50 protein-coding genes and 2 pseudogenes (2 of these 52 running past the window's edge) are annotated in these 56,895 nt (G+C 70.7%); 32 read left to right on the top strand and 20 right to left on the bottom strand.

Annotated elements, in window-relative coordinates; translation table 11 throughout:
- Both O3438_RS08165 and O3438_RS08160 read left to right on the top strand, forming a co-directional pair.
- Positions 1-981, top strand: the 3' portion of a protein-coding gene (locus tag O3438_RS08165; RefSeq protein ID WP_269679366.1) for an ABC transporter ATP-binding protein. It extends 21 nt beyond the left edge of the window; the window shows 981 of its 1,002 coding nt (coding positions 22-1,002); the start codon falls outside the window, past its left edge; it ends in the stop codon at positions 979-981.
- The gene (locus O3438_RS08160; protein ID WP_269679365.1) at positions 978-2,768 is read left to right on the top strand and encodes a gamma-glutamyltransferase family protein; all 1,791 of its coding nucleotides are present in this window, start codon (positions 978-980) and stop codon (positions 2,766-2,768) included. The genes O3438_RS08165 and O3438_RS08160 overlap by 4 nt, the downstream gene beginning before the upstream one ends.
- On the opposite strand, the gene O3438_RS08155 is transcribed toward O3438_RS08160, so the two are convergent.
- The gene (locus O3438_RS08155; protein ID WP_269679364.1) at positions 2,765-3,448 is read right to left on the bottom strand and encodes a GntR family transcriptional regulator; all 684 of its coding nucleotides are present in this window, start codon (positions 3,446-3,448) and stop codon (positions 2,765-2,767) included. The two genes, O3438_RS08160 and O3438_RS08155, sit on opposite strands and share 4 nt — an antisense overlap.
- A 91-nt stretch (positions 3,449-3,539) precedes the next feature.
- Here O3438_RS08155 and O3438_RS08150 point away from each other — a divergent pair, with 91 nt between their 5' ends.
- Positions 3,540-4,235 carry a YoaK family protein gene (locus tag O3438_RS08150; protein ID WP_269679363.1) on the top strand — a complete coding sequence of 232 codons (696 nt, stop codon included), beginning with the start codon at positions 3,540-3,542 and terminating at the stop codon, positions 4,233-4,235.
- Between the two features lie 3 nt (positions 4,236-4,238).
- On the opposite strand, the gene O3438_RS08145 is transcribed toward O3438_RS08150, so the two are convergent.
- From O3438_RS08145 to O3438_RS08130, 4 genes are read right to left on the bottom strand one after another with little or no spacing between them, the layout of a single operon-like run.
- Positions 4,239-4,865, bottom strand: coding sequence for a response regulator transcription factor (locus O3438_RS08145; RefSeq protein WP_088989133.1), 627 nt, complete (start codon positions 4,863-4,865; stop codon positions 4,239-4,241).
- On the bottom strand, positions 4,862-6,145 hold the full coding sequence (locus O3438_RS08140) for a sensor histidine kinase (protein ID WP_269679362.1): 1,284 nt from the start codon (positions 6,143-6,145) through the stop codon (positions 4,862-4,864). The genes O3438_RS08145 and O3438_RS08140 overlap by 4 nt, the downstream gene beginning before the upstream one ends.
- Before the next feature lie 5 nt (positions 6,146-6,150).
- Entirely contained in the window at positions 6,151-6,603 is a 453-nt protein-coding gene (locus O3438_RS08135) for an ABA4-like family protein (RefSeq protein WP_269679361.1), read from the bottom strand.
- Positions 6,600-7,526 (bottom strand): hypothetical protein, encoded by a 927-nt coding sequence (locus O3438_RS08130; protein WP_269679360.1) that lies wholly within the window; start codon positions 7,524-7,526, stop codon positions 6,600-6,602. The genes O3438_RS08135 and O3438_RS08130 overlap by 4 nt, the downstream gene beginning before the upstream one ends.
- A 167-nt stretch (positions 7,527-7,693) precedes the next feature.
- On the opposite strand from O3438_RS08130, the gene O3438_RS08125 reads away from it, so the two are divergent.
- Both O3438_RS08125 and O3438_RS08120 read left to right on the top strand, forming a co-directional pair.
- Positions 7,694-8,449, top strand: coding sequence for a glyoxalase (locus tag O3438_RS08125; protein WP_269679359.1), 756 nt, complete (start codon positions 7,694-7,696; stop codon positions 8,447-8,449).
- Between the two features lie 166 nt (positions 8,450-8,615).
- Positions 8,616-9,788, top strand: coding sequence for a lactonase family protein (locus O3438_RS08120; protein WP_269679358.1), 1,173 nt, complete (start codon positions 8,616-8,618; stop codon positions 9,786-9,788).
- Between the two features lie 108 nt (positions 9,789-9,896).
- Here O3438_RS08120 and O3438_RS08115 read toward each other — a convergent pair whose 3' ends face one another.
- The gene (locus tag O3438_RS08115; RefSeq protein WP_269679357.1) at positions 9,897-10,196 is read right to left on the bottom strand and encodes a helix-turn-helix domain-containing protein; all 300 of its coding nucleotides are present in this window, start codon (positions 10,194-10,196) and stop codon (positions 9,897-9,899) included.
- Between the two features lie 62 nt (positions 10,197-10,258).
- Between O3438_RS08115 and map the strand changes: the two genes are divergently transcribed.
- Positions 10,259-11,026 carry a type I methionyl aminopeptidase gene (gene map / locus O3438_RS08110; RefSeq protein WP_269679356.1) on the top strand — a complete coding sequence of 256 codons (768 nt, stop codon included), beginning with the start codon at positions 10,259-10,261 and terminating at the stop codon, positions 11,024-11,026.
- Between the two features lie 8 nt (positions 11,027-11,034).
- On the opposite strand, the gene O3438_RS08105 is transcribed toward map, so the two are convergent.
- Positions 11,035-11,379 (bottom strand): DUF1330 domain-containing protein, encoded by a 345-nt coding sequence (locus O3438_RS08105; RefSeq protein ID WP_269679355.1) that lies wholly within the window; start codon positions 11,377-11,379, stop codon positions 11,035-11,037.
- Between the two features lie 386 nt (positions 11,380-11,765).
- Here O3438_RS08105 and O3438_RS08100 point away from each other — a divergent pair.
- The 5 genes and pseudogenes from O3438_RS08100 to O3438_RS08080 form a co-directional block, all read left to right on the top strand.
- Positions 11,766-12,458 (top strand): annotated as a pseudogene (locus O3438_RS08100) (CDP-alcohol phosphatidyltransferase family protein); the annotation flags it as partial.
- Positions 12,459-12,682: 224 nt separating this feature from the next.
- On the top strand, positions 12,683-14,341 hold the full coding sequence (locus O3438_RS08095) for a sulfatase-like hydrolase/transferase (RefSeq protein WP_269679354.1): 1,659 nt from the start codon (positions 12,683-12,685) through the stop codon (positions 14,339-14,341).
- A gap of 31 nt (positions 14,342-14,372) precedes the next feature.
- Complete coding sequence (locus O3438_RS08090) at positions 14,373-15,179, top strand: FkbM family methyltransferase (protein WP_269679353.1); 807 nt, start codon at positions 14,373-14,375, stop codon at positions 15,177-15,179.
- Positions 15,169-15,417, top strand: a pseudogene (locus O3438_RS08085) (XdhC family protein); the annotation flags it as partial. The gene O3438_RS08090 and the pseudogene O3438_RS08085, both read left to right, overlap by 11 nt.
- Positions 15,404-15,823 carry an ASCH domain-containing protein gene (locus O3438_RS08080; protein WP_269679352.1) on the top strand — a complete coding sequence of 140 codons (420 nt, stop codon included), beginning with the start codon at positions 15,404-15,406 and terminating at the stop codon, positions 15,821-15,823. The pseudogene O3438_RS08085 and the gene O3438_RS08080, both read left to right, overlap by 14 nt.
- A gap of 129 nt (positions 15,824-15,952) precedes the next feature.
- On the opposite strand, the gene O3438_RS08075 is transcribed toward O3438_RS08080, so the two are convergent.
- A complete protein-coding gene (locus O3438_RS08075; RefSeq protein ID WP_269679351.1) occupies positions 15,953-16,186 on the bottom strand; it encodes a winged helix-turn-helix domain-containing protein in 234 nt (77 codons plus the stop codon).
- A 245-nt stretch (positions 16,187-16,431) separates the two neighbouring features.
- Here O3438_RS08075 and O3438_RS08070 point away from each other — a divergent pair, with 245 nt between their 5' ends.
- The 5 genes from O3438_RS08070 (at position 16,432) to nrfD (ending at position 22,936) form a co-directional block, all read left to right on the top strand.
- Positions 16,432-16,635: a hypothetical protein gene (locus O3438_RS08070; protein ID WP_269679350.1), complete on the top strand. Its 204-nt coding sequence runs from the start codon at positions 16,432-16,434 to the stop codon at positions 16,633-16,635.
- A gap of 75 nt (positions 16,636-16,710) precedes the next feature.
- Positions 16,711-17,508 (top strand): PrsW family intramembrane metalloprotease, encoded by a 798-nt coding sequence (locus O3438_RS08065; protein WP_269679349.1) that lies wholly within the window; start codon positions 16,711-16,713, stop codon positions 17,506-17,508.
- A gap of 143 nt (positions 17,509-17,651) precedes the next feature.
- Positions 17,652-20,927: a formate dehydrogenase gene (gene fdh / locus O3438_RS08060; protein ID WP_269679348.1), complete on the top strand. Its 3,276-nt coding sequence runs from the start codon at positions 17,652-17,654 to the stop codon at positions 20,925-20,927.
- A 3-nt stretch (positions 20,928-20,930) separates the two neighbouring features.
- The gene (locus O3438_RS08055) at positions 20,931-21,974 is read left to right on the top strand and encodes a 4Fe-4S dicluster domain-containing protein (RefSeq protein WP_269679347.1); all 1,044 of its coding nucleotides are present in this window, start codon (positions 20,931-20,933) and stop codon (positions 21,972-21,974) included.
- Complete coding sequence (nrfD, locus tag O3438_RS08050; RefSeq protein ID WP_269679346.1) at positions 21,971-22,936, top strand: NrfD/PsrC family molybdoenzyme membrane anchor subunit; 966 nt, start codon at positions 21,971-21,973, stop codon at positions 22,934-22,936. The genes O3438_RS08055 and nrfD overlap by 4 nt, the downstream gene beginning before the upstream one ends.
- A 59-nt stretch (positions 22,937-22,995) precedes the next feature.
- Here the strand turns inward: nrfD and O3438_RS08045 are convergent, their stop codons facing one another.
- The 6 genes from O3438_RS08045 to O3438_RS08020 form a co-directional block, all read right to left on the bottom strand.
- On the bottom strand, positions 22,996-24,555 hold the full coding sequence (locus tag O3438_RS08045) for an OFA family MFS transporter (RefSeq protein ID WP_269683599.1): 1,560 nt from the start codon (positions 24,553-24,555) through the stop codon (positions 22,996-22,998).
- 227 nt (positions 24,556-24,782) lie between these two features.
- Positions 24,783-25,610: an alpha/beta fold hydrolase gene (locus O3438_RS08040; RefSeq protein ID WP_269679345.1), complete on the bottom strand. Its 828-nt coding sequence runs from the start codon at positions 25,608-25,610 to the stop codon at positions 24,783-24,785.
- Complete coding sequence (locus O3438_RS08035; RefSeq protein WP_269679344.1) at positions 25,607-26,479, bottom strand: SDR family oxidoreductase; 873 nt, start codon at positions 26,477-26,479, stop codon at positions 25,607-25,609. Before O3438_RS08035 ends, O3438_RS08040 begins: the two co-directional genes overlap by 4 nt.
- Complete coding sequence (locus tag O3438_RS08030) at positions 26,469-27,962, bottom strand: flavin-containing monooxygenase (RefSeq protein ID WP_269679343.1); 1,494 nt, start codon at positions 27,960-27,962, stop codon at positions 26,469-26,471. The genes O3438_RS08035 and O3438_RS08030 overlap by 11 nt, the downstream gene beginning before the upstream one ends.
- Positions 27,963-28,277: a DUF4873 domain-containing protein gene (locus tag O3438_RS08025; RefSeq protein WP_269679342.1), complete on the bottom strand. Its 315-nt coding sequence runs from the start codon at positions 28,275-28,277 to the stop codon at positions 27,963-27,965.
- Positions 28,274-29,002, bottom strand: coding sequence for a TetR/AcrR family transcriptional regulator (locus tag O3438_RS08020; RefSeq protein ID WP_269679341.1), 729 nt, complete (start codon positions 29,000-29,002; stop codon positions 28,274-28,276). The genes O3438_RS08025 and O3438_RS08020 overlap by 4 nt, the downstream gene beginning before the upstream one ends.
- A 48-nt stretch (positions 29,003-29,050) precedes the next feature.
- Between O3438_RS08020 and O3438_RS08015 the strand changes: the two genes are divergently transcribed.
- Positions 29,051-29,941 (top strand): AurF N-oxygenase family protein, encoded by an 891-nt coding sequence (locus O3438_RS08015; protein ID WP_269679340.1) that lies wholly within the window; start codon positions 29,051-29,053, stop codon positions 29,939-29,941.
- Positions 29,942-29,992: 51 nt separating this feature from the next.
- Here O3438_RS08015 and O3438_RS08010 read toward each other — a convergent pair whose 3' ends face one another.
- A complete protein-coding gene (locus O3438_RS08010; RefSeq protein ID WP_269679339.1) occupies positions 29,993-30,562 on the bottom strand; it encodes a winged helix-turn-helix domain-containing protein in 570 nt (189 codons plus the stop codon).
- Between the two features lie 237 nt (positions 30,563-30,799).
- Here O3438_RS08010 and O3438_RS08005 point away from each other — a divergent pair, with 237 nt between their 5' ends.
- Positions 30,800-35,179 carry a S8 family serine peptidase gene (locus O3438_RS08005; RefSeq protein WP_269679338.1) on the top strand — a complete coding sequence of 1,460 codons (4,380 nt, stop codon included), beginning with the start codon at positions 30,800-30,802 and terminating at the stop codon, positions 35,177-35,179.
- A 69-nt stretch (positions 35,180-35,248) separates the two neighbouring features.
- On the opposite strand, the gene O3438_RS08000 is transcribed toward O3438_RS08005, so the two are convergent.
- Positions 35,249-35,839, bottom strand: a complete 591-nt coding sequence (locus tag O3438_RS08000; protein ID WP_269679337.1) for a winged helix-turn-helix domain-containing protein — start codon at positions 35,837-35,839, stop codon at positions 35,249-35,251.
- A gap of 269 nt (positions 35,840-36,108) precedes the next feature.
- Here O3438_RS08000 and O3438_RS07995 point away from each other — a divergent pair, with 269 nt between their 5' ends.
- From O3438_RS07995 to O3438_RS07980, 4 genes are read left to right on the top strand one after another with little or no spacing between them, the layout of a single operon-like run.
- Positions 36,109-37,089, top strand: coding sequence for a phosphatase PAP2 family protein (locus O3438_RS07995; RefSeq protein WP_269679336.1), 981 nt, complete (start codon positions 36,109-36,111; stop codon positions 37,087-37,089).
- A gap of 16 nt (positions 37,090-37,105) precedes the next feature.
- Positions 37,106-37,801 carry a response regulator transcription factor gene (locus O3438_RS07990; RefSeq protein ID WP_269679335.1) on the top strand — a complete coding sequence of 232 codons (696 nt, stop codon included), beginning with the start codon at positions 37,106-37,108 and terminating at the stop codon, positions 37,799-37,801.
- Complete coding sequence (locus O3438_RS07985) at positions 37,798-39,255, top strand: sensor histidine kinase (protein WP_269679334.1); 1,458 nt, start codon at positions 37,798-37,800, stop codon at positions 39,253-39,255. The genes O3438_RS07990 and O3438_RS07985 overlap by 4 nt, the downstream gene beginning before the upstream one ends.
- A complete protein-coding gene (locus O3438_RS07980) occupies positions 39,252-39,806 on the top strand; it encodes a hypothetical protein (RefSeq protein WP_269679333.1) in 555 nt (184 codons plus the stop codon). Before O3438_RS07985 ends, O3438_RS07980 begins: the two co-directional genes overlap by 4 nt.
- 18 nt (positions 39,807-39,824) lie before the next feature.
- Here the strand turns inward: O3438_RS07980 and O3438_RS07975 are convergent, their stop codons facing one another.
- From O3438_RS07975 to O3438_RS07965, 3 genes are read right to left on the bottom strand one after another with little or no spacing between them, the layout of a single operon-like run.
- On the bottom strand, positions 39,825-40,847 hold the full coding sequence (locus tag O3438_RS07975; protein WP_269679332.1) for a D-alanine--D-alanine ligase family protein: 1,023 nt from the start codon (positions 40,845-40,847) through the stop codon (positions 39,825-39,827).
- Positions 40,844-41,986, bottom strand: coding sequence for an alanine racemase (gene alr, locus O3438_RS07970; RefSeq protein ID WP_269679331.1), 1,143 nt, complete (start codon positions 41,984-41,986; stop codon positions 40,844-40,846). The genes O3438_RS07975 and alr overlap by 4 nt, the downstream gene beginning before the upstream one ends.
- The gene (locus O3438_RS07965) at positions 41,983-43,125 is read right to left on the bottom strand and encodes an acyltransferase family protein (protein ID WP_269679330.1); all 1,143 of its coding nucleotides are present in this window, start codon (positions 43,123-43,125) and stop codon (positions 41,983-41,985) included. Before O3438_RS07965 ends, alr begins: the two co-directional genes overlap by 4 nt.
- A 150-nt stretch (positions 43,126-43,275) precedes the next feature.
- On the opposite strand from O3438_RS07965, the gene O3438_RS07960 reads away from it, so the two are divergent.
- From O3438_RS07960 to O3438_RS07950, 3 genes are all read left to right on the top strand, one after another.
- Entirely contained in the window at positions 43,276-44,148 is an 873-nt protein-coding gene (locus O3438_RS07960) for an LLM class F420-dependent oxidoreductase (protein ID WP_269679329.1), read from the top strand.
- A gap of 69 nt (positions 44,149-44,217) precedes the next feature.
- Entirely contained in the window at positions 44,218-45,117 is a 900-nt protein-coding gene (locus tag O3438_RS07955; protein ID WP_269679328.1) for a S41 family peptidase, read from the top strand.
- 355 nt (positions 45,118-45,472) lie between these two features.
- A complete protein-coding gene (locus O3438_RS07950) occupies positions 45,473-47,521 on the top strand; it encodes a serine/threonine protein kinase (protein ID WP_332367492.1) in 2,049 nt (682 codons plus the stop codon).
- A gap of 68 nt (positions 47,522-47,589) precedes the next feature.
- On the opposite strand, the gene O3438_RS07940 is transcribed toward O3438_RS07950, so the two are convergent.
- Entirely contained in the window at positions 47,590-49,851 is a 2,262-nt protein-coding gene (locus O3438_RS07940) for a catalase (RefSeq protein ID WP_269679327.1), read from the bottom strand.
- Between the two features lie 184 nt (positions 49,852-50,035).
- On the opposite strand from O3438_RS07940, the gene O3438_RS07935 reads away from it, so the two are divergent.
- The 7 genes from O3438_RS07935 to O3438_RS07905 form a co-directional block, all read left to right on the top strand.
- On the top strand, positions 50,036-50,935 hold the full coding sequence (locus tag O3438_RS07935) for an alpha/beta hydrolase family protein (protein ID WP_269679326.1): 900 nt from the start codon (positions 50,036-50,038) through the stop codon (positions 50,933-50,935).
- A gap of 134 nt (positions 50,936-51,069) precedes the next feature.
- Entirely contained in the window at positions 51,070-51,855 is a 786-nt protein-coding gene (locus tag O3438_RS07930; RefSeq protein ID WP_269679325.1) for an ABC transporter ATP-binding protein, read from the top strand.
- A 118-nt stretch (positions 51,856-51,973) separates the two neighbouring features.
- Complete coding sequence (locus O3438_RS07925) at positions 51,974-52,696, top strand: ABC transporter ATP-binding protein (protein WP_269679324.1); 723 nt, start codon at positions 51,974-51,976, stop codon at positions 52,694-52,696.
- 30 nt (positions 52,697-52,726) lie between these two features.
- On the top strand, positions 52,727-53,605 hold the full coding sequence (locus O3438_RS07920) for a branched-chain amino acid ABC transporter permease (protein WP_269679323.1): 879 nt from the start codon (positions 52,727-52,729) through the stop codon (positions 53,603-53,605).
- Positions 53,602-54,702: a branched-chain amino acid ABC transporter permease gene (locus O3438_RS07915; RefSeq protein ID WP_269679322.1), complete on the top strand. Its 1,101-nt coding sequence runs from the start codon at positions 53,602-53,604 to the stop codon at positions 54,700-54,702. The genes O3438_RS07920 and O3438_RS07915 overlap by 4 nt, the downstream gene beginning before the upstream one ends.
- Positions 54,703-54,787: 85 nt before the next feature.
- Positions 54,788-56,074, top strand: a complete 1,287-nt coding sequence (locus O3438_RS07910; protein WP_269679321.1) for an ABC transporter substrate-binding protein — start codon at positions 54,788-54,790, stop codon at positions 56,072-56,074.
- A 343-nt stretch (positions 56,075-56,417) separates the two neighbouring features.
- On the top strand, positions 56,418-56,895 hold the 5' portion of the coding sequence (locus O3438_RS07905) for a TetR/AcrR family transcriptional regulator (RefSeq protein ID WP_269679320.1). 134 nt of this gene lie beyond the right edge of the window; 478 of the gene's 612 nt are visible here — the first part of the coding sequence; its start codon is at positions 56,418-56,420; its stop codon lies beyond the right edge, outside the window.

Genomic DNA, 56,895 nt, shown 5'->3' with positions numbered 1-56,895 from the left:
CTGGAGATCGAGGACCTGGTGATGCACTTCGGCCCGGTCCGCGCCGTCGACGGGGTGTCCCTGAGCATCCCGAGGGGTCGGGTCACCGCTTTGGTGGGGGAGAGCGGCTCCGGCAAGTCGACGGTGGGCCGGTGCGTGGTGCGGCTGGTCGAGCCCACCGGGGGAACGGTCCGGATCGCCGGCACCGACGTCACCCACCTGTCCCGACGACGGCTGCGCCCGCACCGTGGCGCGGTGTCGATCGTCTTCCAGGACCCGGCCGCGTCACTGGACCCGCGCATGCTGGTCGGCGAGATCGTGGCCGAGCCGCTGCGGCTGGCCGGCAGGCGGCTCTCCCGACGCGAACGGGACGCCCGCGTCGCTCCGCAACTCGAACGGGTGGGCCTGCGCGCCGAGGTCGCACGTCGCTACCCCCACGAGCTGTCCGGCGGGCAACGCCAACGGGTCAGCATCGCCCGGGCGCTGATCTCCGAACCGATGCTGCTCATCGCCGACGAACCGACCAGCGCGCTCGACGTGTCGGTGCAGGCGTCGGTGCTCAACCTCCTCGCCGACCTGCAACGCGACATCGGTTTCGCCTGCCTCTTCATCACCCACGACCTGTCCGCCGTCGAGTACCTGGCCGACGAGATCGCCGTCATGTACCTGGGCCAACTCGTCGAGAAGGGCACCCGCGAGCGGATCTTCGCCCGGCCCGCCCACCCGTACACCCAGGCTCTGCTGTCCGCCGCGCCGGTGGCCGACCCGGTGCGCCAACGGCAGCGTCAGCCGGTGCTGCTCGGCGACGACCTGCCCTCCGCTCTCGATCCACCGTCCGGCTGCCGCTTCCGGACCCGGTGCCCGCTCGCCTTCGACAGGTGCGCGACGGAGGTGCCGGCGCAGACGGCCATCGGCGACGGCATGGCCGCCTGCCACCTGGTCCGGCCGGACGGCACCGGCCCCGACGTTCGCACCGCGGATACCAGTGAGGTGTTGTCATGACGTTCACCACCCGACCCACGTTGCAGGGCACCTTCGGCATGGTGTCCTCGACGCACTGGCTCGCCAGCCAGGCGGCGATGGGCATCCTCGAACGCGGCGGCAACGCCTTCGACGCGGCGGTCACCGCCGGGTTCGTCCTGCACGTGGTCGAGCCGCACCTGAACGGCCCGGGCGGCGAGGTCCCGGCCATCGTGGCCACCGCGCGGGATCCCAGGCCGAAGGTGCTGTGCGGGCAGGGGCCGGCACCGGCCGGCGCGACCATCGCGCACTTCCGTTCCCTCGGGATGGACCTCGTCCCGGGAGCCGGGCCGCTCGCGGCGGCCGTACCCGGTGCCGTGGACGCCTGGCTCCTGCTGCTGCGCGAGCACGGCACGCTCACCCTCGCCGAGGTGCTGGAGCCGGCGATCGGCTACGCCGGCGCCGGTCACCCGCTGGTGGGCCGGGTCGGTGACACGGTGACGGCCGTGCGCGCGTTGTTCGAGGAACACTGGCCGACGTCCGCCGCGCTCTGGCTGCGCGACGGCCGACCACCGCGCGCCGGGGAGATGGTCACCAACCCGGCGTACGCGGACACCCTGCGCCGACTGGTGGAGGCGGCGCAGGCGGCCGGCGCGGACCGGGAGGCGCAGATCGAGGCCGCGCGACGGGCCTGGAGTACGGGTTTCGTCGCCGAGGCGATCGACGCGTTCAGCCGGCGGCCGTTCCAGGACTCCAGCGGCCGACCGCATGCCGGTCTGGTCACCGGGGACGACCTGGCCGCGTACTCGGCGACCTGGGAGGAGCCCGCCACCCTCGACTGGCACGGCTACTCGGTGGCGAAGACCGGGTTCTGGGGTCAGGGACCGGTGCTGCTGCAGGCGCTGGCCACCCTCGACGCGCTCGACGAGCCCGCCGCGTTCGACCCGGACACCGCGACCGGTGTGCACGCCCAGGTCGAGGCGCTCAAGCTCGCCTTCGCCGACCGGGAAGCCTGGTACGGCGACGACGTGGACGTGCCCGCCAAGGCGCTGCTGTCCCGGGAGTACGCGCGGGAGCGGGCGGCACTGGTCGGTGACCGCGCGTCGGCGCAGTTGCGACCGGGGCGTCCCGACGGGGCACAACCTCGCCTGCCGGCCCACGTCCGGCCCGGTGCCGGGCGGCGGGCCGACCCGACGGACCCGACGACGGGGGAGCCGACGGTGCAGTCGGACGGGGTGACCCGTGGCGACACCTGTCACGTCGACGTGGTCGACAGGTGGGGCAACATGATCTCCGCTACCCCGAGTGGTGGCTGGTTGCAGAGTTCGCCGACGATCCCGGAACTCGGCTTCCCGTTGGGCAGCAGGTTGCAGATGTTCTGGCTGGAGGAGGGCCTCGCCTCGTCGTTGGCGCCGGGGCGGCGACCGCGTACGACGTTGAGCCCGACGATGGTGCACCGCGACGGTGAGCCGGTGCTGGCCTGCGGAACGCCCGGTGGCGATCAGCAGGACCAGTGGCAGTTGCCGTTCCTGCTCCGGCACCTCGTCGGCGGTCGGACCCTTCAGGAGGCGATCGACGCCCCGGCCTGGCACACGCTCGGCCTGCCGGGGTCGTTCTACCCACGGGATTCCGAGCCCGGTGTCCTGGTGGTGGAGGACCGCTACGACGACAGCGTGCTGGGGGCCCTGCGGGCGTACGGGCACGAGGTGCGGGTGGTCGACGGGTGGAGTCTCGGTCGGCTCTGCGCCGTGACCCGTGACCCGGCGACGGGTGTGCTCGCCGCCGGTGCGAACCCCCGGGGGATGCAGGGCTACGCGTGCGGCCGTTAGGCGGTGACTCCGTAGCCGCCCTCGGCGTTCTCGTGGGCGGCGGCGGACGCCGCGTCGAGGTGGGCGAGCGCGGCCCGCTCGGCGCGGTCGCCGTCGCCTGACTCGATGGCGTCGACGAGTTGGATGTGTTCGGCCCACGAGTGTGGTGCGCGTTCCGCCGCCCCGAGCCGGAAGACCCACTGGACATGGAGGTAGAGCGACTTGGCGATCGACGACAGCCAGGGGTTTCCGCTGATCTGGAGGATGCGCAGGTGCAGCATGCTGTTCAGTTCGGCGACCCGGGCCAGGTCCTGTCGCTGGGTCGCCTCGCGGCCCTGGTCGAGCAGGGCCCTAAGGGCGGCCACGTCGGCGGCGGTGGCCCGTTCGGCGGCCAGTCGGGCGGCCAGCGTCTCCAGGCGCTCACGGACGGCGAACATGTCGGCGATGGTCCCGCTGCTGGGTGAGGCGACGACGGCTCCCCGGCGGGGGAGGATCAGGACGAAGCCCTCGGCCTCGGCGACGCGCAGCGCCTCCCGGACCGGGTTGCGGGAGACGCCGAAGTCCTCGGCGAGCCGGTCCTCGGTGAGCCGTTCACCGGGTAGGTAGTTGCCGTCGATGATCGCGGTGCGCAGTGCGGTGAGGACCTGATCGCGTAGCGGCAGGTGTTGGGTGCCGAGCTTGTCCCGCAGATCGTCAGCCACCTGGTCGCCTCTCCGTGAACATGTCCGGACAAAGTGTATACGAAGAACAATCTCTGGAGGGTGGCCGACAGTGCCGAGCACAGTCCCCCGCGTGATCCAGCCCGACCTCGCAGCTCAGCAGGACCCGCGCCTCCTGCGCCGACGGCACGCGCTCGTCGTCGTGCTCACCTTCCTGAGCGGCAGCGCCGACGCCCTCGGGTTCCTCTCCCTCGGCGGGGCCTTCGCCAGCGTCATGACCGGCAACATGGTCCTGCTCGGACTCTCCGCGGGCCGGGGCGACGCCGAGCTGGCTCTGACGTCGGGCTGCGCCATCGTCAGCTTCATCGTCGGTGTCCTCGCGGGTGCCCGCGTCGTCGGCTCGGCGCAACCGGGCGACCCGGTCTGGCCCCGTCGGGTCACCTGGGCGCTGGTCCTGGAACTGGTGGTGTTCGTCGTGTTCCTCGTGGTCTGGGAGGTCACCCTCCACACCCCCGACGCGCGCGTCCACCTCGCGCTGCTCATGCTGTCCGCCGTCGCGCTGGGCATCCAGAGCAGTGCCATCCAACGCTTCGGCGTCCCCGGCCTGTCCTCCACGTACCTGACCGGCACGCTCACCAGCCTGATCGCCGGCGTCGCCGCGCGCAGCCCGTGGGACAACCTGCGCCCCAAGGTCCAGGTCCTGCTGGCCCTGATGGTCGGCGCTGGGGTCGGCGCGCTCGTCGCCCTGCATCTGCCGGTCGTCGCCCCGGCGTTGCTGATCGTGCCGCTGCTGCTCGTCATCACCGTGTCCGCGCGGATGAGGGCCTGAGCGTCAGACGCCGCGCGCGAACAGGGCGAGGCGTACCCGGTTCGGGCTGTCGGTCTTGGTCATCAGACTGGTGATGTGGGTCTTGACCGTGGTGACACCGATGTGGAGCCGATCGCCGATCTCGGTGTTGGACAGGCCCTCGGCGACCAGGTTGAGCACGTCCTGTTCGCGGGCGGTCAACCCCTGCACCGGTCGGGGCGTCTCCGGGCGGGCGTGCACGGCGCGTTGCACGAGGCGTCGGAGCACCTCGGCGCTGAACGGGCTGTCACCGGCCGCGGCCCGGCGGATGCCGTCGAGCAACTCGGTCGGGGGCGCGTCCTTGAGCAGGAACCCGCAGGCGCCGGCGGTCAGGGCGGGGTAGAGGTGGTCGTCGTCGCCGAACGTGGTCAACACCAGGATGCGGGTGGTGGGGCGTTCGGCGAGGATCCGGCTGGTCGCGGTGATCCCGTCGACGCCGGGCATGCGCAGGTCCATGACCACGACGTCGGGGAGCAGCCGCGCGGCGAGCGTGATCGCCTCGCGGCCGTTGTCGGCCTCCCCGACGACCTCGATGTCGGGTTGGGCGTCGCAGAGCATCCGCAGCCCGGCCCGGATGAGGTGCTGGTCGTCGACCAGCAGCACCCGGATCACGCCGGCTCCGGGGTGCGGGACCCCGCCGGAGCCACCTGGTCACCGGGCGTCGACCCGCCCGGGGCCGCCCGCTCAGCGGGCACCGACGCGGCCGCGCTACGCCCCGGCGCGGCGACCACGGCCGGGAGGACGGTGCGCACCCGCCAGCCGGTGCCGGTCGGGCCCGCCTCCAACCGGCCGCCGAGGACCTCGACGCGCTCGCGCATGCCGGTGATGCCGTGACCGCCGCCGGCCGGTAGACCCGCTGGGACCCCACCGCGACCGGTGTCGGTGACCTCCCAGTGCACCGCGTCGTCGTGGACGGCGACGACGAGCCGCGCCACCGCTGAGGTTCCGGCGTGTTTGGCCACGTTGGTCAGTGCCTCCTGGGTCAGCCGCAGCACGGCCATGCCGCGTACCGCGTCGAGTGAACCGATCGCCGGATCCAGGTCGGCCTCCACTGTGACACCGGCCTGGCGTGCCCGGTCGACAGCGGCGCCGATCGCCGCCGGCAGCGCGGAGGGCTCGATCGCGGTCAGCGCCGCGTCACCGCGTACCCCATCGGGGTCGCGCAGTACCGCGACCAGCCGGCGCAGCTCTGCCAGGGCCGCCGTGCCGGTGCCGTGCACGTCGTCGAACACCTCGCCCGCCCGGGGGTCCAGGTCGGTGAGCACGTGCCGGGCCACGCCGACGCGCAGCACCATCGACGCCACGTGGTGCGCGACGACGTCGTGCAACTCGCGGGCGATGGTGGCGCGTTCGTCGGCGCGCGCCGCGCGACTCTCCGACTCGCGCTGTCGTTGCTCGGCGGCGGCCTGCTCCACGGCCTGCCGGCCGAGTTCCCGGTTGGTGCGGATGACCAGGCCGAGCAGGACCGGCACGCCGACCTCCACGGCGAGCCCGACGATCCCGGAGGCGAACCGGCGTGGCGGGTCGCCGATCGAGTCGGTCAGGTCGACCACCACCAGCAGTGCGGTGGCCAGCCAGATGGCCCGGGAGCCGCGCGCCGCCATGGTCATCTCGAACAACGCCCAACTGGCGCCGACCTGGTTGATGGTGAAGTCGTCGATCAGGCTGATGGCGACCGCCAGCAGGGCGGCCTGCGCCACCATGTTCACCACCGGTCGGCGGTGCGCCGCCAGCGCCACCGCGAACGCCGGCACCGCGAGGACCCACTGTGTCGTCGTGGGCGTGCTGGTGGAGTGCGGGACGACGAGCAGGTAGCACAGCCCGGTCAGGTCGAGCAGCACCATCCGCACGAGGGTGTCCCGCAGGTCGAACAGTCGCCCCAGCCAGCTCACGACGGTCAGCCTAGGCGTTGCGGGCCGGTGGCGGCGGTCGCCGGCCGCCGCCACCGGGCCCGGACCGCGAGGTACGCGGCCAGGCCGAGCGGTCCGAACAGGATGGTCAGCAGCAGCACCGGAGCCATGACCAACGCCGGCACCCCCCGTTCCCTGCTGTCCAACCACGCCCACCGCCCGACGAACAGATCGAACGCGATCATGTGGGCCCAGCCCGCCGCCGCACCGGCGGAGGTGCCGAGCAGGTCGCGGACCCCGGTCAGGGTCGGCGACGCCACCGCCGGTAGCACGTCACCGAACGCCGGCAGCACCAGCAGCGCGTAGATCACCACGACCGGCAGCACGATCAGCGGGGAGCCGATGATCCGGGCCGTCCACGACCAGCGCGGCAGCAGGATCATCAGCGCCCAGAACGGCGCGGCCACCGCGAACGTCAGGGAGAACAGCGTCGTGGTCATGCCGCCAGCGCCAGGTCCGGTCGGCGACGGCGCGCCAGCACGAGCCCGGCGGCGGTCGCGGTCGTGACCACCAGGGCGGCGACGGCCGCGAGGGTGACGGCGTCCGGCCGCAGCAGCGGCTGTCCGCGCAGCGCCTGCCAGGTCAACAACACAGTGAGTACGCCGTACGCCGCGCCCGCGACGACCAGGAGCCGGACGCGGGTGCGCTCGTCGAGTCGGGTGGCGAACCGGCTCAGCAGGATCGCCAGGATGGGCAGTGCCTGGAGGGCGTGCAGCCCGACGAAGTGCCCGATCCGCAGGTCGCCCCCGGTGGTGCTCCAGCCCACCACCGGCAGTCCCGCTCCGCCGTCGATGACGCCCACGCTGTGCGCCCCGGAGATCCCGTCGATCCCCGGCTCCTGCATGGGCAGCACCATCGGTATCGCCGCGAGCATGCCCAGCAGCGACAGGCCGAGACCCCACCCGACGGCCGTCGCGGCGGCCCGGTCGGGGATCCGCCGGATCAGCAGCACGATGCCGATCAGGAGGTGCGCGAGGAACAGCACCATGATCGCCGCGCCCATCACCGAGAACAATGCGCTGTTCAGTGCGGAGGTGCCGTTGAAGTGGCTGGTCTGCCCGCGTACCACCTGAGCGACGATCACCACCATCTCGACCACCGCCATCGCGACGACGACTGTCGCTGCCCACTCGGCGGCTCGGCTGCGCCGGGGCAACAGGGTGAGCATCCAGGCGAGCGTCGCGCCGTACAGCACGAAGGACACCGCGAACTTGAACGGCTTGAGCCAGATCGGTGCCCCGGTGAGGACGCGGGAGTCGACGAGGATGCCGACCGCGCAGACGGCGGCGAGCACCGCCATCACGGACACGAAGATCATCAGTGGACGGTGCCAGCGTGCCGCCCGGCGCAGATCGATTGTCATGTCTGTAGATGGTCGCGGTCGCCGCCGCCGATCACGTCCGACCGCAAGCCCCGGTTGCGGCCACCGGTCGGAGCGCGCCTCCTCCCTGGGTAGGAGACGAAACCGGACGGGACCGTCGCCGGTGCTGGCACAATGGCCGGCCTGCCGACCGGATCGGAGGGGCACGAGTGACAACCAATGAGGACCACGTTCGGCCGAACGAAACCATGGTGCCGCTGCTGCACTGCGCGGCGCCGGAGGAGACCGTGGCGTTCTGGCGGGCGCTGGGGTTCGAGGTGGCCTACGAGCAGCTCAAGCCGTACGTGTACCTGGCCTTCACGTGGAGCGGGTTCCAATTGCACTACGGCCCCGCGCCGAAGGATCTCGACCCGGCGAAGGAGCAGTCCGGCGGCTGCCTGGTGATGGTGGACGCCGTCGCGTCGTACCACGCGGTGTTCACCGAGGCGATGCGTCGCGCCTATGGCAAGGTCCTGGTCAAGGGCCTGCCTCGCATATCCCGCTACCGCGCCGGGACGTCGCGGTTCAGCATCGTCGACCCGTCCGGCAACACCATCGTCTTCATTCAGCGGGACGAGCCGAAGGACGTGGAGTACGGCGGATCGACGGAGCTTGAGGGGCTGGCGCGCGTGCTCGACAACGCGCGGATCCTGCGCGAGTTCAAGATGGATGACCGGGCGGCCTACCGGGCGCTCGACTCGGGGATGCGCCGCCGTGCCGAGGGCGCGCCGGTGGTCGAGCAGGCGATGGCGCTGGCCGCCCTGGTCGAACTGGCGACCGCGCTGGATAAGGCCGATCAGGTGCCCGAGTGGGGCGCCCGGCTCCAGTCGCTGTCCCTGACGCTGGAGCAGCGGACGCAGGTGGAGCAGTACGTCGCCGACCCGACCGTCCTCGAACCGTGGTGGCCCGCCCCGCCGCGTCCCTGACGGGCGGACGTCATAGGCCATAGCCGCACAGACGTCATCTCATTCGCGGCAAAGGCACGGAATTACCGCTTTAGGGTAAATATGGCTAGTGCGCCTAGCTGCTCCGATAGCTTTCGAAGGAGAGGAAAACTCGTATTCCTCCCTTCGGGTGCAGAAGGAGTCAGTGATGAAGCGCAGCATCGCGCTCGCGGCAGCCCTCCTGGCGGGTCTGACCAGCGTCGGATCGATCCCCGGGACCGCCTTCGCCGATGGCGGCGGCCCTGGTTACCACGACGACCGCAAGGGAGGTGAACACCACCACGGCGGCGAGGGCGCGGTCTTCGTACAGACCAACAAGGCCGAGGGCAACACCATCAAGGTGTACGACCGCGACGAGGACGGCCGTCTCACCAAGGCCGGCGAGTACGACACCGGCGGGCTGGGCGGATTCACCATCGGCGCGCCGCTCGACGCGCTGGCCTCGCAGGGGTCCCTGATCTACCACCGCGGTCTCCTCTTCGCGGTGAACGCCGGCAGCAACACCGTGACGGTCTTCGGTGTCGAGGGCACCAAGCTGCACAAGCTTCAGGTCATCTGGTCCGGCGGTCTGCTGCCGGTCAGCATCGCGGCCCGTGGCGACCTCGTCTACGTCCTCAACGCCGGCGGCGAGGGGTCGGTGCAGGGCTTCAAGCTGAACAAGGGGCATCTGTCGCGGATCGAGGACGCCAACCGGTCTCTCGGCCTGCACAACGGCAACCCGCCCGCGTTCGGGACCGCCCCGGCCCAGGTCAAGATCGACCCGGACCGTGAGTTCGTCCTGGTGTCGACCAAGGCCGCGAACGTCATGTTCAGCTACGAGATCGGTCGCCACGGCGAGCTGGCCCGCAACCCCGTCATCAGCGACGCGGGCAACGCCCCGTTCGGCTTCACCTTCGACACCGACGACACGCTGCTGGTCACCGAGTCCGGGGCGAACGCGGTCAGCCTCTTCGAGCTGGAGGACGACGGCGCGCTCGACCAGATCGGGCCGTCGGTGCCCAACGGTCAGCAGGCGACGTGCTGGATCCAGCGCGTCGGCGACTACTTCTACGTCGCCAACGCCGGCACCTCCACCATCAGCTCCTACCGGGTCAACGACCACGGCAAACTCGAACTCGTCGACGCCGTCGCCGCGGACACCGGCGGCGGGTCGATCGACATGACCACCAGCGACGGCTTCCTGTACGTGCAGAACGCCACCGCCGGCAACGTGCAGGGCTACGAGGTGCACGAGGACGGCTCGCTGAAGTTCGTCACCACCGTCGAGGGCCTGCCGAAGTTCGAGAACGGCATCGGCATGGAGGGCATCGCCGCCTCCTGAGCGCGTCACCCGCTGGTCCCGGTCGCTTGCCGACCGGGACCAGCGTCTGCGTGTCGCCGGTCGAACGGCGTTGTCGGCGGTCAGGTGCGCGGCGGGCGTGGGACGCGGTTACGAGGCCAGGCGCTCGGCCACGGTCTGATCCGCCCGGATGAACTCGGCCTCGTCCGACTTGTTGATCTCCGACCACACCGCGTCGAGGGAGAGGCCGAGGACGTCGGCGATCGCCGCGATTGTCGGGAAGGCGGGGGTGGCGATGCGACCCGACTCGATCTTGCGGAGGGTCTCCGGTGAGACACCCGCGTCCAGCGCGGTGAGGAGCATCGAACGTTCCCCGCGGGCGCGGCGCAGGAGGGCGCCGAGGCGCTGTCCGCGTTCGACCTCTGCGGGAGTGAGCGGCAACCTGACCATGCCCCGATTCTAGTACCGGGATAATATGGCCGGGATACTTATTGGTACGAGGAAGGCGCGGCATGATCGAGATCCTGAGCCCCACCGACCTGCCACGCGCTCGGGACACCGGCGCCCTGGTCGCCGGCATCCTGCAGACGTTGAAGAGTCGCAGCGCGGTCGGCACGAACCTCCTGGACATCGACGCGTGGGCGCAAAGCATGATCATGGAGGCCGGGGCGCAGTCCTGCTACGTCGACTACGAGCCCTCCTTCGGGCGCGGCCCGTTCGGCCACTACATCTGCACGTCGATCAACGACGCGGTGTTGCACGGGCTGCCCTACGACTACCGGCTCGCCGACGGCGACCTGCTGTCGCTCGACCTCGCTGTCTCCCTGGGCGGGGTGGTCGCCGACTCCGCGATCAGCTTCGTCGTGGGCGAGACGCAGCCACCGGAGAGCATCGCGCTGATCGACGCCACCCAGCGCGCGTTGAGCGCCGGCATCGCCGCCGCCGGCCCCGGAGTCCACATCGGCGACATCTCCCACGCCATCGGCTCGGTTCTCGGCGCGGCCGGATACTCGATCAACACCGAGTTCGGCGGCCACGGCGTCGGCTCGACGATGCACCAGGACCCACACGTCTCCAACACGGGACGGCCGGGCCGCGGCTACCGGTTGCGCCCCGGGGTGCTGCTGGCACTGGAACCGTGGGTCATGGCGGACACCGCCACGCTCGTCACCGACCCCGACGGCTGGACCCTGCGCAGCGTGACCGGCTGCCGGACCGCGCACAGCGAGCACACGATCGCCATCACCGACGACGGAGTCGAGGTGCTCACCCAGCCCTGACCCCTGCGCTACGAACCGTCGGCCCGGCGGATCGCGGCCGCCATCTCCGACGAGCTGTGGTCGGCGGCTACTCCCTCGACGAGGATCACCTCGCCGTCGAGGTGCCTGGTCCGCAAGGGCTTGATCTCCTGGTAGGCGGGGGATCCGTACCAGGAGCGGGCCTTGCTCAGGTCGGGAAATTCGACGATGACCAGGTCGCCCGGCCAGTCGCCCTCCAGAACCTCGATCGGCCCCCCGTGCACGATGAACCGACCACCGAAGGGCACGAGGGTGGCCTGGACGCGCTCCAGGTATTCCAGCACCTCGGCATGGATGGGAGCTCTGCGCAGGTGAGCAAGCGCGTACGCGGTCATGATTCTCCGTTCGTTGCGGTCCGGGCTTCGCCTCCGAGGAATGATTGCGAACGCGGGCGCGCGTTGTCGATGACGTAGCAGGTAATGCGTCGTCCCCCGGGACGGTCAGTAGGTCGGTGCATGACGACCAGGCCGGGGCGACCGGTGGGTGAGCTGCTGGGCGACCAGCGCCGCACGGCTGCGGCCGATGTGGCCTGACCCGAACACCCGTCGTCGCATTCGGGGGCGTCGTCGGCTGAGAAGGGCTGCACTCACTGGCGACGAATTATCTGCATCCGCTGGGGCACGTCCCTCCGTATACATGTTGAGGCCCGTTCAGAATGAACCGATCGGTCATGTTTTCCGTGATGACGGTCAGGGTCACCCACCAGAGTCACGGAGGCACGATGTCAACGGTTCGAACCGGTCCGGTCATCGGACTGCTCGTGCAGATCGGCGTGCTGGCGGTGCTCGCGCAGACCGTCGGCCTCGGCCCGGCCGGGTGGGCGGCGGGGCTGGCGTACGGGGTGGCGCTGTGTGCCCTGCTCAGTCGGGGGATGTCCCGCTCCGGCACGGACGATCTGAGCCCGGCCGACCAGGTGACCCTGAGCCGGGCGATCCTCGTCGGCGGCGTGACGGCCCTGGCCGCGGACGCGTTCACCCGACCGGCGCCGGTCACGTTGATGGTCGTCATCACCAGTGTGGCGCTCGTGCTGGACGCCGTGGACGGTTACACGGCCCGACGCACCGGTACGTCCAGCGAACTCGGCGCACGCTTCGACATGGAGATCGACTCCTTCCTGGTCCTGGTGCTCTGCCTGCACGTCGCACCCTCGGTGGGTGGCTGGGTGCTCGCGATCGGCGCGATGCGCTACGTCTTCGTCGCCGCGAGCTGGGTGCTGGGGTGGATGCGGGGATCGTTGCCGCCGCGCTACTGGCGGAAGGTCGTCGCCGCGATCCAGGGCGTGGTGCTGACGGTGGCGATGGGCGACGCGCTGCCCGGGCCGCTGACGACAGTCGTGCTGGTGGCGTCGTTGGCGCTGCTGGTCGAGTCGTTCGGGCGGGACGTCGCGTGGCTGTGGACGACGCGTCACGTCCGCCGAGCCCTCGCCCACGACGCCGCCGAGGACCGGCGCATTCCCGTCGCTCGTGACACGGCGGATGGGCTGCCCTGGCCGGAGCATCGGACGGTGGCCGTGGCCCGACGCGGGATCGCCCGCGTCTGAGTCGCCCGGTTACCGCGCCCAACAAAGATCATGGAAGGATGCCCGGGTTGTCGCTCGTGACGCGCGTACGTCAGATGCCGAGCCAGGGACGGAAGGCGATGAGGGGCGAGCTTTCGGACGTCACCGCCACCGACGGCACCGAGGCCGAGGAGCGGCCGAAGCGCTCCGTCGTGGCCCGACTGGTCACCCTCCTGGCCGTGCTGCTCGTGGTGCTCGTGCTCACCCTGCCGTACGACTTCGGCCGTCTCAGCCCGGCGGCGTTCGTACGGATTCCCCTGGAGGCGTTGCTGATCGTCGCCCTCCTGCTCGCCCTACCCCCGCGGTGGAGCCGGTGGGTGGCGACGCTCGCCGGCGTGGCCCTCGGCCTGCTCGGCCTGTTGAAGCTGTTCGACCTGGGATTCACCGCCGCGCTCAGCCGGGCCTTCGACCCGGTGCTCGACTGGGCGTTGCTCGACGAGGGGTTCGCCTTCGTCAGCGAGTCGTACGGCCGGCCCGTCGCCATCGGCGTGGCCATCACCCTGGCGGTGGTGGCCGTCGGCCTGCCCACCCTGGTCACGCTGTCGATGCGACGACTGCGCCGGCTGGTGATCTGGCACCGCGCGGCGACCACCCGGGTCGTGGCGGCGCTGGTGGTGGTCTGGGTGGTCTGTGCCGCGTTCAACGTGCGGGTGGTCGAGGGCGTGACTGTCGCCGACACGTCCGCGACCACCCTGACCAACGGTCACGGCTTCCAGGTACGTCTGCGTCTCGACGACCGGGAGAGGTTCGCCGCGCTGCTCCAGGACGACCGGTTCGCCGAGATGCCCGGCGACCAGCTGCTCACCGCGCTACGCGGCAAGAACGTCGTCGTCTCCTTCGTGGAGAGCTACGGCCGGGATGCCGTCGAGGACCCGGAGTTCGCCCCGCAGGTCGGTGCGGTCCTCGACGGAGGGACCAGCCGGCTCACGGCGGCGGGGTTCGCCTCGCAGAGTGGATTCCTCACCTCGCCGACGTTCGGCGGCGGTAGTTGGCTCGCGCACGACACCCTGCTCTCCGGCCTCTGGGTCGACAACGACCAGCGGCACCGCACCCTGTTGGCGAGTGACCGGCTGACCCTCAACAAGGCGTTCCAACGGGCGAGCTGGCAGACCGTCGGGGTGATGCCGGCGGTGAGCAAGCCGTGGCCGGAGGGCTCCTTCTTCGGCTACGACCGGTTCTACGACGCCCGGAAGCTCGCGTACCGGGGGCCGAAGTTCAGCTTCGGCACCATGCCCGATCAGTACACCCTCGCCAGTTGGCGGCGTCTGGAGCAGGCGAACGGCGACGGTGAGCCGACGATGACGGAACTCGCGCTGGTGTCGAGCCACGCGCCGTGGACGCCCGTCCCGGCTCTGGTCGACTGGCCCGCGCTCGGCAACGGGGCGATCTTCAAGGGGACCGCCAAGGAGTCCGACGACAAGCGACGCGACACCGAGCAGATCCGCGCGGACTACCGGCACTCCATCGAGTACACGTTGAGCGCGCTCATCTCCTACGTGCAGACCTACGGCGACGACGACCTCGTGTTCATCTTCCTCGGTGACCACCAGCCCGCCGCCGTGGTCACCGGAGACAACGCCAGCCGAGACGTCCCGATCTCCATCGTCACCCGGGACCGGGCCGTCCTGGACCGGATCTCCGGGTGGGGCTGGCAGGACGGGCTCAAGCCGGGACCGCAGGCACCGGTCTGGCGGATGGACACCTTCCGGGACCGGTTCCTGACCGCCTTCGGGCCGTGACCCGGCCCCCTCTTGGACAGGACTCAGACAGATGACGGCAGGCACCAGCACCAGCACCAGCACCAGGATCGCCGCGCTCCGGACCGACCCGGCGATGTCCCTCCTGCACCGTTCGTTGGACGTGTACTACGGCGACGCCGAGCGCGACGCGCGGATGGACGCCTTCTACTCCCGCTTCGTCGCCGAGGGGGATCTCGTCTTCGACGTCGGCTCGCACGTGGGGGACCACATCGCCAGCTTCCGTCGTCTCGGGGCGAGGGTGGTGGCGGTGGAGCCGCAGCCGCTGTGCCTGCGCGCCCTGAAGGCGATCTACGCCGACGACGACCAGGTGACGCTGGTCGAGGCGGTCTGCGGAGCCGTCCCGGGGAGCACCCGCTTCCACGTCAACTCCGCCAACCCCACCGTGTCGACGGCCTCGCCCGACTTCATGCGAGCGGCGGAGGGCGCCGGCGGGTGGGAGGGCCAGGTGTGGGACGCCGACATCGAGGTGCCGGTGGTCACCGTCGACACCCTCATCACCGAGTACGGCGAGCCGACCTTCGCGAAGATCGACGTGGAGGGTTTCGAGGACGAGGTGTTGGCCGGCCTGACCCGCCCGCTGCCCGCGCTCTCGTTCGAGTTCACCACGATCGCGCGCACGGTCGCCTCACGGTGTCTCGATCGCCTGACCGTGCTCGGCTTCGACGGCTTCGACGTCGCGCTGGGCGACGACAAGTCGATGACGTTCCAGCGCTGGGTCTCCGCGACCGACATGGCGACGCACCTCGCCGCACTGCCGCACAGCGCGAACTCCGGCGACGTGTACTGCGTGCGCGGTCGGCACCAGACGGGAACCTGACCGACACGATCGGATGCGCCGACTGCGCGGGGCCGGTGTGGGGGAGGTAGCGCTGGCCCGGCTCTGCTCGCCGATCGGGTTGGACCTTGGCGCGCGGACGCCGGAGGAGACGGCCGTGGCGACCGCCGCCGAGATCACGGCCCGGGCCTGGGGCGGCACGGCCCGCCCACTCACCGGGTCGACGGCGGTTCCTCGTGACGCGCCGGGTCGCGTACCCTCCGCGCATGGACCTCGATGATCTTCCGCTGGCCGAGTTCGCGTTCCCGGGGCCGCTGCGGGACAAGCTCGTGGGTGCGATCCTCTCCGGTGCGAAGACCTCGACCACGGGCCTGCTGGTCGGGTATGAGTGCGCGAACGAGCCACTGCCCGAGGTGGGTCAACTCTCCGCCGTGGTGGACTCCGCCGGCCGGCGGGTCGCGGCCATCGAACTGACCGAGGTACGGGTGATCCGTCTCGCGGACGTCGACCTGCGACACGCGCTGGACGAGGGCGAGGGCGACGAGTCCGTGGCGCAGTGGCGGGCGGGGCACGAGACGTTCTGGCACAGCGGGGAGCTCCGCGAGGAACTGGGCGACCCAGACTTCACGGTGGACGACGACACGATGGTGGTGACCGAGCGCTTCCGGCTGGTGCACGTTGTCTGACGCCCCGCCCTTCGTTCGGCGCGGTGATCGTTGTCAGCTGAGCAGTCCGACGCTCGGCGTGTCGAACTGCTCAGCTGACAACGATCAGGCATATAGCGGTGTGGCGGCATCGAAGGTCGGCTAACCGCTCTACTTCGACGGTCCTGCCTCGGCCACATAGACGCCTTTGCCCGGGAATCCCTCGACCAGCTCCCGATCTTTGAGGATGGTCATGACCCGGTTGATGGTGGAGATGTGCACGTGGTGCTGTTCGGCCAGCTCGCGTGTGGACGGCAGCTTCTCGCCCGGGGTGAGTTCTCCGGACTTGATCTTCTCGGCGATCTCGTTGGCGATGCGCCGGTAGTCCACTCTCTCGGTCGGCATGAGTCGATCTCCGCGGGTTCCCTGGTTTCGGCACCCTGATTCGATCACGGGTAGACCTGTTCCAACAAGTTCCTAGCTGTCGCTTGACCTGCTCCTACAGGTTGGAATAGGTTGATGATTCAGTCGGGTTCCCTGGTTTCGGCAAACTCCTGGGTTACCGACGGCAACCCACCTGGGGGAGCACGACGTATGGACTCTGCCTCCCAGGTGGGGACTAATCGTGATCGCAGGGAGGGGTGCCGACTGTGCCGATCGACGAGCCGATTTCCACGGCAACCGCGTTGTTCACTGCCAAGAGGGTTCTGGACGCCCATTGGACCCGGGCGCTCGACCGGCCGTGGAGCGTAGGTGGCTGCTTGGAGTGCCGCAGTCGCACCAACTGTCCGCAGCTCGACTGGGCGATCGAGCTGATCGCCGACGTGGCAGCGACGATGTTCCAGAAACGCTGATCGGTGTGTCCGGAGTCGTAGGGATCTCAACGCCGGGGCTGGTCTTCGTAACGTGGGTCGGCCACACTGCGCGGTATGCGTGATCGTTGGCGCCGGTGGGCGTGGGTCGGGGTTTTCGTCATCGGGCTGGTCCTCTATCTGGCGGTGCTGCGCACCCTCGTCAGCACCAAGAATCCGAATTTCGTACCGGCGTTGATCCTGCTCGGGGCGACGTTGGTGCCGTTGACGTTCCTGACGTTCGCGCAGGCCCGCACCGGGCGGTGGCAGGTGCCGGCATCGGTGTTGGTGACGTCGGCGTTCTTCGGCGGTGTGATCGGCACGGTCGTCGCCGGGACCCTGGAGTACGACACCCTGCGCGGCCTCGGCACGCTGCCCATGCTGTTCGTGGCGTTGATCGAGGAGTCGGCGAAGCTGATCGTGCCGGTGGTGCTGCTGTTCACGGTGGTGGCCCAGCGTCGGCGTCGGGTGCCCTCGGACGGTCTGGTCATCGGCGTCGCCGCCGGCATGGGGTTCGCCGCGCTGGAGACGATGGGTTACGCGTTCAGCGCGTTGCTGAGTTCGCAGGGCAACATCGGGGCGGTGGAGCAGACGCTGTTCATCCGTGGTCTGACCGCGCCCGCCGGTCACACCGCCTGGACCGGGCTCACCGCCGGCGCGCTGTGGGCGTTGTTGGCTACGCCGAGCGCCCGCCGGTTGTTCGGGTTCATCGGCACGTTCGTGGGCGTCGTCGTCCTGCACACCCTCTGGGACACGTTCACCGGCTCGCTGGTCTTCGTCGTGGTGGCGCTCGTCAGCATCGGCTGGCTGTTCTGGGAGCTGCACCGCTACCGGACCTTCAACGACCACCCCGTCGGCCAGTTGTCACCGCACTGACCATCGCCGCGCTCCATGCCTCTCCCGGCCCACACCGAGGGTCGGGGGAGGCATGACTGTTCGTGATCCCGCTGCGACAGGCAGGGCACCTCGACTAATGTCAGGCTGTTCACATTTTGTGTGATTAGTCGGGAAGGTGCGCAATGGGGGTGCCTCGCTGGATTGCGGGTTGGCCGGTCTACCGGCAGCTCACCGGCACCGACCCTCTCGGCCGGGGCGCGGCCGCCAAGTCCGCCGGATCCCGCGCGCTCACCGCCCGCACCGACACCGCCGACTCGATGGCCCGGTCCGTCTGCCCGTACTGCGCCGTCGGTTGCGGCCAGCGGGTCTACGTGAAGGACGGGCAGGTCAGCCAGATCGAGGGCGACCCGGACAGCCCGATCTCGCGGGGTCGGCTCTGCCCGAAGGGTTCGGCCAGCAAGAGTCTGGTGACCAGCCCACTGCGGCAGACCAAGGTCCGCTACCGCCGGCCGTACGGCACCGAGTGGGAGGACCTCGACCTCGACACCGCGCTCGACATGATCGCCGACCGGGTGTTGGCCGCCCGCGACGAGACCTGGGAGGACGTCGACCCCGAGGGCCGACCGCTCAACCGGACACTGGGCATCTCCAGCCTGGGTGGGGCGACGCTGGACAACGAGGAGAACTACCTCATCAAGAAGTTGTTCACCGCGATGGGGGCGCTCCAGATCGAGAACCAGGCCCGTATTTGACACTCCTCGACAGTCCCCGGTCTGGGGACCAGCTTCGGTCGTGGCGGCGCCACCCAGTACCAGCAGGACCTGTCGAACTCGGACGTCATCGTCATCCAGGGTTCGAACATGGCCGAGGCGCACCCGGTGGGCTTCCAGTGGGTGATGGAGGCCAAGCGTCGCGGCGCGAAGGTGTTCCACGTCGACCCGCGCTTCACCCGCACCAGCGCGCTGGCTGACGCGTACCTGCCGATCCGGGCGGGCACCGACATCGCGCTGCTCGGTGGGGTGATCCGCTACATCCTCGAGAACGAGCTGGACTTCCGGGAGTACGTGGTCTCCTACACCAACGCCGCGACGATCGTGACCGAGGAGTTCGTCGACACCGAGGACCTGCACGGGCTCTTCTCCGGCTTCCAGGAGGAGAACGCCTCGTACGACCAGACCAGTTGGCGCTACGAGGGCCACCGGCAGAACCAGACGACCCGCGACACCGAGATCCAGCGGGAGACCGGCGCCGGGCTGGAGCACGAGTCGCACGGCGCCCCGGTCGGCGGCGAGACCGAGCGCGACGAGACGTTGCAGCACCCGCGCTGCGTCTACCAGATCCTGAAGCGGCACTACGCCCGCTACACCCCGGAGATGGTGGAACGCGTCTGCGGCATCCCGCAGGAGAAGTTCCTCGAACTGGCGCAGGCCTGGACGGAGAACTCCGGTCGGGACCGCACCGGGATGCTCGTCTACTCGGTGGGTTGGACGCAGCACAGCGTCGGTGTGCAGTACATCCGTACCGGCGCGATCATCCAACTCCTGCTCGGCAACATGGGCCGACCGGGTGGCGGGGTGATGGCCCTGCGGGGGCACGCCAGCATCCAGGGGTCGACCGACATCCCGACGTTGTTCAACCTGCTGCCCGGCTACCTGCCGATGCCGCACCACGCCAACCACCCGACGCTGGACGCGTGGGTGGACAGCATCGCGCACCCCGGGCAGAAGGGGTTCTGGGGCGACGCGCGCACCTACGGCGTCAACCTGCTCAAGGCGTACTGGGGAGAGGCCGCCACCGCCGACAACGACTTCTGCTACGGCTACATGCCTCGGATGACCGGCGACCACGGCACCTACCAGCAGGTGCTCAACATGATCGACGGGAAGGTCAAGGGGTACTTCCTGCTCGGTCAGAACCCGGCGGTCGGCTCGGCGCACGGTCGCGCCCAGCGGCTCGGCATGGCCAACCTGGACTGGCTCGTGGTCCGGGACCTGTTCGAGATCGAGAGCGCCACGTTCTGGAAGAACGCGCCGGAGATCGAGACCGGCGAGATCGTGCCGGAGGAGTGCCGCACGGAGGTGTTCTTCCTGCCCGCCGCCTCGCACGTGGAGAAGGAGGGCACGTTTACCCAGACGCAGCGGTTGTTGCAGTGGCGGGAGAAGGCCGTCGAGCCGCCAGGCGACGCCCGCTCCGAGCTGTGGTTCTTCTACCACCTCGGGCGCGTCATCCGGGAACGGCTGGCCACGTCGACGAACCCACGCGACCGGGCGCTGCTCGACCTCGCCTGGGACTACCCCACGCACGGCCCGACCGCCGAGCCGAGCGCCGAGGCGGTGCTGCGCGAGATCAACGGGTACGACGTGGCCACCGGCCGGCCACTGGCGTCGTTCACCGAGATGAAGGACGACGGCTCCACCGTCGGCGGTTGCTGGATCTACACCGGCGTGTACGCGGACGGCGTCAACCAGGCGGCCCGCCGTAAGCCCGGCGCGGAGCAGTCCCTGGTGGCGCCCGAGTGGGGTTGGGCGTGGCCGGCGAACCGGCGCATTCTCTACAACCGTGCCTCCGCCGACCCGGACGGCAACCCGTGGTCTGAGCGCAAGCGTTACGTGTGGTGGGACGCGGAGAAGGGCGAGTGGACCGGCTACGACGTGCCGGACTTCGAGAAGACCAAACCGCCGTCCTACCGACCGGCGCACGACTCCTCAGGCGTGGCGGGAATCGCCGGAGACGACCCGTTCATCCTCCAGGGCGACGGCAAGGGCTGGCTGTACGCGCCGACCGGCGTGCTCGACGGGCCGATGCCCACCCACTACGAGCCGGTCGAGTCGCCGGTGCGCAACCCGCTCTACCGACAGCAGGCCAACCCGACCCGCAAGGTCTACACCCACCCGATCAACACGCTGAACCCGAGCCCGCCCGAGCCGTACAGCCAGGTGTTCCCGTACGTGTTCACGGTCAGCCGGCTCACCGAGCACCACACGGCCGGCGGGATGAGTCGGATGGTGTCGCCGCTGGCCGAGTTGCAGCCGGAGATGTTCGTCGAGGTGTCCCCGGAGTTGGCAGTCGAACGTGGCCTCACCCATCTGGGCTGGGCGCACCTGATCACCGCGCGTGCGGCCATCGAGGCGAGGGTGCTGGTGACGGATCGGCTCACCCCGTTGCGGGTGGACGACCGGGTCATCCACCAGGTGTGGTTGCCGTACCACTTCGGTTTCGAGGGTCTGGTCACCGGTGACTCGGCCAACGACCTGTTCGGCATCAGCCTGGATCCGAACGTGCTGATCCAGGAGAGCAAGGTCGGCACCTGCGACATCCGGTCCGGGCGTCGCCCGAGAGGCGCGGAGCTGCTGGCGCTCCTCGTCGACTACCGGCGGCGCTCCGGTGACCTCAACCCGCACTATCCACCGATGGTCACGACCGACTCCGCGGACAGCGGCCCGGACCAGGAGGTCTGACCCATGCCCCACACCAATGCCCTGTACGGCCCGCTGGACCCGGCGCCGGACGCGGGTTATGAGAACCCGCCGCCGCGGATGGGGTTCTTCACCGACACGAGTGTCTGTATCGGTTGCAAGGCGTGTGAAGTGGCCTGCAAGGAGTGGAACGGTGTGCCGGAGAGCGGCCTGGACCTGCTCGGTATGTCGTACGACAACACGGGTGCGTTGACCGCGAACTCGTGGCGGCACGTGGCGTTCGTCGAGCAACCCCGCCGCGCCGGTCTGGCGACCCCGGCGTTCGCGGGGGACCCGGACGGGCCGCCGGTCAGCCCGGTCACGGCCGCAGCCGGCGCGCTGACCAGCGCCGACACCGGCACCGATCCAGGTCTGCCCACCGGCTCGCCGGAGGCGGCGGCCCGGATGTCGGCCGGCCCGGAGTTCCTGGGGATGCCGGGTGCGCAGCCGCCGGGTCGGGGCACCGGTGCCGAGGGGCGGACGGATTTCCGGTGGTTGATGATGTCGGACGTGTGCAAGCACTGCACGCACGCGGCCTGCCTGGATGTCTGCCCGACAGGGTCGTTGTTCCGGACCGAGTTCGGCACCGTCGTGGTGCAGGAGGACATCTGCAACGGGTGTGGTTACTGCATCTCGGCGTGTCCCTACGGGGTGATCGATCAGCGTAAGGGTGATGGTCGGGCGTGGAAGTGCACGCTGTGCTACGACCGGTTGGGCGTGGGGATGACCCCGGCGTGCGCGCAGGCGTGTCCGACCGAGTCGATCCAGTACGGGCCCCTGGACGAGTTGCGGGATCGGGCCGCCACGCGGGTGGCGACGTTGCGGGGGCGGGGGGTTTCCGAGGCGCGGTTGTACGGAGAGGACCCGAACGACGGCGTCGGTGGTGACGGGGCGTTCTTCCTGCTGCTCGACGAGCCGGAGGTGTACGGGCTGCCACCGGACCCGGTCGTGACCACCCGGGACCTGCCGGCCATGTGGAAACACGCCGGCCTGGCCGCCCTGGCGATGACCGCCGCCACGGTGGTCGCGTTCCTGGGCAGGCGGTCATGACCCGCGGCGGCGAGCAACTGACAGTTCCGGCGGCCGACTTCGCCTCCTACTACGGCCGCCCGATCCTCAAACCGCCGGTCTGGAAGCGCGACATCGCCGGTTACCTGTTCACCGGAGGCCTCGCCGCCGGAGGCGCGCTGATCGGCGCGGGCGCCCAGCTGACCGGACGAGCAGGGCTGTGCACCGTGGGCCGGTGGACGGCCCTCGGTGGTATCGCCGCCAGCACGTACCTGCTGGTCCACGACCTCGGCCGGCCAGCCCGGTTCCATCACATGCTCCGGGTGGCCAAGGTGACCTCGCCGATGTCGGTCGGCACCTGGATCCTCGCCGCGTTCGGGCCGCTGGCCGGCGTGGCCGCGGTCGCCGAGCTCGCGCCGCTGCTCCCGCAGCACGGTGTGCTCGGCCTCGCCCGTCGGATCGCGCCGCCGGTCGGCAACGTCGCCGGCCTGGCCGCCGCGGCCACCGCGCCGGCCCTCGCCACGTACACCGGGGTGCTGCTCGCCGACACCGCCGTACCTGCCTGGCACGAGGCGTACCCCTATCTGCCGTTCGTCTTCGGTGGCAGCGCGCTCGCCGCCGCCACCGGGGTCGGCCTCATCGCGGCACCCGCCGCCCAGACCGCTCCGCTGCGGCGACTCGCCGTCGTCGCGGCGACCGTCAAGTACCTCGGCGGTCGCCGGATGGAACGGTTGGACCTGACCGGTGAGCCCTACCGGCAGGGTCGCAGCGGTCGTCTGGTCCGCGCGGGTGACGTGCTGCTCGGCGTGGGCGCCGCCGCCGCGCTGTTCAGCCGACGCAGCCGGGTCCTGTCGGCGATCTCCGGCGCCGCCCTCGTGGCATCGTCGGTCGCCACCCGGTTCGGCGTCTTCGAGGCGGGACGGGTGTCGGCCCGCGATCCGAAGTACACGGTCGTGCCACAACGGGAGCGCCTCGACGAGAAGCGGTCGGCCACTCAGCTCTGAACGGAGAGGACGGCGCCCCCTTCATGGGGCGCCGTCCTTCCGTGCCCGCCCTCGCCGCGTCAGCCGGTGAACAGCTTCGCGGCGGTGATGACGGTCTGGACGATGCCGTATCCGAGGAGCACCGCGACCAGCAGCCAGGACAACCAGAGCCGTCCGGTCTGGTTACCGACGCGTGGCGGCGCGGGCGGCTGGCTGTCCCGCCCGAGGGCGACCGGCTCGGTGACGGTTGCCTTCGCCACGGGCGAGGTCGGCCCACGGTCCGGTTCGTGGAACCGCTCGGGCACGGGACGCACCAGCAGGTTCGCGACGAACCCGATGGCGAGGATGCCGACCATGGTGAACAGGGCGGGCCGGTACGCCGCCGCGGTGAGGGTGCCGGGCTTGCCCTGCGTGTCGAGGATCCCGTTGACGATCAGCGGCCCGGCGATACCCGCGGCCGACCACGCGGTCAGGATCCGGCCGTGGATGGCCCCGACCTGGAAGGTGCCGAACAGGTCACGCAGGTAGGCGGGCATGGTGGCGAAGCCGCCGCCGTAGAAGGAGATGATGGTGGCGGCGATCAGCACGAAGACCGCGGTCGCGGAGTGGCCGGCCACGGCGAGCAGCACGTACAGCACGATGCCGACGCCGAGGTAGACCATGTAGATGGGCTTGCGGCCGATGAGGTCGGACGTCGTCGACCAGACGAACCGTCCCGCCATGTTGAACAGCGACAGCACTCCCACGAAACCGGCCGCCGCCGTCACCGAGACCGTGGTGGCGGTCCCGTTGTCCCGGAAGAAGTCCTGGATCAGCGGGCTGGCCTGCTCCAGGATGCCGATGCCCGCGGTGACGTTGCAGAACAGCACGATCCACAGCAACCAGAACGACCGGGTACGCACGGCGTTCGACGCCGACACGCTTGCCGTCGTCACCAGAGGTTTGGCGGCGACGCTCGCGGGGTCGAACCCGGCGGGCCGCCAGTCCGGCGCCGGAACCCGGACGTTGAACGGGCCGAACATCATGATCACGAAATATCCGATGCCGAACGTGACGAAGAGCGCCACGAGAGCGTGTCCCGAGGCCACCGCCGCGGGGTTGCCGGGGTTGTAGCCGGGGTCGTAGAGGGAGAGCAGTTGGCGCGCGAGCGGGCCGGCGACCAGGGCCCCGCCGCCGAACCCCATGATGGCCAGACCGGTGGCCAGGCCGGGCCGGTCCGGGAACCATTTGATCAGTGTGGAGACGGGGGAGATGTAGCCGATGCCGAGCCCGATGCCGCCGATGACGCCGTAACCGAGGTAGAGCAGCCAGAGCTGTTGGGTCGCGATGCCGAGCGCGCCGACGAGGAACCCGGTGGCCCAGAAGCACGCCGAGACGAACATCGCCCGGCGCGGTCCGTTCCGCTCCACCCAACGGCCACCCACGGCCGCGGACGAACCCAGCATCACGATGGCGATGCTGAAGATCGCCCCGATCGCCGTCTGACTGGCGTCGAAGTGCGCGATGAGGGAGTTCTTGTAGACACTCGTCGCGTAGACCTGGCCGATGCACACGTGCACGGCCAGTGCGGCGGTCGGGATGAGCCAACGGCTGTATCCCGGGGGAGCGACAGTGTGCCGGGGATCGAAGACCGACAGCATGGGCATCGTCCACCTCCTGCGGCTGAGTAGGCCGGCGGCGGTGCAGGGCTGTCCGTCCCGGTCGTCGACCGAGCGGCACCGCCACGGTGGCGGCCCGGCGCACGCCTGCGGCAGCCGTAGTCCGGCTACATCCTCACGTTACGTGTCAGTGAGTTCACAGCCTGTCATTACCGCAAAACGCAGACACGGAGGCGTGGACCCGCCTCTAATCGTCCTGACTCGCGGCGCTAGACGGAGACCGACGGACCCGGCCGGTCGTTGCCGGGCACGGCGCCGGTGGTCTCCAGGATGAGCGCGGCGACCAGGTCCGGATCGTCGCTCATCGGCACGTGCCCGCAACGGGGGAGCGTCACCACCCTCGCCGCGGGCAGGCCCGCCCGGGCGCGTTCGGCCTGGTGGACGCCGAAGATCCGGTCGCGGTCCCCCCAGCCGATGGTCACCGGCACCGTCACGTCGGAGAGACGACGGCAGTCGAAGCGATAGTCGCGGGCGGCTCGGGCCACGGCGTTGAAGCCGAGACCTCGTCGCAGGGCGAGCGCGTCACCCAGCGCGCGCTCGACGTCCAGCAGCGTCGGGCGGGCCATCAGCGGCGCGAAGCACAACGCCCGGAGGTACGCCGAACGCAGCGCGACCCGCATGATCGGGGTGGGCAGGTACGAGTTGGCCCGCAACGTCCGGAGGATGGCCAGCGCCCGTCGGCGCTCCGCCGGGGTGAAGAAACCGGCGGGGGAGAAGGCGGTGGCCGAGGCGACAGCGCCGGCGGCGGCGAGCTCCAGGGCGATCGCCCCACCGAGGCTGTAGCCGGCGACGTGCGGACGCTCCAACCCCCACTCGGTCAGGACCGGCAGGACCCCGGCCACGGTGGCGGCCATGTCGGCGGGCATTCCGGTGCCGGGCACCGGCGAGTTCCCGAATCCGGGTAGGTCGAGCGCCGTCACCTCGTGGTGGGCGCTGAGCCGGTCGAACACCGGCTCCCACGCCTGGTGGCGGTGACCGATGCCGTGGATGAGCAGGAGCGGCTCACCGCTGCCCGCCCGGCGGAAGTGAACTGTCATGACCGCTCTCCCACCGACGTCCTGCCGAAGGAACGCCCGAGCTGCCGGACCTCGTCTTCCATCTGGCCGACCAAGGTCCGACCGCCGAACCGGGTGATCAACGCGTCCGCGAAGCCACTCGACACCACCGGCCGCAGCGCCTGCACCACGGCGAGCGACCGGGGCACGTACACCTTGCGCTTGCGGCGTTCGATGCCGCGCAGCAGGGCCTCCGCGCACTGCTCGACGGGCACGACTGTGGACAGCGGCCACGGCATCCGGCGCAGCGCGGTGCGGAACGACGGCAGGTCGGCACGGATGTCGCGGACCAGATCGGTGTCGATCCAGATCGGATGGGCGGTGCCGACGGTGACGCCGGTCGGGCGGGACTCCAGGCGCAGCACGTTGGCGAACTGCTCCACGCCCGCCTTGGACGCGCAGTAGGCGGCCATGCCCGGCATCGCCGTGAAGGCGGCGGCCGACGAGACGATCAGGACGTGGCCACGGGCCGCGGTGACGTGGGGCAGCGCCGCGCTGACCGTGCGGATCGCGCCGCAGAGATTGACCTCGACGGTACGGACCAACGCGTCGACCGGTCCGACGGCGACGGTGCCGAGGTTCGCGACGCCCGCGTTGGCCACGACCACGTCGATGCCGCCGAACCGGTCCACAGAGGATGCCACCGCGGCGTCCAGCGCCGCCTGGTCGGTGACGTCGCACTCGTACCAGTGCGCGTCGAGGTCGGCACTGAGCTGCTTGAGCAGCTCACCTTCCAGGCCCACGAGGGCGACCCGGGCCCCCCGGGTGACGGCCTCGCGGGCCAGTTGCGCCCCGATACCGCGCGCCGCGCCGGTGATGAGCACCGTCCTGCCCGCCAGGTCATACCGCATCGGCGTGCTCCCGTTCCGTCTCGTTCGGGGTGGTCCCGGCCGTGGCCACCCGGTAGTCGGCCGGGCGGAACCGGAGCAGCCTCATCCGGAAGCTGGTGGCGAAGCCCGGCCAGATGGTGGTGTTGCGGCCGGTGCTGTCGAGATACCAGCTGTCACAGCCGGTCTCCCACACGGTGCCGGCCATCTTCTGATCGACCCGTTCGGTCCAGCGTCGCTGCGCCTCCACTGTGGGTTCGATGGCCTGGACGTCGGTGGTCCGCATGTGTCGCAGGGCCGCGACCACCAGACGCAACTGCGCCTCGATCATCAGCACCACTGAGGTGTGCCCCAGCCCGGTGTTCGGGCCGAGCAGGAAGAACAGGTTGGGGAAGCCGTTGATGGTGGTGCCCCGGTACGCGTGCATGCTCGGCGTCCACGCCTCGCCCAGGGTGCGCCCGCCCTGGCCCTGGATGCGTCGCACGACAGGGGAGTCGGTGACGTGGAAACCGGTGCCGAAGATGACGGTGTCCGCCGGGTGGTGAACGCCGTTGGCGGTGACCAGACCGTCCGGCACCATCCGGTCGATGCCGGCCGTGACCACGTCGACGTTCGGCTGGGCGAGGGACGGCCAGTAGTCGTTGGAGATGAGCACCCGCTTGCAGCCCATCGCGTAGCGCGGGGTGAGCTTGTCCCGTAGGTGCGGGTCGGCGACCTGACGTCGCAGCGTCCGCAGGGACAGCCGCGAGGCGAAGCTGTTGACCGCCGGGTACAGGAAACCCAGGCCCATGCCCTCGCGGACCAGGTAGAGCCCGGCCCGGACGGCCCGCTGCGCGCCGGGCACCGCGCGGAACACGGCCTGCTCGGCCCGGCTGATCCGCCGTGACCGCCTCGGCATGATCCACGCGGGGGTGCGCTGGAAGAGCGTCAGCTTCTCGACCAGCGGCTGGATCCGCGGCACGAGTTGGACCGCCGACGCTCCGGTGCCGACCACCGCGACGCGACGGCCGGTCAGGTCGTGGTCGTGCCGCCAACGGGCGGAGTGGAAGACCGTGCCGGCGAACTCGTCGACCCCGGGCAGCTCGGGGATGGCGGGGTCGCTGAGCGGGCCGGCCGCGCAGATCAGGACGCGGGCGGTGTGGTCACCGCCGGAGGTACGCAGCAACCAGCGCTGCCGGTGGTCGTCCCAGCGCGCCTGATGCACCTCGTGACGCAGCCGCAGCTTGGGGCGTATGCCGAAGCGGTCGACGCAGCCGCGCAGGTAGTCCCAGATCTCCGGCTGGCTGGAGAAGGTGTTCGACCAGCGGGGGTTGGGCGCGAAGGAGAACGAGTACAGGTGCGACGGGACGTCGCAGGCGCAGCCGGGGTAGGTGTTGTCCCGCCAGGTGCCGCCGACCTCGTCCCCCCGGTCGAAGACGAGGAAGTCGGTGAAGCCGGTCCGCTGGAGGCGGATGGCGGCGCCCAGGCCACCGAAGCCGGCCCCGATGATGGCGATGTCTGTCTCCATTCACTCCTCCGTGAGGTCGGGCACGGCAGTCGACTCGGAGGGAGTCGACCCGGCGGCGGACGGCCACGGCGGATCGCCCACGCCGGTGACCCGTACGCCGCCCCACGGATCGATCTCGGCCAGTCGGGCGGCCCGGACGCGGTCGGCGATGCGCACCTCGACGTCGCGTCGCCCGGAGCGCAGCAGCTGGGCCACCCGGGGTTCGGGCTCGATCCGCCCGCCCCAGTGGAAGCGGCCGTCGACCGGCTCCCACCGCCCGCTGAGGTGCACCCGGACCGTGGTGCCCTCGATGCCCGCCGGGCCGTGGTACCTCACGGCACGATCCGCTCGTGGGCGCGGGTGAGCTCGTGCGGCAGGTCGGCGCTGGCGCGTACCCCCTCGATGCCGCTCCACAGCAGAGCGGTCAGGTAGTCGGTGAGGGCCGCCCGGCTGATGGGCTGGCCGTGCGTGGTCCACCAGTCGCCGACGGCCTGCACGAAGCCCACCAGGCCGTACGCCCAGGGCTCCGCGGGACCGGCGTCCAGGCCCAGCGTCCGAAGCCGGTCGCCGATCACCCGGGCGAGCCCGGCGGCCACCTGCCGGCTGGTGCCGGCGATCACCTGATGGATGCCGGGGTCGCCGGACTGGTGCATCAGGAAGCGGTAGAGCCTCGGCTCCGACTCGATCACGCCCAGGTAGGCGTCGATCGTCGCCTCGACCAGGTCACGTTCTTCGCGGACCTGCTCGACGGCGGGCGCGATTGTATCGACCATTCGGGCCGCCACGACTTCGCTGACCGCGACCCAGAGCTGCGACTTGTCGGCGAAGTAGCGGTACAGAACCGGTTTGCTGACGCCGGCGGCGGCGGCCACCTGTTCCATGTCGACCTCCGGCCCGTGCCGCAGCAGCGCCTGCACGGCAGCCCCGACCAGCTCCTGCCGTCGTTGCTCACGATGGTCTGCCCAGCGGTCTCGACGGCCGTTGCCCTTCGCCTTCGGGCCTCCTTCGGAGGGCGTGGGCGGCGGGTCGGACGCATTGACATCGGTGAACGGCGATTGCATGCTACTACTCGTAACAGTTACTGGTCGTCACGTCAATATGGAGGAGCCATGGAGGCGGCGGAAACCGGGCGTGCGGCGGTCGCCGATCGACTGCTCACGTCCTCACTGCGGACCAGCTACGACCCCACCGTCGAGATCGACTGGGACGCCCCACACACCCCCGGCGCCTACTGGCTTCCGCCGCAGCGCAGCAGCCTCTACGGCACGCCACTGTGGGGACAGCTCAGCGAGGAGCAGCGCGTCGAGCTCACCAAGCACGAGGTGGCCAGCGCGGCCAGCGCCGGGCTGTGGTTCGAGACGATCCTCATGCAGATGCTGATCCGGGAGTACTACCGCGCCGACCCCACCAGTCGGCAGGCCCAGTACGCGTTGACCGAGGTCGCCGACGAGTGCCGGCACTCCATCATGTTCGGTCGCCTCATCGAGGCGACGGGCTGTCCGGTCTACCGCGCGAGCACTGTGGACCACCAACTCGGGCGTTTTCTCAAGGCCACCGCCAGTGGGCCCCGGATGTACGCCGCGATCCTCATCGCGGAGGAGATCCTCGACGCGTTCCAGCGCGAGATCATGGCGGACGAGTCGCTCCAACCTCTCATCCGGATGGTCTCCCGCATCCACGTGGTGGAGGAGGCCCGACACGTCCGGTTCGCCCGTGAGGAGTTGACCGCCGCGGTGGCGGCCACCGGCCCGGCGGGCATGGCGTACGCCCGGCTGTTGGTCGGTCGCGCCGCCTACACGATTGCCCGCCGCCTCGTCCATCCCGACGTGTACGCGGCGGTGGGCATTCCACCGGCGGTCGGTCGTGCCGCTGCCCGCGCCAACCCACACTGGCGTGCCACCCTGCGCTGGTCGGCGGCGCGGGTGCACGCCAACCTGGCGAGTGTCGGTCTGGTGGCTGGGCCGGGGCGTCTGCTGTGGGCCCGGGCCGGGCTGATCTGACCTGTCGTCTCCCGGTGCGGCAGCATGAGGGCGACCTCGGTCGTCGGCGCGTCAGGCGCGTTCGACCCGGGCCTGCTGATGATCGGTCAGCCGCAGGCCGACACCTCGAACGACGTCGATGGTGGCCCGGGTGCCGAGGTCGTGCAGCTTGCGGCGTAGCCGCTTCACCAGCGACTGCACGTCCGCCTTCCGTTCGCGCCCCTCGTCGCCCCAGACCGACCGGTGCAGCTCCGCGTAGCTCCAGACCCGGACCGGCTCGGTGATCAGGCAGGTCAGCAGGTCGTGTTCCAGGCGGGTGAGGTCGACCTCACGTTCTCCGCAACGGGCGCTCGACCGGGCCGAGTCGATCACCAGGGCGCTGGCCGGCTCGGACGCGGCTGCGGCCATCTGCTGCGGGGCGGCGATCAACCGGCGTAGTTCGTCGAGGTCGGACACGAGCAGTAGCGGTGCGATGCCGTCGAGTCGCTCCGCGAGCCGGATGCGCTCGGCCGGCGACGACGTCACCGCGATCAGTAGCGGGAACGGCTCGTCGGCCGGATCCTCCCTGTTCGACGTCGCATCGTCGTCCTCGGCCACAGCACCGCCCGGGATCGATGGGCATCCCTGCCCGGCTCTCGTCATGGTCCTGACAATGATTGGCAAGCGCGTCGCCAGCGCGGCAACTCTTAGCGACAAGTTGCTCACGGCAAGTTCTTGATCGTCCTTTCTTCTCGATCATAGTGTCCACTCGGGCAACCGGCGTGACCCGCGCGGTGCATGGGGAGGTCCACCCATGGCCCATCTTCACCCTGGGTCGTTCTGAGGGAGGCAGCACCGATGTTCAGACGTCCACAATGGCGGCGCACAGCCAGATCACTGGTGAGCGCCGGTGCGGCGGCGGTCCTCGCCGCCACATGCCTGGCCACCATCGGCTCCGGCGCACAGGCGGCGCCGGGCGGCGGGATGCAAGCGGGCGCCCCGACCGGCGACAAGATCCGACCCGAGCTCGCCAAGCAGCTCCAGGCCAAAAGTGAAGGTGACTTCTGGATCCGGTTCAAGGACCGGGCGGACCTCAGCAAGGCCAGCGCCATCAAGGACTGGTCGAAGCGCGGCACCGCGGTAGCGGACGCCCTGCGCAAGACCGCTGCCGCGAGCCAGGGCAAGATCCGGGCCGACCTCGACAGTTCGGGCACCAGGTACCAGACCTTCTGGGCCACCAACGCGATCAAGGTGAACAGCGGCTCGCTGGCGATGGCGCAGAAGTTCGCCGGCCACTCCGAGGTCGAGGGCCTCTACGCACCGGTTGCCTACAAGGTGCCCGAGACCACCAAGGGCGCCGACGAGAAGACAGTGAACGCCCTCGAGTGGGGCATCGCCAACATCAACGCCGATGACGTCTGGTCCCAGTACGGCGTCAAGGGTGAAGGCATCACCATCGCCAACATCGACACCGGGGTCCAGTTCGACCACCCGGCGCTGGTCAACTCCTACCGCGGCAACAACGGCGACGGCACGTTCGACCACAACTACAACTGGTTCAACGCCCCCGGCGCCGGCACCTGCGCCACCGCCCCCTGCGACGGCGACGGCCACGGCACGCACACGATGGGCACCATGGCCGGCTCCGACGGCGCGAACCAGATCGGTGTCGCGCCCGGGGTCAAGTGGATCGCGGCGAACGGTTGCTGCCCCAGTGACGCGGCTCTGATCGAATCCGGTCAGTGGATGCTCGAACCGCTGGACCTCAACGGCCAGAACGCGGACGCGAGCAAGCGGCCGAACATCATCAACAACTCCTGGGGCACCCGGGACCCGTCCAACGAGCCCTTCATGGAGGACGTGACGGACGCCTGGGCCGCCTCCGGGATCTTCGGCACCTGGTCCAACGGCAACAGCGGGCCGGCGTGCCAGACCAGTGGTTCGCCGGGCAGCCTCGCCAGCAACTACTCGACCGGCGCGTACGACATCAACAACAACGTCGCCGGCTTCTCCGCCCGGGGCGTCGGGCAGAACGGCGAGATCAAGCCCAACATCTCGGCGCCGGGCGTGAACGTGCGGTCGAGCATCCCGGGCAGCGCGTACGGCAGCATCAGCGGCACCTCGATGGCCGCACCGCACCTCGCGGGCACGATCGCGCTGCTGTACTCGGCGGCGCCCTCGCTGATCGGTGACGTCGACGCCACCCGTGCGCTGCTCAACGGTGCGGCGATCGACAAGGCCGACGACCAGTGCGGCGGCACCCCCGCCGACAACAACGTCTACGGCGAGGGCCGCCTGGACGCCCTCGCGCTCCTCGACGCGGCCCCGACCGGCGACATCGGCACCCTGGCCGGCACGGTCACCGACGCGGCCAGCGGAGCCCCGATCGCCGGCGCGACCCTCACGCTCACCGGCCCGGCCGCGCGGGAGCTGACCACCGGCGAGGACGGCAAGTACTCGACCCAGCTGCCCACCGGTGACTACCAGGTCGCCGTGGCGGCCTTCGGCTACGCCGGCACCACGAAGACGGCGACCGTCGCCAAGGGCGCGACCACCACGCTCAACGTCACGTTGACGCCGGTGCCCAGTGTCAACGTCACCGGAGCGGTCACCGACGGCTCCGGTCACGGCTGGCCGCTCTACGCGAAGGTGACAGTGGCCGGCGTGTCCGGCGTCTACGACTACACCACCCCGTCGAACGGCCGCTACAGCATCAAGCTGCCGGCCGGGCAGACCTACACCCTCACGTACGAGTCGCAGTACCCGGGCTACCAGACCGTCACCAAGCAGGTCGTGGTCGGCACGGGTAACGCCACCGCCAACGTCGCCGTGCCGGTGGACACCGACACCTGCACCACCGCCCCCGGGTACACGTTCGGCTCCGACGGTGAGTACGAGACCTTCGACGCCACGACCACCCCGGCCGGGTGGACCGTCGTGGACAACGCGGGCAGCGGTCAGGTCTGGAAGTTCACCGACGACGGCAACCGGGGCAACCTGACCGGCGGCAGCGGCAACTTCGCGATGATCGACAGCGACGACTACGGAGCGGGCACCAGCCAGGACACCTCGCTGGTCAGCCCGGTGGTCGACCTGAGCGGCGTCACCGCCCCGGTGATCCGGTTCAACCAGGACTTCAACCAGCTCAACGACGACACCGCCGACGTCGATCTGAGCATCGACGGTGGTGGCACCTGGACCAACGTGCTCCGGCAGGAGACCGACGTCCGGGGCCCGAAGGTGACCGAGATCCCGATCCCGCAGGCAGCCGGTCAGTCGCAGGTGCAGGTCCGGTTCCACTACTACGACGCCTCGTACGAGTGGTGGTGGGAGGTCGACAACGTCCTCATCGGCAGCCAGGTCACCTGCGTGCCGGTCGACGGCGGTCTGGTCGTCGGTAACGTCCGCGACAAGAACGACGACAGCTACGTCAACGGTGCCACCGTCACCAGCAAGGACCGGCCCGCCGAGAAGGCCGTCACCGTGGCGACCCCGGACGACCCCGGGCTGCCGGACGGCTTCTACTGGATCTACTCGTCGCTGACCGGCGAGCACGAGTTCACGGCGACCGCCGGCAACTACGTCAGCCAGACCAAGTCGGTCGACATCGAGGCCGACTGGGCGACCACCGCGAACTTCCAGCTCGCGGCCGGCCGACTGTCGGTGACGCCGACCGAGCTGAGCGCGACGCTCCAGATGCCCAACGGCAAGGCGAGCAGGACGTTCACGGTGACCAACACCGGCGGCGCGCCGGTCGAGGTCAAGTTCAGCGAGCGGGACAACGGCTTCGAACTCCTCCGGGCGGACGGGTCCACCGTCACCCGGCAGCAGACGCTCGGGGGCAGTGGCGCTCCGGAGCAGCGGCTCACCGCGCCGACGTCGTTCGCCGCCAAGGCGTCCGGCAAGGAGGCCAAGGCCGCCGCCGCCGCGACCGGCCCGCAGGCCGCGCCGTGGACCGACATCGCCAACTACCCGTCCGTGATCATGGACAACCGGGTGGTGAACCTGGACGGCAAGGTGTACTCGATCGGTGGCGGTAACGGCGAGGCCTCCACCACCAAGAACTACGCCTACGACCCGGCCGCCCAGACCTGGACCGCGATCGCGGACCTCCCGGGCGCGCGCAACGCCCTGACGGTGGGCGTCCTGAACGGGAAGATCATCGCCAGCGGTGGCTGGGGCGACGAGGGCCCGGACTCCGCCACCTGGTCGTACGACCCGGGGGCCAACACCTGGACCGAGCTGGCCGACAACCCGGCACCCCGGGCCGCGGCCGGTCAGGGCGTCGTCGACGGCAAGCTGTACGCGGTCGGTGGCTGCACCACCGCCAACTGCACGCCGATGTCGAACAGCGTCGTGCGGTACGACCCGGCCACCGACGCCTGGGCGACGGTGGCCAACTACCCGAAGTCGGTGGCCTTCGCCTCCTGCGGCGGGATCGACGGCATCCTCTACTGCACCGGAGGCAACGACGGCTCCGCCGCGCAGAAGTCCAGCTACGCCTACGACCCGGGCGCCAACACCTGGACCGCGATCGCCGACGCGCCGGCCGACAACTGGGCCAGCTCGTACGCCGTCGCCAGCGGCAAGCTGCTCGTCGTCGGTGGCTCGCAGGGTGGGGCCATCAGCAACGCCGGCTTCGCCTTCGACCCGGCCGCCGGCTCGTGGTCGAACCTGCCGAACGCCAACACCGCCCGTTACCGGGGCGGCGCGGCATGCGGCTTCTACAAGATCGGCGGCTCGTCCGGCAACTTCAACGCGGCGGCCAACAGCGAGGTGCTCCCGGGCTTCGAGGGTTGCGCCGAGTCGGCGGCCGACGTCAGCTGGATGACCATCGACAAGACGTCGGCCACCCTGGCGCCGGGCGCGAAGGTCACGGTCACCGTCGGCCTGTCCGCCAACGTGGACCAGCCGGGCACCTACTCCGGTTCGGTCGGGATCACGGAGAACACGCCGTACTCGGTGGCGCCGGTCGCGGTGACCATGACCGCGAACCCCCCGAAGACGTGGGGCAAGCTCATGGGAACTGTCATCGGCAGCAGCTGCCAGGGTGCGACATCGCCGCTCGCCGGCGCGGTCGTCCAGGTCGACTCGTGGGCGGCGTCGTACACCTTCGCCACCGACGCCGAGGGCAGGTACGCCTACTGGGTGGACCGCCGCAACAACCCACTCACCATGATCGTCGCGAAGGACGGTTGGAAGCCGCAGACCCGCCGGACGAGGATCAACACCACCACTCCGACCGTGGAGAACTTCGGGTTGGTGCCGATCAAGTGCTGACGCCTGAGCGGTAGCGCGCAGTCCGGCCCGCCTGGTTCCGACCAGGCGGGCCGGACCGTGTTCGGGGGATCAGACCGGGGCGAGCCGGAAGCCGACCCCGCGCACCGAGTGGATGGTCGTCGCGGCGTTCAGTCTCGCAAGCTTGCCGCGCACCCGGCGGACCACCGAGTGCATGTCGGAGCCCCGGCCGAGGTGCCGGTTGCCCCAGACCTCGAGGTGCAGACGCTCGTAGGTCCAGATCTGCCCGGGCGCGTGCACCAGACAGAGCAGGACGTCGTGTTCCAGCCGGGTCAGGTCGATCTCCTGGTCGCGCCACCGCAGCACCCGACGGTCGGAGTCGACGGCCAGATCCGGCGGCGGCAGCTGCGGGCTCGGTGCCACCTCGGCGAGCACGGCGGTGGCTTGCGGGGCCGCGAGCCCGGCTGCGGCCTGCGCCGGGGCGAGCACGGCTTCGGTCTGCGGGGCCACGGCGGGCCCCGGACCGTCCGGCGAGGTCGCCCCCGTAGGTGCCTCGACCACGCCGAGGAACTCTCGGGCCTGGTCGACTGTCGAGACGATCAGAAAGGCGTCAGTGCCGCCGAGCAGCCGAGCCAGATGCCGGCGTTCGGCCGGCGAGGACGCGATGCCGATGACCAAACTGGCGACTGGAGTTCCCTGCATTCCCCCCACCCCTTCCGGTGCCCCAGCTCTCCGGATGGATTCTTCGCACCGACGACCGAGACATCGATCGGTGTCCTGACCCTAGTGGTGGCTGATCTCGGCGGGGTAAAACATAGTTGCATGTAAGCATGTGAATGCCACGTGTCCGTCGAGGCCCACTCCGGCCCTTCCGACGACGATCCGCCACCCGCCGGTGCCGGGGGCGGTTGTGACAGAACCAAGACAATCCGAGTACGGCATCCGGACCTGCCGGGACGAGCATGGCCGACATGACCATCGGATCGTCGTACCCAGTGGGGCGGTCGACGCCCGGCTCGCCGTCGGCGCGCCCCCTGCCCTCCGCCCGCGCGGCGGTGCCGCTGGGTCTCCGGCTGCTCGCGGCGGCGCTGTGTTGTCTGGTCGCGTTGGCGCTCACCGCCGCCGTCTTCGTCCGGACGTACCCCGGTCAGTGGCTGGACGGCCTGCTCCTGCCGCGCGCCGAGCGGGGTGGGGGATACGAGCAGGAGACCGTTCTGGTGAATCCGGCCAAGACCCTGCTGGCCGGCTTCGGCAGTCCGACACTCCTCGCCGCCCTGCTCGGCGCGGTGCTGCTGGTGGGTGTGCTCCGTCGCCGGCTGGTGGCGGGGGTCGTCGGCGTGGGCATGGTGGTCGGCGCGGTGGTGACAGCCGGTGCGCTGAAGTCCGCGCTGCCCCGTCCGGATCTCCAGATCGAGAGTTCGACCACCCACAACAGCTTCCCCAGCGGGCACGTCGCGGCGGCGACGGCGCTGCTGCTGGCGTTCATGCTGGTCCTGCCCGGCTGGGCCCGTCGCTTCCTGGCGGTGCCCGGCGCGGCCGGTGTCTCGGTGATCGCCTCGGCCACGATGATCGCCGGCTGGCACCGGTTCAGTGACGTGCTCGGCGGCGTACTGCTGGGGGTGGCGTTGTTCTGCCTGGCCGCGGCCGCGTTGGCGGGTCTGCGGGGTGACCGGGACGCGGACGGCGAACCGGACGGCGGGAGCCTGTGGCGTCGGTTGGCCGAGGTGGCGGTGGGTCTGGTCGCGCTGGTCTGGGCGCTGGTGGCGGTGGTGCCCGGTCTGGTGGCCTCGGTGCAGCGCGGGGCACTCGTCGCCATCGTGGTGGCGGGTGCGACGACGATGGTCCTGGTGGGTGTGGTGGTGTTCCTGGTGCGTTCGGCGGACTTCGTGGTCCCGCTGGGAGCCCGGCGTGGTGGACTGCCGTCGTCTGCTGATCTCCAAAAGATCTCATGATGGGATACTTGACGACATGTCCCAGGTCCTGCTGATCGAAGACCACCAGACGGTGCGCGACGGACTTCAGCTGGCGCTCACCCGACAGGGCCACACGGTGCACGCCGTGGAGACCGGCGAGCAGGGGTTGGCACGGCTTCGCAGCACCCCCTCCGACGTCGTGGTCCTCGATCTGATGCTGCCCGGGATGGACGGCTTCGAGGTCTGCCGCCGCATCCGGCAGCTCGGCGACCTGCCGATCATCATGCTGACCGCCCGCAACGACGACATGGACGTGGTGGCGGGGCTGGAGGCCGGCGCCGACGACTACGTGGTCAAGCCCGTGCAGGCCCGGGTGCTCGAGGCGCGGATCCGCGCGGTGCTCCGACGGACCGGCGGCGAGTCGCGGCGTGCCGGTGGCGAGCGGCCCGGCCTCGAACAGCACGGCGCGTTGACCATCGACCGGGCCGCGCTGGTGGTCAGCAAGGACGGCGTGCCCGTCGGCCTCGCCCCGACCGAGCTGCGTCTGCTGCTCGAACTCTCGCACACGCCGGGCCAGGTGCTGAGCCGCCAGCAACTGCTGGAGGCCGTGTGGGAACACGGGTACCTCGGCGACTCGCGGCTCGTGGACGCGTGCGTCCAGCGGCTGCGCGCCAAGATCGAGGTCGACTCGTCGGCGCCGGTCTTCATCCAGACCGTGCGCGGTTTCGGATACCGGTTCGGGCCGCTGTGACACCCTGGCGCCGGGCTGGCGCGCGGGTCTCGGGCCTGCGCGTCCGGCTGCTCCTGGCGTTCGCGCTGCTGGGTGTGACCACCACGGCCGTCGTGGCCAGCGGCAGCTACGTCCAGGCCCGGACGGTCATCCTCCAACAGGCGCAGGACGCCGCGGTGACGTCGCTGACCGACCAGCTCACCAAGTACTACCCGATAGCCCAGTTGCCGCCGACCCAGGACGACCTCGACATCCTGGCCCAGCGTCTCTCCGACCGGAAGACGACCACCGTGGTCGTCTACCGCGATCTGCGGTCGCAGGGTTTCGGGGTGACCGAGGCACTCACCCCGGAGCTGCGGCAGGAGGTCGGCGACGGCCGGATCGCCTGGCAACGGGTCGCGCTCGACGGGGAACCCAAGCTGCTCATCGGCACCCAGTTGGCGATCGAACGACCCGACGGCACCTCCCGACCCTCCGGGCTCGAGGTCTACTCGATGCGCAGCCTCCTGCCCGAGCAGCAGAGCATCGACCAGCTCGCCGCCCGCGCCTGGCTGACCGGCGGGCTGTCGCTGGTCCTCGCCGTCCTGCTGGCCCTGCTGGCCGCCGGCAGCGTGCTGCGACCCGTACGCGAGTTGGGCCGGGCAGCGCGCAGCCTCGGCGAGGGTGACCTCACCACCCGGCTGACCGTCCGGGGCGTCGACGAGCTGGCCGATGTGGCGCGGACCTTCAACGAGACCGCCGGGACGCTGGAGCGGCAGGTCGGGGAACTGCGACGGATGGAGTCCGACGCGCGCCGGTTCGTGGCGGACGTCTCGCACGAACTCCGTACGCCGTTGGCCGCGATGACGGCGGTCACCGACGTGCTCGACGAGGAGGCGGAACACCTGCCCGGGGACGCGGGCCGGGCAGCCCGACTGGTCAGTCAGGAGACGCAGAACCTCACCCAGCTGGTCAACGACCTCATCGAGGTCAGCAGGTTCGACTCCGGCACGGCACGGCTCGCCCTGGACGACGTGGACGTGGCCGCGGCGGTGACCGCGACCCTGCGCATCCGTGGCTGGACCGACCGGGTACGCGCCGAGCTGCCGTCCGGAGTCGTGGCCCGACTCGACCCCCGCCGGCTGGACGTCATCGTCGCCAACCTGGTCGGCAACGCCTTCCGGCACGGCGCCGAGCCGGTGTCGGTGCGCCTGAGCGCAGACGAGGACTGGGTCACCATCGAGGTGGCCGACCGAGGGCCCGGACTGGATCCGGAGGTGTTGCCGCACGTGTTCGACCGTTTCTACAAGGCCGACACCGCCCGGACCCGGTCCGAGGGCAGCGGCCTCGGCCTCGCCATCTCCTGGGAGAACGCGCGGCTGCACCGCCACGCTGAGCGTCGGGGAAGCCTCGTCGCCGGTAACGGCCCCGGTGGCGGCGCCGTGTTCACGCTCCGACTGCCCCGCGACACGGCGGACGAGGCTGGTGTCCGGTGAACGCGCGGGGGACGGGCCGCGCGCTGGTGGCCGGCGGGCTGCTCGTCGCAGTGCTCACGGCGGGCTGCGGGGTGCGGCCCAGCGCCGTCATCACCGGTCGCGCCGCGGTCAGCGGCCCCACCGAGGGCATCGGGGTCTACCTGCTCGCGCAGGGCGACCTGGCGCTGGTCCTCCGGCAGCCGAAGGCGACCCAGGCCGGTGCCGTGCCCGCCGTGACCTGTTCACCGTCATCCCCGGGCGGCTCGCCCTGCCAGCCGGCTCAGGCCCTCGCCCTGCTCGCGGCCGGCCCGAGCGAGGAGGAACGCGCCGGCGGCCTGACCAGCGAGGTGCCCGCCGGGCTCGGCCCGTTCACTGTGACGGGGACGCAGAGATCAGACCTCACGGTGACGACGACCGGTGCGGTGGGGCCGTTGACGGCCGACGCGGTCGACCAGATCGTCTGCACGGTGACCGACACCGCGACGCAGGTAGGCCTGGTGAGGGGTCCCGCCAGGGTCAGCGTCGTCGGACCCGACGGCGCTCGACCGCCTCGGCGGTGCCCGATCAGATGACCGGGCACCCGCCACCGCTCACACCAGGTCGACCGCCCGTGCCTGCCGAGGAAGTCCGCCGTAGCGGCCCCGGTCCTCGTCGGCCAGCGCGCCGTCGATGAGGATGTCGATCAGGTCGACGAAGCCGAGGCCGGCCTTCTGCCAGATCTGCGGGAACTGCGACGCGGCGGTGAAGCCGGGGAACGTGTTCACCTCGTTCACGATGGGTTCGGGCGACCCCTCGGCGGGCAGGAAGAAGTCCACCCGGAGCAGCCCACGGCAGTCGAGGGCGTGGAAGGCGCGGATCGCGCGGTCCTGGAGCACCTCGGTGGTCGCCGCGTCCAGCGCGGCGGGGATCTGGAAGATCGCGCCGCCGTCGTACTTCGCGTCGTAGTCGAAGAAGCCGGCACCGGTCACCCGGATCTCCAGCGGCGGGCCGGCCTGCACCCGGCCGTCCGGGTGCTGCAGGACCGCCACGTCGATCTCCCGACCCCGGGCCCCCTGCTCGACGAGCACCTTCGGGTCGACCTGTCGGGCCTGCTCCAGGGCGGCGGGAACCCCCGACCAGTCGTCCACCTTGACGACGCCCAGGCTGGACCCGGCCCGAGCCGGTTTGACGAAGACCGGCAGGTCCAGGCGTTGCCGGTCGTCGGGCGACAGGTCCTCGCCCGGCCGCAGGGTCACCCCCGGGCTGACCCGTAGTCCCTCGGCGGCGAGGAGCCGCTTGGTGACACCCTTGTCCATACCGGCGGCGCTCGCGAAGACACCGTTGCCGACGTACGGCACCCCGAGCCACTCCAGCAGCGAGGCGACAGTGCCGTCCTCGCCGTACGGGCCGTGCAGAGCCGGGAACACCACGTCCTGGGCGCGCAGCACGCGCAACGCCGCGGGGAGTGCCGTCGGGCGTCCGTCGACGTGCCAGCCGCCGTCGGAGTCGATGAGCACCTCGGTGACCCGGTACCGCGCACGGTCCACGTGGGCGAGGATGCTCGCCGCCGAACGGCAGGACACGTCGTGCTCGCCGCTCTGTCCGCCGTACAGCACTGCCAGTCGGGTTGTCATGAAATGCGTGCCCTTCCGTGGAGGTGGTCGCGGGCCACCCGGGCCCCGATGCCGGTCAAGATCTCGTGTGGGTTGGTGTCCGCCCAGCGGGCCCACTCGACGACAGTCGGTGGGTCCTGGCCGGCCTCGCTCGGGCCGAACACCACGACCGGGTCGCCGATCGCCACGGGAAGGTCCCCGACGTCGACCACGCACTGGTCCATGGCGATGCGCCCGACGATCGGGCACCGCCGGCCGGCGAGCCACACCCAGGCGCGGCCACCCGCGGCGCGGGGGAGGCCGTCGGCGTACCCGAGCGGCAGCAGCGCCAGAGTGGTCGGCGCCCCCGTCACGTGCTCGGGCCCGTAGGAGACGCCGGTGCCGGCCGGCACCCGCTTGACGTTGACCACGCTCGTCCGCAGTGTCATCGCGGCGTGCAGCCCGAACTCGCCCGGGCCGGTCGCGCCGAACGGGTCCACGCCGTACAGCGCGATTCCGATCCGGCAGAGGTCGAAGCGGGTCCGTGGCGCCGACAACGCGGCCGCCGAGTTGGCCAGGTGGACCAGTTCGGGGTCGAGGCCCGCGGACCGCGCGATCCGCAGCGCCTCCTCGAAGGTCGTCACCTGGCGGTCCAGCTCGGGAGCGCCCGGGACGTCGGCGTCCATGAGGTGGGACCACACCCCACGCACCCGGATCCCACCCTCCCGTTCGTACTTGCGAGCCCAACCGACCAACTCGGGCCAGTCGTCCCCGGCGGCCCCGTTGCGGGACAAACCGGTGTCGGCCTTGAGCTGCACCATCGCCGGTACGCCGAGCCGGTGGACCGCGTCGGCGACGGCGTGCAGGTGCGTCGTCGTCGACACGCCGACGTCGACGCCAACGTTGATCAACTTACCGAAGTCGTCGTTCGGGCCGTGCAGCCAGCTCAACGTGGGCGCTGTCACACCCGCGTCGCGCAGGGTCAGCGCCTCGCTCGTCGAGGTCACCCCCAACCAGCTCGCACCGGCGCGAAGGGCCGCCCGGGCCACCTGCGCCGCGCCGTGGCCGAACCCGTCGGCCTTCACCACCGCCATCAGGCCGGTGCCGGTGACCGACGCGATCGTGCGCACGTTGGTGGCGATCGCGTCGAGGTCGACGAGCGCTTCGGCCAGGGCGCTCATCGGGACGCCTCCGTACGGATAGGACCGGGCAGGGCGAACAGCCAGCCCGCCCGGACCGCCAGCAGGCCACGGTGCACGGCCAGGCTCAGACCGATCACCAGGCCGGTCAGCAGAACCGGATATCCGAGCACGATCAGGCCCTGAGCGGACGCGCCCAGCTCGGAAACCGGTACGAGCAACAGCCGGTGCAGCAGAGCCAGGACCGGCATGTGGACGACGTAGATCGGCAGGGTGATGCGGCCGAGACTAGCCAGCGGTTTGCTGAGCGCCGACCAGCGAGCCAGCTGGGCAGCGGCGGTTATGCCGAAGATCACTGCCACGACGGAGACCGCCGGCCACACGCCGAACCACTGCTGCGCGCCGGCCGCCGCCATCGCGGCGAGCGCGAGGACGTAGCCTCCCGAGGTCAGCAGGAGACGGCGTCGGCCGGCGGTCTCGGCCCAGCGCTCGATCTGCGGTCGCAGGTGTAGGCCGGCGAGGAAGAACACCAGGTTCTGGTAGAGGCCGCCACGGTTGCCCGGTGTGTCGAGCAGGCCGGCGGCGGCGACGGCGGACAGCACCCCGGCGGGTACGAGCACCAGCGCCCAGGGCGCCCGACGGGTCGCCTTGGCGATCGTGAAGTACACCGCCAGGGCGTACAGGTACCAGAGGTTGGACGGCGTGATCGTGAGCTGCTCCAGCACGCCGAGGACGGAGGTGGCGCGGTCGGTCGGCAGGTCGGGGGCGGCGGCGAGGACCGCGGTGTGGATCAGGAGCCAGAGGGCGTACAGGTAGAGGAACCCGGCGACCCGGCTGCGGGCCACCACCCGCCAGGGCCGCTGGGCGGCGTTCGCCGCGAAGACGCCCGAGATGGTGAAGAACAGTGGCATCCGCAGCGGAAGGAACTGCTCACCGAGCGTCCCCCACAGGCCCGGCACCGGTACGCCGACGTGCCAGTCGATCTGTAGGTAGTCCTTGACGACGACGTGCCACAGGACGACGAGGATGATGCAGGCGCCCTTCGCGGCGTCGGCCCACTCCGCCCGCTGCGATCGTCCCTCCGCACGGGGCGTGCCGGTCCGGTGCCGGTGGCGGAACCGGACGCGCGTCTCGTCGGGCGGCAGCTCGGCGACCCGGGACCCGGTCAGCTGTTGGATCATTCATCGGAAGGTGCCAGCCGGATATCCGCACGTGATCCACGGATTGTCATGAACCGGTAATAGAGGCTGCCGGAGCCGACTCGCAGGGCGGTTCCGAGGCGCCCCCCACGGGCGCCGAACGGGACTAGGCTCGTTCCGGAGGTGCCGACCATGAAGCTCGGACTGCACTACTGGAACTACTCGACCCCGGCCGACCCGACCGCCATCGCACCGACGTTGGCGGAGACGGCCACCACCGCCGAACAGGCCGGCGTCGCGTCGTTCACGGTGATGGACCACTTCTTCCAGATGGACGCGGTCTTCGCGGCCGAGGAGCCGATGCTGGAGGCGTACACCACGCTGGGTTTCGTCGCCGGGCAGACGCAGCGGATGACGCTGGGTGTGCTGGTCACCGGTGTGATGTACCGCTACCCGGGTCTGCTCGCCAAGACCGTGACGACCCTCGACGTGCTCTCCGGAGGGCGGGCCCGCCTCGGCATCGGCGCCTCCTGGTACGAGCGGGAGCAACTCGGGCTGGGTGTGCCGGTCGTCCCGGTGGCCGAGCGGTTCGAGCGGTTGGAGGAGACGCTGCGCATCTGCCGGCAGATGTGGAGTGCCGATGACGGCCCGTTCAACGGAAAGCACTACCAGCTCGCCGAGACCATCAACTCGCCGCAGCCGTTGAGCCGGCCGCACCCGCCCATCATGATCGGTGGTGGGGGTGAGAAGAAGACACTGTTGCTGGTGGCCCGCTATGCCGACGCCTGCAACCTGTTCGGTCGCGGTGGGATCGACGACGTCGCCCGCAAGCTGGACGTTCTGCGCGGGCACTGCGCCGCCGAGGGTCGTGACTACGACACCATCGAGAAGACGGTGGTCGCCTCCCGGGCACCGCTGGACGACGTCGACGCGTTCCTCGCCGAGGTGTCAGAGTACGCCGCGCTCGGCGTGAGTGAGGTGCAGGTGACACCGGATCGGCACCCGGTCGAGTTCGCCCAGCGGCTCGGCGACGAGGTGCTGCCGCGGTTGGCCGACGTCGGCTGATCGGGCTCGGGCGCCCTCGCCCCGAATTTCGGTGGTCATGAGGCTGTTCGCGGTCTAGCGTGGCCCGCCGTGCTCTCCAACGAACAGATCATCGACCAGGCCCTGGACCGGATCGAGGCAGGATACGTCTTTCCGGAGAAGGTCGTGGACATCGACGCCGCGATCCGGCGCCGTCTCGCGGCCGGCGAGTACGACGACCTGACCGGGCCGGTGCTCTGCGAGAGGGTGACCGCTCACCTTCAGCAGGTGTGCCCGGACAAGCATCTGCGGCTGCTGTGGGCCGACCAGCCGCAGTCGCTGGATCCGGCGGACGAGGACGGGGGACGGGCCGCGTTCCTCGCCCTGCTCAGGACGGAGAACCACGGGATCCGTCGTGTCGAGCACCTGGACGGCAACGTCGGATTCATCGACGTGCGGCGCATCGCGTACGCCGACGAGGGCGCCGCCACGATCGGCGCGGCCATGCAACTGGTCGCCCTCAGCTCCGCGCTCATCCTGGACCTGCGCGCCTGCGCCGGCGGCGCACCGGAGGGAGCCGCGATGTGGTGCAGCTACTTCTTCCGCGACGACCAGGTGCACCTCAACGACTTCTACGAGCGGTCCACCGGTGCCACACGCCAGTTCTGGACGACCGCGCACCTTCCCGCGCCGCGCTACACGGACCGCCCGGTCCATGTGCTCACCAGCGCCGTCACGTTCTCCGGGGGCGAGGACGTGGCGTACACCCTTCAGGCGCACGGTCGGGCCGTCGTCGTCGGTGAGACGACACGTGGCGGCGCGCATCCCACGGCCCGCCACCCGGTCACCGAACACATCCTCGTGACAGTGCCGACGGCTCGGACCATCAACAGCGTCACCGGCACCAACTGGGAAGGCGTCGGAGTTGTCCCCGACGTGCCCGTCCCGGCGGACCAGGCACTCGACACGGCACTCACGGCCATCCGGGGTGCAGCGGACGGTTCAGTGTGAACAATGGACCAATTCCCGGTGGACCATCGGTGCCTGCGGTTCCGGAGTGGACCTGACGACGCCGCATCCACCTTGATCCACGCGGGTGCGCCGGAAACGCGGTATCCGAGTGCCGGGGATACCCCCACATCGGCGAAAGGGAGTGAATCAACCCGCAAACGCGGCAGGGTGCGGTTCAGGCGCCCCAGGGCGCACCGGGGGTGCGCGGACCCCTGCACCGTTTGCTCGATTTGCCCCGATGGAACCGACCCATGCATCCATTCCTCGGGGAATGAGCCGGGTCACAGATAACTGTCGTTCGGGCTGCCGACAATTGTTCCTGCGACACGGCAGGTAGCCTCTCCCGGTGCCGCAGATGTCACCGCTTCTTGTTACCGATCGGTATGAGGTCGTCGAGCTCATCGGCCAGGGCGGAATGGGTCGGGTGTGGAAAGCCCGCGACCGGATGCTGCAGCGGGACGTCGCCATCAAGGAAATCGTTCCGCCACCCGGTCTGACCGATGAGGCGCGCCAGGAATTGCGGATTCGGTCACTTCGGGAGGCGCGGGCCATCGCGCAGCTCGACCACGTGAACGTCGTCCGGGTCTTCGATGTGTTGTTGGGCGCCGATGGCGATCCGCAGATCGTGATGGAGTACGTGGCGTCGCGTTCACTGCACGACACCATCACCACCGACGGGCCGATCTCGCCAGTGCGGGCGGCCGGGATCGGTCTGGCCGTGCTCGGTGCGCTGCGCGCCGCCCACCGCGCCGGGATCATGCATCGCGACGTCAAGCCGGCCAACATCCTCGTCGGTGTCGACGGCCGGATCGTGCTCACCGACTTCGGTCTGGCCACCGCCGTCGAGGACGTGAACCTGACGATGAGCGGTGTGGTGCTCGGCTCGCCCGCGTACGTCTCTCCGGAGCGGGCCATGCGCGGCACCGTGGGCCCGGAGGGGGATCTCTGGTCGCTCGGCGCGACCCTGTACGCGGCGGTCGAGGGCCAGTCGCCGTACGCCCGGCCGTCCAGTCTGATGAGCCTCACCGCGCTGGTCACCGAGCCACCACCGACGGCGCGGCAGGCCGGACCACTCGCCCCGGTACTGGCCGGCCTGCTGCGCAAGGACCCGGCCGAGCGGATGGACGCCGATACCGCCGAGCGGTTGTTGCGTGCGGTGCTCGACGGCACACCGATGCCGATCGCCGTGACGTGGCACCCGGCCTCACCCGCCGCGCTCGAAGCGCCCGCCGCAGCGACAGTGCCACGGGCGATCGGCGCTCCTGACGTACCCCCGGCGTCTCCCGACGTGGCGGCGGACGGTGAAAGGCCGGGATCGGCCGGCCGACGGCGGACGTGGCTTCTCGCCGGCCTCGTGGCCCTGGTCGCGCTCGGCCTGGTGATCGGGATTCCGCTCGCCAACCGCCGCCCGTCGGGTGGGACGGGCAGCGGGGCGGAGCTGGTGGAGGCCGCCGCTCCGGGTGCGTCGTCGACGCCCGCCGCCGCATCGGCCGCCACGACACTCCCACCGATCTCCTGGTCGCTCTACCGGGACGCCACCGGCTTCGCCCTCCCGGCGCCGCGCGACTGGCAGGTCGTCCGGCGCGGCCAGCAGGTCGAGTTCCGCGAGCCGGACGGCGAACGGCGGCTCGTCGTCGACCGGACCGACTCGCCGCGCAGCGACCCGATGGCCGAGTTGGGCGCCCCCGCTGTCGCCGTGCGGTACCGCGACTATCGACAGGTCGAGCTGCACTCCGTCAACTACCAGCTCAAGGCCGCCGATCTGGAGTGGGTCTACACCAGCGACGCGGGCACGGCGATGCACGCCCGCCAGCGGACCTTCACGACGGCGAAGCGTCAGGGCTACAGCATCGCCTGGTTGACGCCGGAGGCCGACTGGGCGGCGGGGGCCGGCGCGTTCCGCGAGGTTATCGCGGGCTTCCGGCCCGCGTCGGCGGCGGACGGCACCACACCATCGGCCAGGCCAGACCTCAGCACGTCGCCGACGCCCAGCGCGCCGCCCCCGGCGCGGTCGGGTTACCGGCTCGTCGGGGTGGCGAGCAACAGGTGCCTGGACATCGCGACACCGGACTCACCGGATCCGGTCCGGCTCCAACTCTCCGACTGCCGGGACGACCGAGCCCGCAACCAGGTCTGGACGATGCGGTCGGACGGCAGCGTGCAGTTGGGCGGACGCTGCCTCGACGTCCTCGGCGCGTCCAGTGACGCGGGCGCGGCGATCCAGCTCACCACCTGCAACACCACGCCGGCGCAGCAGTTCGCCCTGAATGCGGAGCGGCACCTGGTGAACGCACACAGCGGACTGTGCCTCGGCGCGGTCGGCCAGAGCACCGCGAACGGGGCGTTGATCGAGCAGCGGAGCTGTGGCGTCGGCACCAGCCATCTGCAGTGGACCCGACGATGACCGCCTGAGCGCGGGCGAGGGCTGCCCTCCCGGTGGAAGGCAGCCCTCGCCCGGTGCTCGGCGCCGGGTCAGGCCACCGAGGCCGGGAACCGTTCCCACACCCGGTGTGCGGCCATCAACTGCTGCACCGCCGTCAGGGCCTCGGCACCGGAGCCCGCCGCGACGACGCCGGGAGTGCCGGCCACCCCTACCTGTTCCAACACGCTGACGCCGGCGCCCCAGGCGCCGATCGCCTTGGCGTGCCGCCAGCACTCCTCGACCAGCAGCAGTACGCGGGGATCCACGGCGGCCGGCTCGGGCCGACCCGCCTTGTCGTCGCGGGCGGGGAGGGCGTCCGGTGCGGGCACCGGCGCTCCGGCCAGCAGGACCGCGTCGAACTCGACCGACCGGCCGGTGGCGAAGGTCCGCTGCACCGGCAGGTCGGCCACCATGCCACCGCGTGGGGCGATGAGCAACGGCACCATGCCGGCCTCGAACACGGCCCGCCGGACCTCGGCGACACCGTCCAGGTCACCGTCCGGATCGACCACGATCCCGACGGTACGACCGTCGCTCGGCCACGCCCGGCCGACCTGCGACAGCGCCGGGCTGGGCGTGACGTCGGCGAGCGGCACGCTGGGCTGCGGCGCGGGCAGGCCCAGACCGGCGGCAACCTGCTCGCACAGCACCGGGTCGATGTTGGCGAGGCTGCGCAGTTGGCGTTCCTTGATCGCCTGGTGGTAGCACTTGCCGAGCTCGAAGGTGTACGCCCGGATGATGTGTTCCTTCTCGACCGGCGACATGCTCGCCCAGAACAGGCGTGCCTGGCTGTAGTGGTCGTCGAACGAGGCCGGGTTCGCCCGCACCTTGGGCGCCTGCGCGACGGTGACCGGCACGTCGACGAACGCCTGCTCGGCGTCGCCGGCGGGGAAGGGGTTGCCACCGTCGAGCGAGTTCGGTCGGTACGGCGCGACACCCGCGTGCACGGCGTGCTGGTGGAATCCGTCGCGCAGCATGTCGTTCACCGCCGCGTGCGGCCGGTTGATCGGTATCTGCGCGAAGTTCGGCCCACCCAGACGGGTGAGCTGCGTGTCGACGTACGAGAAGAGCCGGCCCTGCAACAGCGGGTCGTTCGTGACGTCGATGCCCGGCGGGAGGTGACCCAGGTGGAAGGCCACCTGCTCGGTCTCGGCGAAGAAGTTCGTCGGCGTCCGGTTGAGGACCAGCTTGCCGATGGGCTGCACCTCGGCCAACTCCTCCGGCACGATCTTCGTCGGATCGAGCAGGTCGATGCCGGCGAAGGTCTCCTCGGGAGTGTCGGGGAAGACCTGGATGCCGAGCTCCCACTCCGGGTACGCGCCGGCCTCGATGGCGTCGTAGAGGTCCCGACGGTGGAAGTCCGGGTCCATCCCGCTCAACATCTGGGCCTCCTCCCAGGTGAGGGAGTGCACGCCCAGCTTCGGCTTCCAGTGGAACTTGGCCAGCACCGTCTCCCCGGCCTCGTTGACGAGGCGGAAGGTGTGCACGCCGAAGCCCTCCATCGTCCGGTAGGAGCGCGGGATGCCCCGGTCGGACATGTTCCACAGCGCGTGGTGCTGCGCCTCGGTGTGCAGCGAGACGAAGTCCCAGAAGGTGTCGTGGGCGCTCTGCGCCTGCGGGATCTCCCGGTCCGGGTGCGGCTTGCCGGCGTGGATGATGTCGGGGAACTTGATGGCGTCCTGGATGAAGAACACCGGCATGTTGTTGCCGACCAGGTCGAAGGTGCCCTCGTCGGTGTAGAACTTCGTCGCGAAGCCGCGGGTGTCGCGGACGGTGTCGGCCGAGCCACGCGAGCCGAGCACTGTGGAGAAGCGCACGAAGACGTCGGTCTCCCGCCCCTTCTTCAGGAACCCGGCCCGGGTGACCGCCTCGCCGGTGCCGTACGCGGTGAACACGCCGTGCGCACCGGCGCCCCGCGCGTGCACGACCCGCTCGGGGATGCGTTCGTGGTCGAAGTGCGTGATCTTCTCGCGTAGGTGGTGGTCCTGGAGCAGCACCGGGCCGCGCGGTCCGGCCTTGAGCGAGTGGTCGGTGTCGCGCAGTCGTGCCCCGTTGGCGGTCGTCAGGTACGCGCCCTGCTGACCCTTCGCGGTGGGCGGCGCGCCGGTCTCGGCGCCGGTCGGCGTACGCGTCTGCGGTGCCCCCTGTTCGGGCTTCGGCGGCAGCGGGTCGTGCGGCGTCGTCGGTTCCTCGACGGTTGGTGGCGCGCTTCCCGGCGCACCCGGGACATCGGGGGTCAGAGCGTCGGCGATCTTTCCGGAGGCGGTCTTCACGGCGTTCTTGACCGCCTCGGCGGGCTTGCTGGAATCCACGTGGTGAACCTTTCGGTGGCGCGTGTACGGGCAGGCGCCTGCCCTGCTACCCCTGGTCGGAGTGCCGAAACACGGCTGATCACGGCAAATACCGCCAGGACTGGTGATTCTGCCGATGCGGCGACCGGCCGACCGGCCAAAACTGACACACGTCGATATCCCTCGACTCTAGGGAGTGCCCGACGTGTCCTCACCAACCACCACCCGTCCCCGTTCCGTCGCAGCCCGGGCCACCCGGCTCGCCCTCGCAGCCGTCCTGGCCGCCGGTGGAGCCCTGGCCGGATCGACCGGCGCCGCCCAGGCGGCCGGCCCGTACGAGCGGGGCCCCGCTCCGACCACCGCGATCCTGGAAGCGAGCCGCGGGCCCTTCGCCACGGCGTCGCAGAGCGTGTCCTCGCTCAGCGTCACCGGCTTCGGCGGCGGCGTCATCTACTACCCGACCAGCACCAGCGAGGGCACCTTCGGCGCCATCGCCATCTCGCCCGGCTACACCGCCGCCTGGTCCAGCATCAGCTGGCTCGGGCCGCGGATCGCCTCGCACGGGTTCGTGGTGATCGGCATCGAGACCAACACCCGCCTCGACCAGCCGGACAGCCGGGGCCGGCAGCTGCTCGCCGCGCTGGACTACCTCACCCAGCGCAGCTCGGTGCGCAGCCGCATCGACAGCAGCCGCCTCGCGGTGGCCGGTCACTCCATGGGCGGTGGCGGCAGTCTGGAAGCGGCCTCGTCCCGGCCGTCGTTGCAGGCAGCGGTGCCGCTGGCGCCGTGGAACCTGGACAAGAGCTGGTCCGAGCTGCGCGTGCCCACCCTGATCATCGGCGGCGAGAGCGACAGTGTCGCCCCCGTCGCGACGCACTCGGTGCCGTTCTACAACAGCATCCCGGCCTCCGCCGAGAAGGCGTACCTGGAGCTGAACGGGGCGAGCCACTTCTTCCCGCAGACGACGAACACCCCCACCGCCCGACAGATGGTGGCCTGGTTGAAGCGGTTCGTCGACGACGACACCCGCTACGAGCAGTTCCTCTGCCCCGGCCCGAGCGGCTCGGCCATCCAGGAGTACCGCAACACCTGTCCCAGCGCCTGATCGTGGTCCCCGGGGCGGTCGCCGACGGCGGCCGCCCCGGCCGCGTGGTCGGGGCATTGAAGGTCTTGACGCGATACCCGAGAAACGTACACTGCGAGTGTAAATAAACACCCGCCACGACAGAGGGATGGGTGATGGAGCGCGGCCTCGAACTGCACCACATCGGCGTCCGTTTCGGCGGCCTCACCGCCCTCGACGACGTCTCGCTGCGGGTGCCACCCAACCGGGTGGTGGGCGTGATCGGGCCCAACGGCGCGGGCAAGACCACGCTGTTCAACGTGATCTGCGGCTTCGTCGCGCCGGAGACGGGTTCGCTCACCCTCGACGGTCGGCCGCTCCGCCCGCGGCCGCACCGACTGACCCGGCTCGGCATCGCCCGCACCCTCCAGGGCACCGGGCTCTTCGCCGGTCTGACCGTGCTGGAGAACGTGATGACCGGCGCCTCGCACACCGCCCGTGCAGGGTTCGTCCCGGCGCTGCTCGGGCTGCCGGCGAGCGACAGTGACGAGCGCCGGCTGCGCCAGCACGCCCTGGACATCCTCGACGACCTGGGCATCGCCGCGCACGCCGAGGCCGCACCGACCACACTGCCCTTCGCGGTACGCCAACGGGTCGCCCTGGCCCGCGCGCTCGCCGCCCGGCCCCGGCTGCTCCTGCTCGACGAGCCCGCCGGTGGCCTCGGCGCCGACGACATCGCCGAGTTGGCGGAGCTGATCCGCCAGCTTCCCCGGCGGGACGACGATCCCTGCGCGGTGCTGCTCGTCGAGCACCACATGGACCTGGTGATGGCGGTCTGCGACGAGCTGGTGGTGCTCGACTTCGGCCGGGTGATCGCCGCCGGCACCCCGGACGAGGTCCGCGACGACCCGGCGGTCACCGACGCCTACCTCGGTGCCACCGTCGAGGAGGTCACCCCGTGAGCGCGAGGAGTGAGCCGGGTTTGCGAGCCCCGCAGTCGCGAACGAAAGGTGGCCCCGTGAGCGCGAGGAGTGAGCCGGGTTTGCGAGCCCCGCAGTCGCGAACGAAGGAGGGCCCAGCGTGACCGGCACCGATCTGCTCGTCGTGCGCGGGCTGGTGGCCGGCTACGGCGCCGCGCCCGTGTTGCAGGCCGTCGACCTCACCGTCCCGGCGGGCACGATCGCCGCGGTCGTGGGCGCCAACGGCGCCGGCAAGACGACACTGCTCCGTGCGCTCTCCGGCATGATCCGTCCGGCCGCCGGTCAGGTCGTCCTGGCCGGGGAGGACCTTCGGGGTACGCCGGTGGAGCAGCTCGTCCGACGCGGCATGGCGCACGTGCCGGAGGGGCGGGGCGTGATCAGCGAGTTGACCGTCGACGAGAATCTGCGGCTCGGTGGGCTGTGGCGGCGCGACCGGGCCGACGCCGGTCGGGCCCTCGACGAGGTCTACGAGCTCTTCGAGCCCCTGGCCCGTCGCCGCCGGCACCTCGGCCACCAGCTCTCCGGGGGTGAGCGTCAGATGCTCGCGCTCGGCCGGGCCCTGGTCGGTCGCCCCCGACTGCTGTTGCTCGACGAGCCGTCGCTGGGCCTGGCACCACGGGTGGTCGCCCGGACCATGTCCCTGCTCCGCCAGCTCCGCGACCGCACCGGCCTGACCGTGTTGCTGGTCGAGCAGAACGTCCGCAGCGCACTCGGCGTCGCCGACCAGGGGATCGTGATGTCCCTCGGCCGGGTGGTGATCGCCGCCCCGGCGGCGAAGCTGCGCGACGACGTCGACCTGCGCCACGCGTACCTCGGTTTCTGACCACCACCTCGTCCCCCGGAGGGAGGACTGTTGGACCGCTTCGTCTTCCTCACCGTCGACGGCCTGTCCCGGGGCGCGGTGTACGCCGCGTTCGCGCTGGCCCTGGTGCTCATCTGGCGGGCGGCGCGGGTCGTCAACTTCGCCCAGGGCGCGATGGCCGTCGCCGCCGCGTACGTCGCGTACTCCGTCGCCGCCGCGACCGGCTCCTACTGGCTGGGCTTCGTGGTCGCGATCGTCGCCGGCCTGCTGCTCGGTGCGTTGGTGGACCGCGTCGTGATGCGGCACGTCGACCATGCCTCACCGCTCAACCCGGTGATCGTCGCGCTCGGGCTGGTGCTGTTGATCCAGGCCGTGCTGGGCATGGTGTACGGCAACGAGTTCCGTCCCGCCGAGGCGCCGTTCAGCAGGGCCGCCCTCAGCGTGGGCGGTGTCGCCGTCCTGTCGCCGTACGACCTGTTCGTCTTCGCCGCGATCGGGGTGGTGGTCAGCGGCCTCGCGTGGATGTTCGCGCGTACCCCGGTGGGTTTGCGGATGCGCGCGGCGGCCTTCGCGCCCGAGGTGTCCCGGTTGCTCGGGGTCAACGTCGGGGGCATGTTGACCCTCGGGTGGGCGCTGGCGTCCGGGGTGGGCGCGCTGGCCGCCATGCTGGTCATCCCGACCGAGCTGGGCCTGCATCCGCACGCGATGGACCTGGTGTTCGTCTCCGCGTTCACGGCGGCGGTGGTGGGTGGGCTGGACAGCCCGCCGGGCGCTGTGGTCGGCGGCCTGGTGGTGGGTCTGCTGCTCTCCTACGTGAGCGGGTACGCCGGCAGTGACCTCACGCCGCTCGCGGTGCTGGTCCTGCTGCTGGCGGTGTTGTTGGTCCGGCCCGGTGGGTTGTTCGCCCCGGTCGCGGCGAGGCGGGTGTGAGCGCCACGAAGGCGGCGCTGCCGCCGAGGCACCGGCCGGACGACGCCGCTGACCGGCCCGCCGACCGGCGACGTGGCTCGACCCTGCTGCGCCACCTCGCCGTGGTGCTCGCCGTCGGGTTGGTGCTGGTGGGGGTCAGCTACGCCGTCGAGCCGTTCCGGAACTTCCAGCTCGCCACCGTGCTGGCCTATTTCTGCGCGACCGCCGGGCTGACCGTCCTCACCGGCCTCAACGGTCAACTGTCGCTCGGGCACGGGGCGTTGATGGCCACCGGCGCGTACACGGTGGCTCTGTGCCAGACCGCGTTCGCCGACCGGGGGATGACCGGCGGCTGGCTGTTGCCGCTCTCGCTGGTCGCGGCGATCGTCAGCACTGTCGCGGTCGGCGCGGTGGTGGGTGTGGCCGCGGCGCGGCTGCGGGGCCCCTATCTGGCCGGGGTGACGCTCGCGGTGGCCATCGTCGTGCCGGCGCTGGCGGTGACCTTCGACGGCGTGTTCAACGGGGAGCAGGGGTTGTCCGTGCCGGTGGAGCCGCCACCGTTGGCGCTCGGCCCGTACTTCCCCTACGAGCGGTGGCAGCTCTGGCTGACCGGGGCGGCGACCCTGCTCGCCCTGCTGTTGCTGGCCAACCTCATCCGCAGCCGGTACGGGCGGACCTTCCGGGCGGTCCGGGACGACGAGGTGGCGGCCCGTCTCGCCGGCATCCACGTGGCCCGCACCCAGGTCCTCGCGTTCGTGGTCAGTGCCGCCACCGCCGGGCTCGGCGGCGCGTTGCTGGCGGTCCTCGCGCAGAGCGTCTCCCCGGGGGCGTTCTCGCTGACCCTGTCGCTGTTCCTGTTGATGGCCGTGGTGATCGGTGGTCTCGGCCGTCTCAGCGGCGCGTTGTGGGGGGCCGTCCTGCTGGTCGCCCTGCCCGACCTCACCCACTCCGTGACGGAGATGCTCACGCTCTCGCCCGCTGTGGCGCAGCGGCTGGAGGGCAACCTCCCGCTGGCGATCTTCGGCCTCACCCTGATCGTCGTCATGATCGCCGCCCCCGGCGGCGTGCAGGGACTGCTGTCCCGTCTTGGTCGGCGCCTGCGGGCCCGGCGTTCCTGAGCTGTTCTCCAGCCCGGCCCTCGGCCGGGCGCCCCACCACCCACACCGTTCCCGCAAACCGGACCGAGAAAGGTCGGTGTTCTCCATGCACCGTTTGGCACAACGTGGTCTCGCGATCGCCAGCACCATCGCCCTGTTGGCCGCCGCCGCTGGTTGCAGCGGTGACGACGGCTCCGGTCCCGGCGGAGCGTCCGTGCCGGGCGTCACCGACACCGAGGTCGTCGTCGGCACCCACATGCCGCTCACCGGTCCGGCCTCGGCGGGCTACTCGAAGATCGCCCCGGCGACGAAGGCGTACTTCGACTACGTCAACGCCAACGGCGGTGTGCACGGCCGGAAGATCACCTACAAGATCATGGACGACGGTTACAACCCGGCGAACACCCAGCAGGTGGTACGTCAGCTGGTCTTGCAGGACAAGGTCTTCGCCATCCTCAACGGCCTCGGCACTCCTACGCACACCGGCGTGCTCGACTTCCTGAAGAGCAACCGGGTGCCCGACCTGTTCGTCGCCTCCGGCAGCCGCAGCTGGGACCAGCCGGACAAGTATCCCGGCACGTTCGGGTTCAACCCGGACTACACCGTCGAGGGCAAGATCCTCGCCAACTACGCCAAGACCAACCTGGCCGGGCAGAAGGTCTGCTTCCTCGGGCAGGACGACGACTTCGGCCGGGACAGCCTGGCCGGTGTGGAGAAGGTGCTCGGCGCCGGTGCCGTGGCGGTGAAGCAGACGTACGTCACCAGTAACACCAACGTCGCTCCGCAGATCGGCGCGTTCAAGGCGGCCGGATGTCAGGTCGTCGTGCTCGCCACGGTGCCGGGCTTCACCGCGCTCTCCGTCGGCACCGCGGCCCGGCTGGGCTTCAAGCCGCAGTGGCTGGTCTCCAACGTCGGCGCCGACCACCCGACCCTGGCCAAGCAGCTCGGCGCCGCCGCACCGCTGCTGGAGGGCATGGTCGGCACCAACTACCTGCCGATGCAGAACGACACGGCCAACCCGTGGATCCAGCTCTTCACGAAGGTGAACAAGGAGCACAACGGGGACGCCCCGTTCGACGGCAACACCGTCTACGGCATGTCGGTCGGCTACCTCTTCGTGCAGACGTTGCTCGCCGCCGGCAAGGACCTCACCCGCGAGAAGGTGCTGGAGGCCGTGCAGAAGGGCGGCTTCCAGGGCCCCGGGCTGGTGCCGCTGCGCTTCTCCGAGAAGGACCACTCGGGTTACGGCGGTCAGCGTCTGAGCCGGGTGAGCGGGGGAGTGCAGAGCTACTTCGGGCCCTCGTACGAGACCGACGAGGCGGACGGGGCGGTCAACGAGTACACCGCCGCGCCGGCAGCGCCGCCGGCGAACGGGGTGCCGACCGTCTCCTGACCCGATCGACAGTCGTCCGACCGGGCGGGGTCCCGCGTGACCGCACCCGGTCGGACGACTGTGCCCGCTAACTCCGACCGATCGTCCGGGCGTTGACCGTCACTGATTCCTCCTCCTACTATCTGCACTGTGGATGCATATTCGGCTCGCCTTCGGGACCGTCTCGCCATCGTCGGCGGCGCGAGTCGCGGCATCGGCCTGGCCATCGTCCGCGACGGCGGCGTCTCGCTGACCGGTCGGTCCGGATGACAGTGCCGACGGTCGGCCCGGAACCGCTGATCACCGCCTGTCTAGACTCGGCGGTGCGTCAGGAGGCGCCGTGGCGGTGAGGAGGCGGGGGCGGATGGACGGGGTCGAGGTAGCGAGTCGGGTCGACGGGCGTACCGCCCGGGCCGAGCGCACCCGTGCGGCCATCGTCGAGGCGCACCTCGCGCTCATCGGTGAGGGCGACCTGCGCCCGACGGGGGAACGCATCGCGGAGCGGGCCGGCATCTCGCTGCGGACGCTGTGGACCAACTTCAAGGACATGGAGACCCTCTTCGAGGCGAGTGGCGCGGAGGTGCTCCGCCAGCAGGACGCCGCCTACCGGCCGATCCCGACCGGGTGGCCGTTGGCGAAGCGGGTCGACGCGTACTGCCGGCAGCGGGCCCGGCTGCTCCAGCTCATCACTCCGTCGGCACGGGCCGCCCAGATGCGGGAGCCGGTCTCCGACCAGCTGCACCGCAACCGCCTCAAGCACATCGACCGGGTGCGGGACGAGGTCGAGGAACTCTTCGCCCCCGAGCTGGTGCTGGCTGGCAGGGGTCGGGAGCAGCTGCTCA

This window comes from Micromonospora sp. WMMC250 (assembly GCF_027460215.1).
GTDB lineage: Bacteria > Actinomycetota > Actinomycetes > Mycobacteriales > Micromonosporaceae > Micromonospora > Micromonospora taraxaci.
Note: the sequence above shows the minus strand (reverse complement) of the source record. Positions and strands in the feature narration are given on the sequence as shown.

What these genes read in the sequence shown, in the direction of transcription:
- O3438_RS08160 (WP_269679365.1), top strand. Translation starts at nt 978, where the DNA reads ATGACGTTCACCACCCGACCCACGTTGCAGGGCACCTTCGGCATGGTG.
- O3438_RS08135 (WP_269679361.1), bottom strand. Translation starts at nt 6,603, where the DNA reads ATGACCACGACGCTGTTCTCCCTGACGTTCGCGGTGGCCGCGCCGTTC.
- O3438_RS08130 (WP_269679360.1), bottom strand. Translation starts at nt 7,526, where the DNA reads ATGACAATCGATCTGCGCCGGGCGGCACGCTGGCACCGTCCACTGATG.
- O3438_RS08120 (WP_269679358.1), top strand. Translation starts at nt 8,616, where the DNA reads ATGAAGCGCAGCATCGCGCTCGCGGCAGCCCTCCTGGCGGGTCTGACC.
- O3438_RS08115 (WP_269679357.1), bottom strand. Translation starts at nt 10,196, where the DNA reads ATGGTCAGGTTGCCGCTCACTCCCGCAGAGGTCGAACGCGGACAGCGC.
- map (WP_269679356.1), top strand. Translation starts at nt 10,259, where the DNA reads ATGATCGAGATCCTGAGCCCCACCGACCTGCCACGCGCTCGGGACACC.
- O3438_RS08105 (WP_269679355.1), bottom strand. Translation starts at nt 11,379, where the DNA reads ATGACCGCGTACGCGCTTGCTCACCTGCGCAGAGCTCCCATCCATGCC.
- O3438_RS08095 (WP_269679354.1), top strand. Translation starts at nt 12,683, where the DNA reads ATGAGGGGCGAGCTTTCGGACGTCACCGCCACCGACGGCACCGAGGCC.
- O3438_RS08090 (WP_269679353.1), top strand. Translation starts at nt 14,373, where the DNA reads ATGACGGCAGGCACCAGCACCAGCACCAGCACCAGGATCGCCGCGCTC.
- O3438_RS08080 (WP_269679352.1), top strand. Translation starts at nt 15,404, where the DNA reads ATGGACCTCGATGATCTTCCGCTGGCCGAGTTCGCGTTCCCGGGGCCG.
- O3438_RS08075 (WP_269679351.1), bottom strand. Translation starts at nt 16,186, where the DNA reads ATGCCGACCGAGAGAGTGGACTACCGGCGCATCGCCAACGAGATCGCC.
- O3438_RS08065 (WP_269679349.1), top strand. Translation starts at nt 16,711, where the DNA reads ATGCGTGATCGTTGGCGCCGGTGGGCGTGGGTCGGGGTTTTCGTCATC.
- O3438_RS08055 (WP_269679347.1), top strand. Translation starts at nt 20,931, where the DNA reads ATGCCCCACACCAATGCCCTGTACGGCCCGCTGGACCCGGCGCCGGAC.
- nrfD (WP_269679346.1), top strand. Translation starts at nt 21,971, where the DNA reads ATGACCCGCGGCGGCGAGCAACTGACAGTTCCGGCGGCCGACTTCGCC.
- O3438_RS08045 (WP_269683599.1), bottom strand. Translation starts at nt 24,555, where the DNA reads ATGCTGTCGGTCTTCGATCCCCGGCACACTGTCGCTCCCCCGGGATAC.
- O3438_RS08040 (WP_269679345.1), bottom strand. Translation starts at nt 25,610, where the DNA reads ATGACAGTTCACTTCCGCCGGGCGGGCAGCGGTGAGCCGCTCCTGCTC.
- O3438_RS08035 (WP_269679344.1), bottom strand. Translation starts at nt 26,479, where the DNA reads ATGCGGTATGACCTGGCGGGCAGGACGGTGCTCATCACCGGCGCGGCG.
- O3438_RS08030 (WP_269679343.1), bottom strand. Translation starts at nt 27,962, where the DNA reads ATGGAGACAGACATCGCCATCATCGGGGCCGGCTTCGGTGGCCTGGGC.
- O3438_RS08020 (WP_269679341.1), bottom strand. Translation starts at nt 29,002, where the DNA reads ATGCAATCGCCGTTCACCGATGTCAATGCGTCCGACCCGCCGCCCACG.
- O3438_RS08015 (WP_269679340.1), top strand. Translation starts at nt 29,051, where the DNA reads ATGGAGGCGGCGGAAACCGGGCGTGCGGCGGTCGCCGATCGACTGCTC.
- O3438_RS08010 (WP_269679339.1), bottom strand. Translation starts at nt 30,562, where the DNA reads ATGACGAGAGCCGGGCAGGGATGCCCATCGATCCCGGGCGGTGCTGTG.
- O3438_RS08000 (WP_269679337.1), bottom strand. Translation starts at nt 35,839, where the DNA reads ATGCAGGGAACTCCAGTCGCCAGTTTGGTCATCGGCATCGCGTCCTCG.
- O3438_RS07995 (WP_269679336.1), top strand. Translation starts at nt 36,109, where the DNA reads ATGACCATCGGATCGTCGTACCCAGTGGGGCGGTCGACGCCCGGCTCG.
- O3438_RS07990 (WP_269679335.1), top strand. Translation starts at nt 37,106, where the DNA reads ATGTCCCAGGTCCTGCTGATCGAAGACCACCAGACGGTGCGCGACGGA.
- O3438_RS07975 (WP_269679332.1), bottom strand. Translation starts at nt 40,847, where the DNA reads ATGACAACCCGACTGGCAGTGCTGTACGGCGGACAGAGCGGCGAGCAC.
- alr (WP_269679331.1), bottom strand. Translation starts at nt 41,986, where the DNA reads ATGAGCGCCCTGGCCGAAGCGCTCGTCGACCTCGACGCGATCGCCACC.
- O3438_RS07965 (WP_269679330.1), bottom strand. Translation starts at nt 43,125, where the DNA reads ATGATCCAACAGCTGACCGGGTCCCGGGTCGCCGAGCTGCCGCCCGAC.
- O3438_RS07960 (WP_269679329.1), top strand. Translation starts at nt 43,276, where the DNA reads ATGAAGCTCGGACTGCACTACTGGAACTACTCGACCCCGGCCGACCCG.
- O3438_RS07950 (WP_332367492.1), top strand. Translation starts at nt 45,473, where the DNA reads ATGTCACCGCTTCTTGTTACCGATCGGTATGAGGTCGTCGAGCTCATC.
- O3438_RS07930 (WP_269679325.1), top strand. Translation starts at nt 51,070, where the DNA reads ATGGAGCGCGGCCTCGAACTGCACCACATCGGCGTCCGTTTCGGCGGC.
- O3438_RS07910 (WP_269679321.1), top strand. Translation starts at nt 54,788, where the DNA reads ATGCACCGTTTGGCACAACGTGGTCTCGCGATCGCCAGCACCATCGCC.